52 protein-coding genes (1 of these 52 running past the window's edge) are annotated in these 55,643 nt (G+C 67.5%); 23 read left to right on the top strand and 29 right to left on the bottom strand.

Going from position 1 to position 55,643, the window contains the following annotated elements; translation table 11 throughout:
- Nucleotides 1-830: the 5' portion of a GGDEF domain-containing protein gene (locus N7607_RS18390; RefSeq protein ID WP_279867268.1), read on the bottom strand. Its footprint begins 283 nt before the window's first position; the window shows 830 of its 1,113 coding nt (coding positions 1-830); the start codon lies at nucleotides 828-830; its stop codon lies beyond the left edge, outside the window.
- A 209-nt stretch (nucleotides 831-1,039) separates the two neighbouring features.
- Here N7607_RS18390 and N7607_RS18385 point away from each other — a divergent pair, with 209 nt between their 5' ends.
- The 3 genes from N7607_RS18385 to N7607_RS18375 are packed head-to-tail and all read left to right on the top strand — an operon-like array spanning nucleotide 1,040 to nucleotide 6,430.
- Entirely contained in the window at nucleotides 1,040-2,371 is a 1,332-nt protein-coding gene (locus N7607_RS18385; protein ID WP_279867267.1) for a deoxyguanosinetriphosphate triphosphohydrolase, read from the top strand.
- A gap of 4 nt (nucleotides 2,372-2,375) precedes the next feature.
- A complete protein-coding gene (locus N7607_RS18380; protein ID WP_279867266.1) occupies nucleotides 2,376-3,425 on the top strand; it encodes an FUSC family protein in 1,050 nt (349 codons plus the stop codon).
- A 53-nt stretch (nucleotides 3,426-3,478) separates the two neighbouring features.
- Nucleotides 3,479-6,430, top strand: a complete 2,952-nt coding sequence (locus N7607_RS18375; protein WP_279867265.1) for an HD domain-containing phosphohydrolase — start codon at nucleotides 3,479-3,481, stop codon at nucleotides 6,428-6,430.
- Between the two features lie 58 nt (nucleotides 6,431-6,488).
- On the opposite strand, the gene N7607_RS18370 is transcribed toward N7607_RS18375, so the two are convergent.
- The gene (locus N7607_RS18370) at nucleotides 6,489-6,830 is read right to left on the bottom strand and encodes a 50S ribosome-binding protein YggL (RefSeq protein ID WP_137972784.1); all 342 of its coding nucleotides are present in this window, start codon (nucleotides 6,828-6,830) and stop codon (nucleotides 6,489-6,491) included.
- Between the two features lie 197 nt (nucleotides 6,831-7,027).
- Between N7607_RS18370 and dacB the strand changes: the two genes are divergently transcribed.
- The gene (gene dacB, locus N7607_RS18365) at nucleotides 7,028-8,461 is read left to right on the top strand and encodes a D-alanyl-D-alanine carboxypeptidase/D-alanyl-D-alanine-endopeptidase (RefSeq protein WP_279867264.1); all 1,434 of its coding nucleotides are present in this window, start codon (nucleotides 7,028-7,030) and stop codon (nucleotides 8,459-8,461) included.
- A gap of 259 nt (nucleotides 8,462-8,720) precedes the next feature.
- Here the strand turns inward: dacB and rlmKL are convergent, their stop codons facing one another.
- Nucleotides 8,721-10,913 (bottom strand): bifunctional 23S rRNA (guanine(2069)-N(7))-methyltransferase RlmK/23S rRNA (guanine(2445)-N(2))-methyltransferase RlmL, encoded by a 2,193-nt coding sequence (rlmKL, locus tag N7607_RS18360; protein ID WP_279867263.1) that lies wholly within the window; start codon nucleotides 10,911-10,913, stop codon nucleotides 8,721-8,723.
- 405 nt (nucleotides 10,914-11,318) lie between these two features.
- Between rlmKL and rmf the strand changes: the two genes are divergently transcribed.
- Nucleotides 11,319-11,534 carry a ribosome modulation factor gene (rmf, locus tag N7607_RS18355; protein ID WP_043216230.1) on the top strand — a complete coding sequence of 72 codons (216 nt, stop codon included), beginning with the start codon at nucleotides 11,319-11,321 and terminating at the stop codon, nucleotides 11,532-11,534.
- Nucleotides 11,535-11,620: 86 nt separating this feature from the next.
- Here the strand turns inward: rmf and N7607_RS18350 are convergent, their stop codons facing one another.
- Complete coding sequence (locus tag N7607_RS18350; RefSeq protein ID WP_279867259.1) at nucleotides 11,621-12,646, bottom strand: quinone-dependent dihydroorotate dehydrogenase; 1,026 nt, start codon at nucleotides 12,644-12,646, stop codon at nucleotides 11,621-11,623.
- Between the two features lie 109 nt (nucleotides 12,647-12,755).
- The gene (locus N7607_RS18345; protein WP_279867421.1) at nucleotides 12,756-12,977 is read right to left on the bottom strand and encodes a DUF2835 domain-containing protein; all 222 of its coding nucleotides are present in this window, start codon (nucleotides 12,975-12,977) and stop codon (nucleotides 12,756-12,758) included.
- Between the two features lie 149 nt (nucleotides 12,978-13,126).
- Here N7607_RS18345 and N7607_RS18340 point away from each other — a divergent pair, with 149 nt between their 5' ends.
- Entirely contained in the window at nucleotides 13,127-14,020 is an 894-nt protein-coding gene (locus tag N7607_RS18340) for a DUF6685 family protein (protein ID WP_279867257.1), read from the top strand.
- A 68-nt stretch (nucleotides 14,021-14,088) separates the two neighbouring features.
- Here N7607_RS18340 and N7607_RS18335 read toward each other — a convergent pair whose 3' ends face one another.
- From N7607_RS18335 to N7607_RS18320, 4 genes are all read right to left on the bottom strand, one after another.
- Complete coding sequence (locus N7607_RS18335) at nucleotides 14,089-14,445, bottom strand: ribonuclease E inhibitor RraB (RefSeq protein WP_137972778.1); 357 nt, start codon at nucleotides 14,443-14,445, stop codon at nucleotides 14,089-14,091.
- A gap of 242 nt (nucleotides 14,446-14,687) precedes the next feature.
- Nucleotides 14,688-15,449 carry an SDR family oxidoreductase gene (locus N7607_RS18330; RefSeq protein WP_279867255.1) on the bottom strand — a complete coding sequence of 254 codons (762 nt, stop codon included), beginning with the start codon at nucleotides 15,447-15,449 and terminating at the stop codon, nucleotides 14,688-14,690.
- Nucleotides 15,446-16,369 carry an alpha/beta hydrolase gene (locus N7607_RS18325; RefSeq protein ID WP_279867254.1) on the bottom strand — a complete coding sequence of 308 codons (924 nt, stop codon included), beginning with the start codon at nucleotides 16,367-16,369 and terminating at the stop codon, nucleotides 15,446-15,448. Before N7607_RS18325 ends, N7607_RS18330 begins: the two co-directional genes overlap by 4 nt.
- A complete protein-coding gene (locus N7607_RS18320) occupies nucleotides 16,353-17,828 on the bottom strand; it encodes an NAD(P)/FAD-dependent oxidoreductase (protein ID WP_279867253.1) in 1,476 nt (491 codons plus the stop codon). The genes N7607_RS18325 and N7607_RS18320 overlap by 17 nt, the downstream gene beginning before the upstream one ends.
- Before the next feature lie 108 nt (nucleotides 17,829-17,936).
- Between N7607_RS18320 and N7607_RS18315 the strand changes: the two genes are divergently transcribed.
- A complete protein-coding gene (locus N7607_RS18315; protein ID WP_279867251.1) occupies nucleotides 17,937-18,947 on the top strand; it encodes an AraC family transcriptional regulator in 1,011 nt (336 codons plus the stop codon).
- Here N7607_RS18315 and N7607_RS18310 read toward each other — a convergent pair.
- On the bottom strand, nucleotides 18,936-19,886 hold the full coding sequence (locus N7607_RS18310) for a YafY family protein (protein WP_279867249.1): 951 nt from the start codon (nucleotides 19,884-19,886) through the stop codon (nucleotides 18,936-18,938). The genes N7607_RS18315 and N7607_RS18310 overlap by 12 nt on opposite strands.
- Before the next feature lie 86 nt (nucleotides 19,887-19,972).
- Between N7607_RS18310 and N7607_RS18305 the strand changes: the two genes are divergently transcribed.
- Nucleotides 19,973-20,665 (top strand): glutathione S-transferase C-terminal domain-containing protein, encoded by a 693-nt coding sequence (locus N7607_RS18305; protein ID WP_279867248.1) that lies wholly within the window; start codon nucleotides 19,973-19,975, stop codon nucleotides 20,663-20,665.
- On the opposite strand, the gene N7607_RS18300 is transcribed toward N7607_RS18305, so the two are convergent.
- The 7 genes from N7607_RS18300 to N7607_RS18270 all read right to left on the bottom strand — a co-directional run bounded on the left by N7607_RS18300 (nucleotide 20,666) and on the right by N7607_RS18270 (nucleotide 32,177).
- Nucleotides 20,666-22,735 carry an LTA synthase family protein gene (locus N7607_RS18300; protein WP_279867247.1) on the bottom strand — a complete coding sequence of 690 codons (2,070 nt, stop codon included), beginning with the start codon at nucleotides 22,733-22,735 and terminating at the stop codon, nucleotides 20,666-20,668.
- A gap of 82 nt (nucleotides 22,736-22,817) precedes the next feature.
- Nucleotides 22,818-24,419 (bottom strand): SulP family inorganic anion transporter, encoded by a 1,602-nt coding sequence (locus tag N7607_RS18295; RefSeq protein WP_279867246.1) that lies wholly within the window; start codon nucleotides 24,417-24,419, stop codon nucleotides 22,818-22,820.
- A gap of 6 nt (nucleotides 24,420-24,425) precedes the next feature.
- Nucleotides 24,426-26,939 (bottom strand): MMPL family transporter, encoded by a 2,514-nt coding sequence (locus N7607_RS18290; protein ID WP_279867245.1) that lies wholly within the window; start codon nucleotides 26,937-26,939, stop codon nucleotides 24,426-24,428.
- Between the two features lie 21 nt (nucleotides 26,940-26,960).
- Nucleotides 26,961-28,031, bottom strand: coding sequence for a YCF48-related protein (locus N7607_RS18285; RefSeq protein WP_279867244.1), 1,071 nt, complete (start codon nucleotides 28,029-28,031; stop codon nucleotides 26,961-26,963).
- A 162-nt stretch (nucleotides 28,032-28,193) separates the two neighbouring features.
- Complete coding sequence (locus N7607_RS18280) at nucleotides 28,194-29,552, bottom strand: DUF1329 domain-containing protein (RefSeq protein ID WP_279867243.1); 1,359 nt, start codon at nucleotides 29,550-29,552, stop codon at nucleotides 28,194-28,196.
- A gap of 38 nt (nucleotides 29,553-29,590) precedes the next feature.
- Complete coding sequence (locus N7607_RS18275; protein ID WP_279867242.1) at nucleotides 29,591-31,495, bottom strand: DUF1302 domain-containing protein; 1,905 nt, start codon at nucleotides 31,493-31,495, stop codon at nucleotides 29,591-29,593.
- Nucleotides 31,496-31,616: 121 nt separating this feature from the next.
- On the bottom strand, nucleotides 31,617-32,177 hold the full coding sequence (locus N7607_RS18270) for an alpha/beta fold hydrolase (protein ID WP_279867239.1): 561 nt from the start codon (nucleotides 32,175-32,177) through the stop codon (nucleotides 31,617-31,619).
- 292 nt (nucleotides 32,178-32,469) lie between these two features.
- Here N7607_RS18270 and N7607_RS18265 point away from each other — a divergent pair, with 292 nt between their 5' ends.
- Nucleotides 32,470-33,483, top strand: a complete 1,014-nt coding sequence (locus tag N7607_RS18265; protein ID WP_279867237.1) for an AraC family transcriptional regulator — start codon at nucleotides 32,470-32,472, stop codon at nucleotides 33,481-33,483.
- Nucleotide 33,484: 1 nt separating this feature from the next.
- Here N7607_RS18265 and N7607_RS18260 read toward each other — a convergent pair whose 3' ends face one another.
- The 10 genes from N7607_RS18260 to N7607_RS18215 form a co-directional block, all read right to left on the bottom strand.
- Nucleotides 33,485-34,213: a hypothetical protein gene (locus tag N7607_RS18260; protein ID WP_279867234.1), complete on the bottom strand. Its 729-nt coding sequence runs from the start codon at nucleotides 34,211-34,213 to the stop codon at nucleotides 33,485-33,487.
- Nucleotides 34,214-34,409: 196 nt separating this feature from the next.
- The gene (locus N7607_RS18255) at nucleotides 34,410-35,036 is read right to left on the bottom strand and encodes a CoA transferase subunit B (RefSeq protein ID WP_279867233.1); all 627 of its coding nucleotides are present in this window, start codon (nucleotides 35,034-35,036) and stop codon (nucleotides 34,410-34,412) included.
- 5 nt (nucleotides 35,037-35,041) lie between these two features.
- Nucleotides 35,042-35,737 (bottom strand): CoA transferase subunit A, encoded by a 696-nt coding sequence (locus N7607_RS18250; RefSeq protein WP_279867231.1) that lies wholly within the window; start codon nucleotides 35,735-35,737, stop codon nucleotides 35,042-35,044.
- A gap of 46 nt (nucleotides 35,738-35,783) precedes the next feature.
- Complete coding sequence (locus N7607_RS18245) at nucleotides 35,784-36,794, bottom strand: putative sulfate exporter family transporter (protein WP_279867229.1); 1,011 nt, start codon at nucleotides 36,792-36,794, stop codon at nucleotides 35,784-35,786.
- Nucleotides 36,791-36,964: a hypothetical protein gene (locus tag N7607_RS18240; RefSeq protein ID WP_279867228.1), complete on the bottom strand. Its 174-nt coding sequence runs from the start codon at nucleotides 36,962-36,964 to the stop codon at nucleotides 36,791-36,793. Before N7607_RS18240 ends, N7607_RS18245 begins: the two co-directional genes overlap by 4 nt.
- Nucleotides 36,961-37,623, bottom strand: coding sequence for a DsbA family oxidoreductase (locus tag N7607_RS18235; protein WP_279867227.1), 663 nt, complete (start codon nucleotides 37,621-37,623; stop codon nucleotides 36,961-36,963). Before N7607_RS18235 ends, N7607_RS18240 begins: the two co-directional genes overlap by 4 nt.
- Nucleotides 37,620-38,951: an MFS transporter gene (locus N7607_RS18230; RefSeq protein WP_279867226.1), complete on the bottom strand. Its 1,332-nt coding sequence runs from the start codon at nucleotides 38,949-38,951 to the stop codon at nucleotides 37,620-37,622. The genes N7607_RS18235 and N7607_RS18230 overlap by 4 nt, the downstream gene beginning before the upstream one ends.
- A 313-nt stretch (nucleotides 38,952-39,264) precedes the next feature.
- Entirely contained in the window at nucleotides 39,265-40,314 is a 1,050-nt protein-coding gene (locus N7607_RS18225; protein ID WP_279867224.1) for a 3-keto-5-aminohexanoate cleavage protein, read from the bottom strand.
- Nucleotides 40,315-40,367: 53 nt separating this feature from the next.
- Nucleotides 40,368-41,216, bottom strand: coding sequence for a TauD/TfdA family dioxygenase (locus tag N7607_RS18220; RefSeq protein ID WP_279867222.1), 849 nt, complete (start codon nucleotides 41,214-41,216; stop codon nucleotides 40,368-40,370).
- Nucleotides 41,217-41,226: 10 nt separating this feature from the next.
- Nucleotides 41,227-42,207 carry a quinone oxidoreductase gene (locus tag N7607_RS18215; RefSeq protein ID WP_279867220.1) on the bottom strand — a complete coding sequence of 327 codons (981 nt, stop codon included), beginning with the start codon at nucleotides 42,205-42,207 and terminating at the stop codon, nucleotides 41,227-41,229.
- A gap of 215 nt (nucleotides 42,208-42,422) precedes the next feature.
- On the opposite strand from N7607_RS18215, the gene N7607_RS18210 reads away from it, so the two are divergent.
- From N7607_RS18210 to N7607_RS18180, 7 genes are all read left to right on the top strand, one after another.
- Complete coding sequence (locus N7607_RS18210) at nucleotides 42,423-43,760, top strand: DUF3300 domain-containing protein (RefSeq protein WP_279867219.1); 1,338 nt, start codon at nucleotides 42,423-42,425, stop codon at nucleotides 43,758-43,760.
- 15 nt (nucleotides 43,761-43,775) lie between these two features.
- Nucleotides 43,776-44,666, top strand: coding sequence for a DUF2950 domain-containing protein (locus N7607_RS18205; protein WP_279867218.1), 891 nt, complete (start codon nucleotides 43,776-43,778; stop codon nucleotides 44,664-44,666).
- Nucleotides 44,667-44,776: 110 nt separating this feature from the next.
- Nucleotides 44,777-45,214 (top strand): hypothetical protein, encoded by a 438-nt coding sequence (locus tag N7607_RS18200; protein ID WP_279867217.1) that lies wholly within the window; start codon nucleotides 44,777-44,779, stop codon nucleotides 45,212-45,214.
- Nucleotides 45,215-45,217: 3 nt separating this feature from the next.
- On the top strand, nucleotides 45,218-45,568 hold the full coding sequence (locus N7607_RS18195; RefSeq protein WP_279867216.1) for a VOC family protein: 351 nt from the start codon (nucleotides 45,218-45,220) through the stop codon (nucleotides 45,566-45,568).
- A gap of 190 nt (nucleotides 45,569-45,758) precedes the next feature.
- Nucleotides 45,759-47,201, top strand: a complete 1,443-nt coding sequence (locus tag N7607_RS18190; RefSeq protein ID WP_279867215.1) for a methyl-accepting chemotaxis protein — start codon at nucleotides 45,759-45,761, stop codon at nucleotides 47,199-47,201.
- Between the two features lie 20 nt (nucleotides 47,202-47,221).
- Nucleotides 47,222-47,815, top strand: a complete 594-nt coding sequence (locus N7607_RS18185; RefSeq protein WP_279924035.1) for a YdcF family protein — start codon at nucleotides 47,222-47,224, stop codon at nucleotides 47,813-47,815.
- A 132-nt stretch (nucleotides 47,816-47,947) separates the two neighbouring features.
- The gene (locus tag N7607_RS18180; protein ID WP_279867213.1) at nucleotides 47,948-48,955 is read left to right on the top strand and encodes an alpha/beta hydrolase; all 1,008 of its coding nucleotides are present in this window, start codon (nucleotides 47,948-47,950) and stop codon (nucleotides 48,953-48,955) included.
- Between the two features lie 286 nt (nucleotides 48,956-49,241).
- Here the strand turns inward: N7607_RS18180 and speE are convergent, their stop codons facing one another.
- Complete coding sequence (gene speE / locus N7607_RS18175; RefSeq protein WP_279867211.1) at nucleotides 49,242-50,102, bottom strand: polyamine aminopropyltransferase; 861 nt, start codon at nucleotides 50,100-50,102, stop codon at nucleotides 49,242-49,244.
- Nucleotides 50,103-50,215: 113 nt separating this feature from the next.
- On the bottom strand, nucleotides 50,216-50,398 hold the full coding sequence (locus tag N7607_RS18170) for a PLD nuclease N-terminal domain-containing protein (protein ID WP_279867210.1): 183 nt from the start codon (nucleotides 50,396-50,398) through the stop codon (nucleotides 50,216-50,218).
- Nucleotides 50,399-50,634: 236 nt separating this feature from the next.
- Between N7607_RS18170 and N7607_RS18165 the strand changes: the two genes are divergently transcribed.
- From N7607_RS18165 to N7607_RS18135, 7 genes are all read left to right on the top strand, one after another.
- A complete protein-coding gene (locus N7607_RS18165; protein WP_137972742.1) occupies nucleotides 50,635-50,901 on the top strand; it encodes a hypothetical protein in 267 nt (88 codons plus the stop codon).
- A 132-nt stretch (nucleotides 50,902-51,033) separates the two neighbouring features.
- Complete coding sequence (locus N7607_RS18160) at nucleotides 51,034-51,318, top strand: DUF1652 domain-containing protein (RefSeq protein WP_279867209.1); 285 nt, start codon at nucleotides 51,034-51,036, stop codon at nucleotides 51,316-51,318.
- A gap of 10 nt (nucleotides 51,319-51,328) precedes the next feature.
- Nucleotides 51,329-52,021, top strand: coding sequence for a YetF domain-containing protein (locus N7607_RS18155; protein ID WP_279867208.1), 693 nt, complete (start codon nucleotides 51,329-51,331; stop codon nucleotides 52,019-52,021).
- Complete coding sequence (locus N7607_RS18150; protein ID WP_279867207.1) at nucleotides 52,018-53,109, top strand: DNA topoisomerase IB; 1,092 nt, start codon at nucleotides 52,018-52,020, stop codon at nucleotides 53,107-53,109. Before N7607_RS18155 ends, N7607_RS18150 begins: the two co-directional genes overlap by 4 nt.
- 72 nt (nucleotides 53,110-53,181) lie before the next feature.
- The gene (locus tag N7607_RS18145; protein WP_279867419.1) at nucleotides 53,182-54,177 is read left to right on the top strand and encodes a DJ-1/PfpI family protein; all 996 of its coding nucleotides are present in this window, start codon (nucleotides 53,182-53,184) and stop codon (nucleotides 54,175-54,177) included.
- 33 nt (nucleotides 54,178-54,210) lie between these two features.
- Nucleotides 54,211-54,456 (top strand): DUF1272 domain-containing protein, encoded by a 246-nt coding sequence (locus N7607_RS18140; RefSeq protein ID WP_279867206.1) that lies wholly within the window; start codon nucleotides 54,211-54,213, stop codon nucleotides 54,454-54,456.
- Between the two features lie 7 nt (nucleotides 54,457-54,463).
- The gene (locus tag N7607_RS18135) at nucleotides 54,464-55,630 is read left to right on the top strand and encodes an MFS transporter (protein ID WP_279867417.1); all 1,167 of its coding nucleotides are present in this window, start codon (nucleotides 54,464-54,466) and stop codon (nucleotides 55,628-55,630) included.
- The last annotated feature ends 13 nt before the right edge of the window (nucleotides 55,631-55,643 follow it).

Genomic DNA, 55,643 nt, shown 5'->3' with positions numbered 1-55,643 from the left:
AAGAAGTCGGTGCTGCGCAGCAGCGGCTGCACGGTATTGGCGAAGGTCTTGAGCACCTCGTCGCCGACCGGATGGCCGTAGGTATCGTTGATCCGCTTGAAGTAATCGAGGTCGAGAATGCATACGCAGAAACCGGCACCGCCGCGGTCGGTGCGGTTCTTCTCGTGGTGCAGCATCTCCAGCAGGTAGCGCCGGTTGTACACCCCGGTCAGCTCGTCATGGGTGGCCAGTTCGGTGACCTGCTGCAGCACCTCCTGCAACTGCGCATTGCTGGCCATCAGCTTCTTGCGCAGGTTGCTGATATTGCCGCCGAGGATGGAAATGAACGGCAGGAAGGCGGAGAAGCTGCACCACAGCACCATCTCCACCGCCAGATTGAAACGCTCGCCGTCGATACGCTGGATCAGCGGCAGGGTCAGGCCGTAGGCGACTATGGTCAGCAGGCTCAGGCCCAGCAGCTCACGGGTGTGCAGCTTGAAGCAGCCGAACACCATGATGATCAGCAGCACCACCAGATAGGCGCCACGCGCCTCGCCGGCGTAGGTCTGGGTGAACAGCACCATGGCGATGGCCGCGACCATCTGCGCCATGGTCAGGCTAGGATCGCGGAAACGCAGGTTGAGGCCGAAGTGGAACAGGAGGAAGAAGCCGAGGTTGGTGGCTACCGCGATGGCCGCCCAGACCGGCATGACCCAGGACGGGGAGATACCGTTGTACAAGGAAACGCCCTGGGGAACGCAGGCCAGAACGTACATCGCCACACTCATCATGAAACGGCGGATGCGTAACTGCTGCTGCGAGTCCTTGGGTAAGGCAGCTTCTGAAATCACGTGCTGATTCTCTAATTGTTATTGGACGCGATGGCACGACGATATCACTGTGATCACAAAAAAAACCATGCATCGCCCTGCCGCCTGTCGCCCGCTCAGTGGTGGCGGGACCAAAGCGCCCCGGTACTTGCAGGCATCGCCGTGAACACCGAAGCTAGGGCCATACGGCCTGGCGGAGCCAGGAAACCACCCACCGGCGAGGACAGTCCTTGGATTGGCAAACCCTGCTCACCCGTGAACGTCTCGGCAAACCTGTCCATAGCTCTGACGAGCTGGGCCGCAGCCCCTTTCACAAGGATCACGACCGCATCATCTTCTCCGGTGCCTTCCGCCGCCTGGGACGCAAGACCCAGGTCCACCCGGTCTCCAGCAACGATCATATTCACACGCGCCTGACTCACTCCCTGGAGGTCGGCTGCGTGGGCCGCTCGCTGGGCATGCGCGTCGGCGAGATGCTGCGCGACGCGCTGCCGAACTGGTGCGAGCCGAGCGACCTGGGGGTGATCGTACAGTCCGCCTGCCTGGCCCACGACATCGGCAACCCGCCGTTCGGCCACTCCGGCGAGGACGCTATCCGCCACTGGTTCCAGCAGGCCAGCGGGCGCGGCTGGCTGGATGACATGAGCGACGCCGAACGCGGCGACTTCCTCAGTTTCGAGGGCAATGCCCAGGGCTTCCGCGTGCTCACCCAGCTGGAATACCACCAGTTCGACGGCGGTATGCGCCTGACATACGCGACCCTCGGCACCTACCTGAAATACCCCTGGACCGCCCGCCACGCCGAGGCCGTGGGCTACAAGAAGCACAAGTTCGGCTGCTACCAGCACGAGCTGCCGCGCCTGGAACAGATCGCGGCCAAGCTCGGCCTGCCCCAGCTCGGCGAGCAGCGCTGGGCGCGCCATCCGCTGGTCTATCTGATGGAGGCGGCGGACGACATCTGCTACGCGCTGATCGACCTGGAAGACGGCGTGGAGATGGAGCTGCTCGACTATGCCGAGGTCGAGGCGCTGCTGTTTGACCTGGTCGGCGACGACCTGCCGGAAACCTACCGCCAGCTCGGCGCCAGCGACTCGCGCCGACGCAAGCTGGCGATCCTGCGCGGCAAGGCCATCGAACACCTGACCAACGCTGCCGCGCGGGCCTTCGTCGAGCAGCAGCCGGCCTTGCTCAGTGGCACCCTGGAAGGTGATCTGGTGGAGCACATGCACGGCCCGGCCAAGCGTTGCGTGCTGCGCGCCAAGGGCATGGCGCGGGAGAAGATCTTCCAGGACAAGCGCAAGACCCTGCACGAGATCGGCGCCTACACCACCCTGGAAATTCTGCTCAACGCCTTCTGCGGCGCGGCTCTGGAGCAGCATTCCGGGCGCGGCCTGTCGTTCAAGAACCGGCGCATCCTCGACCTGCTGGCGCACTACGCGCCGGAGCCGGGCTGGCCGTTGTACCTGTCATTCCTGCGCATGATCGACTTCATCGCCGGCATGACCGACAGCTACGCCACCGAAATGGCCCGGGAGATGACCGGGCGCTCCAGCCCGGTGTGATGCGATGAAGGAGCTGCTCAAGCAGGCGATCAGCTGGCACGCAGGCCCACCGGCCTGGGGCCCGGCGGTGATCGCCGGCCTGGGTTGCGCCCTGCCCCTGGTGCTCGGGCTGTTCAGCGGCCATCCCGGTTTTCTCTGGGCCTCGGTCGGCGCCTTTCAGGCCGCTCAGGCCAACCCGCTGCACCGCTTCGGCATGCTGCGCCTGCTGTTGCTCACCCTGCTCGGCGCCTGCAGCGCCGGCCTGGGCTTCTGGTCGGCCAGCCACCCGCTGCTCAGCCTCTGCCTGTTTGGCGCCTACGGTTTTCTCCTGGCCTGGCTGCAGCGCTTCGGCACCGAGGCCGGCAAGCTGGGCATCGGCCTGGCCGTGTGTCTGTGCCTCGGCCAGGGCCAGTTCGGTATCGGCAGCCTGAAGAACGCCGATGCGGTAGGCGCGCTGTTCGTCCTCGGCGGGCTCTGGGTCGCCCTGCTCGCCTTCGGCCTGCGCGGCCTGCATGGCCTGCGCATGTGGCCGTACATGCCGCGTTTCATGGCCATCCTCAAGGTCCTCAAGCGACACGCCAAGCGCCTGCCGGAACAGCGCTGGCGCTTGCATGCGCTGGGTTGCACCCTGGGTTGCGCGGCGGCCGGCCTGATCGTCCAGCTGGCCGACCTGCAGCGCGGCTACTGGCTGACCCTGGCACTGATCGCCACCCTGCAGCTGGAGATCCGCGGCAGCCTGGTGCGCGCCCTGCAGCTGAGCATGGCCAGCCTGTGCGCCGCGGCGTTGCTGATCTATTTCGGCCACAGCCTGCAGAGCCCGCCGCTGATGGTGGCGTTCATCCTGCCGCTGATCACTCTCAGCCGCGCCTTCCAGGCCCATCACTACGGCCTGTTCGTGTTGCAGGTGACGATCAGCTTCGTGCTGCTGGCCGAGAGCCTGTCACATGACTGGCACCTGGCCCAGGTGCGCCTGTTCAACAGCCTGATCGGCGTGGTGCTGGCCATTCTGATGGCCCTGCTGATGCACGGCCTGGCCCAGTGGTTGAGCCGAGGTCGAACGAACTCGCAGAGCTGACGAAGCGGCTATGCTTCTGGCCTGACCTGAGATGTTGTCAAAGGAGTGAGACAATGCAGGGCAAGACTCGAAGCAAAGAGCGGCGCTTTCCACTCCACGTTCATATCAGCGTGCTGTTCACTCTGCTGCTGCTCGGCAGCGGCGTGATCCTCGGCCTGTTCAACTACTACCAGACCACCCAGGTCATCCTCTCCAGCAGCAAGCAGCTGTTCGGCCAGATGCGCGAGGAAGTGGAAGCCGACCTGCAGCACACCTACCAGCCGATCCGCCGCCTGCTCGGCCTGCTCGCCCTCAACGAGAAGAACCTGGCACGCGACAGCTACCAGCGCATGAGCCTGCTGCCGATGTTCGCTCAGGCTCTGCAGGACAACCCCAAGCTGGCCTCGATCTACCTGGGCTACGAGGACGGCGACTTCTTCATGGTGCGGCCACTGCGCGACGAGCGGCTCAAGCAGATCTTCGACGCCCCGAGCAACGCCGCCTTCCAGATCTGGACAATCGACCGTAGCGGCGATGCCCGCCCGATCTCGGAGTCGCAGTACTTCGACGCCGACCTCAACTGGATCAGCCGTCGGCAGAACCTCAGCGAAAAATACGACCCACGCGTCCGTGACTGGTACAAGAGCGCCCGCGCCAGCGGCGAGCTGATCACCACCGAACCCTATGCGTTCTTCTCCACCAAGGACGTCGGCACCACCCTCGCCCGCGTCAGCAGCGGCGACGCGGTGCTCGGCGCCGACCTGACCCTGGCCGACCTCTCCGCGACCCTGGCCCGGCACAAGGTCACGCCCTCCACCGAGGTCGTGCTGTACCGCCCGGATGGCGCCGCGGTGGCCTATCCGAACATCGACAAGCTGGTGGTGAGCAATGGCACCCCCCACCTGGCCCAGGTCGATCGCCTGAGCCCCGCACTCGGCGAACTGTTCCAGCGTGGCCTGCACAAGGATCGTCAGGGCGCCATGAAACTGGCCGGCAAGCAGTGGCAGGTGTCCTACAGCCAGCTCAATGAGGGCGGCCCCAACGGCCTGCGCCTGGCCCTGCTGGCGCCGGAGGAAGAACTGCTGGCCGATGCCTATCGCATTCGCTGGCAGGGCGCGATGCTGACCCTGACCATCCTGCTGCTGTGCATACCGCTCGGCTGGCTGATGTCGCGCATCTTGGTCAAGCCATTGCGCGCCCTGGTGACCGAGGCCGAAGCGATCCGCAGCTTCAACTTCGCCCACCCGGCCAGCGGCCGCTCGCCGGTACTGGAAATCGACCAGCTGGCCGTGGCCATGGGCAAGATGAAGGACACCCTGTCCAGCTTCCTCGACATCACCGCCAGCCTGTCCGCCGAGACCCGCTTCGACGCCCTGCTGCGCCGGGTATTGAAGGAAACGGTCGACCTCAGCGAGGCCAGCGCCGGCCTGCTCTACCTGCGCGATGGCAGCAGCGGCAAGCTGGAACCCCACGGCCTGTTCATCAACGACGAGCAGCACAGCCTGGAACAGCACCGCATCCCCGAGTACCCGGCCGGCGCCAGCAACCTCCCCAGCTGGATTCGCCAGCCGGCCGAGGGTGGCGCCACCGCCGTGGCCTCCCTCGGTTTCGACCAGGCCGAAGGCTTCCAGAGCCTGCTGCATACCCTCGACAGCCCGCGCATACACCTGGTCTGCACCGGCCTGCATAACCGCCAGGGCGAGACGGTCGGCGTGCTGATGCTGCTGCACCGCGACACTGGCGAAGAGGCCGAGCCGACCATGTTGAAGCCGCAGCGCATCGCCTATGTCGAGGCGGTGTCCGGCGTCGCCGCCCTGTGCATCGAGAGCCAGCGCCTGCTGGAACAGCAGAAGCAGTTGCTCGACGCCTTCATCCAGCTGATCGCCGGTGCCATCGACGCCAAGAGCCCCTACACCGGCGGCCACTGCCAGCGGGTGCCGGAACTGACCCTGATGCTCGCCCGCGCCGCCGCCAGCGACGCCGGGCCATTCGCCGACTACCAGCCCAGCGACGAGGAATGGGAAGCCCTGCATATCGCCGCCTGGCTGCACGACTGCGGCAAGGTCACCACGCCGGAATACGTGGTGGACAAGGCGACCAAGCTGGAGACCATCTACGACCGCATCCACGAGGTACGCACCCGCTTCGAGGTGCTCAAGCGCGATGCCTGGATCGCCTACTGGGAGGGCGTGGCCAAGGGCGGCGCGGAGACCGACCTGGCCAGCCTGCGCGACCAGGCCCTGGCCGCGCTGGATGACGATTTCGCCTTCATCGCCCGCTGCAACCTGGGCGGCGAAGCCATGGCCGACGCCGACCTGGAACGCCTGCGCAGCATCGGCGCGCGCACCTGGACCCGCACCCTGGACGACCGCATCGGCGTGTCCTGGGAAGAGAACCAGCGCCAGGCCCGCAGCCCCGCGCCCACGCTGCCGGTGCAGGAGCCGCTGCTGGCCGACAAGCCCGAGCACCTGCTGGAGCGCCCGGACAGCGAACTGATTGCGCCGGACAACCCCTGGGGCTTCAAGCTCGACGTGCCTCTGCACAAGCACAACCGCGGCGAGCTGTACAACCTGGGCATCACCCGCGGCACCCTCACCGCCGAGGAGCGCTACATCATCAACAATCACATGGTGCAGACCATCCGCATGCTCGATCACCTGCCGTTCCCCAAGCACCTGGCGAACGTTTCGGAGATCGCCGGCGGGCACCACGAGAAGATGGACGGCAGCGGCTATCCGAAACGCCTGAGGCGCGAGGAAATGAGCCTGCCGGCGCGGATGATGGCGATTGCCGACATCTTCGAGGCGCTCACCGCGGTAGACCGCCCGTACAAGAAGGGCAAGACCCTGACCGAATCGCTCACCATCATGGCCGGCATGTGCCGCGGCGCCCACGTCGACCCGGAGCTGTTCGGCCTGTTCGTGCGCGCCGGCATCCCTCAGCTGTACGCCGAGCGCTACCTGCGCCCCGAGCAGATCGATCCGGTAGACACTGCGGCGATCCTGGCCAAGGCGGGCCTGAGCTGAATCCCGGCCATAAAAAAGCCCGGCACTGGCCGGGCTTTTTCATGCGCGTGGCGGCCGATCAGGCCTTGTTTACCGGGTTCTCCGGATACCACACGTCCATCAGCGGGCTGAGGCTGAACTCGCTCAGCTCTTTGCGGCCCTTCAGCCAGGCTTCCAGGGCAGCGCGCTGCTCCTCGTTGACCGAGCCGCGCTTGGCCAGGCAGACGAAGCCGTAGTCTTCACCGCCGACGTAGCCCAGACCGTTGGCGTCGATGCCGTCGCGCAGGAACTCGTCAACGAACTTGTCGGCGCCTTCTTCGCTCAGGCCTTCGTTGAAGCCGAGGGTCAGCTCGCAGCCCAGTTCCTGGAATTCGTCGACGCACAGTTTCTTGCGCAGGCGGCGGGAACGGTTGGTGGCCATAAACACTCCTAGATACTCATTGATTGCAACGGGCGGCACTCTAGCAGGTTGCCGCACGAGCTGCCCGCCCGTTCAGAAATAAAGCCCGCGCGATTGGCTGTTCGAGCCCCCAGCACCGCATGCTTGGGGCATAATGCGCGGCAAAACAGCGGTATCCGCACCTCTTTTCGCCCTTTTTTCTGCCTGGGCCAGTGCCAATGATCAGAACGTTCCGCAGTCTCGTCGTCGCTTCACTCCTGCTTCCCATCGCTCTTCCGCTCTCCGCCGCCCAGGTCAGCAGCACGCTGCCGGCCAAGGTGCAGCAGTCGCTCAAGGCCAACAAGATCTCCGCCAACAGCCTGTCGGTCGTAGCGCTGCCGCTGGATGGCAGTGGCGGCGGCATCATCTACAACGCCGATGTGTCGGTGAACCCGGCCTCGACCATGAAGCTGGTCACCACCTACGCCGCCCTGGAACTGCTCGGCCCCACCCACCAGTGGCGCACCGAGTTCTACGGCGACGGCCCGCTGAAGAACGGCGTGCTGAACGGCAACCTCTACCTCAAGGGTGGCGGCGACCCCAAACTGAACATGGAGAAGCTCTGGCTGATGATGCGCGACCTGCGCGCCAACGGCGTGCAGCGCATCACCGGCGACCTGGTGCTGGACCGCAACCACTTCCATCACCCGACCCTGCCCAGCTTCAACGACGACGGCGGCGACCCGAACAAGCCGTTCCTGGTCGGCCCCGACTCGCTGCTGGTCAACCTCAAGGCCGTGCGCATGATCGCCCGCACCAGCGGCGGCAAGGTAAGCGTGATGATGGAGCCGCCGCTGACCAACGTGCGCATCGACAACAAGGTCAAGGCCCTCGGCGCCGCCAAGTGCCCGGCCTGGCCGGATGTGCGTTACAACCCGGTGACCCAGTTCGACGGCACCACCCTGGTGGTGACCGGCAAGCTGGCCGAGGGCTGCAGCGCGCAGACCTACCTGGCCCTGCTCGACCACCCGGCCTACGCCGCCGGCGCCGTGCGCGCCATCTGGCAGGAACTGGGTGGCAGCATCATCGGCAAGGACCGCGTCGGCGACGTGCCGAAGAACGCCCAGTTGCTGGCGCGCACCTTCTCGCCGGACCTCACCGAGATCATCCGCGACATCAACAAGTACAGTAACAACACCATGGCCCAGCAGCTGTTCCTCAGTCTGGGGCAGAACTTCCGCGACCGCGCCGACCCGGACGACGCCAAGGCCGCCCAGCGGGTGATCCGCAACTGGCTGGCGAAGAAGGGCATCACCGCGCCGCACCTGGTGATCGAGAACGGCTCAGGCCTGTCGCGCGCCGAGCGGGTCAGCGCCCGCGAGATGGCCGGCATGCTGCAGGCCGCCTGGCACAGCCCCTACGCGGCGGAGTTCATCGCCTCGATGCCGCTGGTGGGCATGGACGGCACCATGCGCAAGCGCCTCAAGCGCACCGGCATGGAGGGCCAGGGCCACATCAAGACCGGGACCCTGAACAACGTGCGCGCCATCGCCGGCTTCACCCGCACGGCCAAGGGACAGAACTGGGTGGTGGTGGCAATCCTCAACGACCAGCGTCCCTGGGGTGCCTCGGCGATCCTCGACCAGGTGCTGCTGGATATCTACCGGCGCTGAGTGCGTTGCAACGAAAAAGCCCGCCATCTGGCGGGCTTTTTCATGGCGTACATCCCTGTGCTACCCCTTCGGGTAGCTTCGCCGTGAAAAACGGCTTTCCTGCCCTTCTTTCATCGGTGCTGCATCAAACCCTGGGTAGCCCGGATGCAATCCGAGGGCGGAGTTGCCTGCTTCCCGGATTGCGTCCGGGCTACCATCTTGAACTGCGAAATGCCTCGCGAGAGCCCGCCATCGGCGGACTCTTTCATGGGTGCGATGCTCAAGCCTTGGCGGTCAGACGCCAGGCCCGGTGGATCTTCGGATTGCGGGCGAAGTCCTGGTCGATGGTCTGGGCACTGACCTCCTCCACCGCGTAGCGCTCGGCCAGGCTCTCGTCGAGCTGGAACTTGCGGAAGTTGTTGGAGAAGTACAGCACGCCGCCCTTGGCCAGGCGCGCCATGGCCAGGTCGAGCAGGTGCACGTGGTCGCGCTGCACGTCGAACACCCCTTCCATGCGCTTGGAGTTGGAGAAGGTCGGCGGGTCGATGAAGATCAGGTCGTACTCGCCGCGATCGGCCTCCAGCCAGGCCATTACGTCGCCCTGCTCCAGGCGCTGCTTGTCGGAGAAGCCGTTGAGCGACAGGTTGCGTCGCGCCCAGTCCAGGTAGGTCTTCGACAGGTCGACGCTGGTGGTGCTGCGCGCGCCGCCCTTGGCCGCGTGCACGGTGGCCGTGGCGGTGTAGCAGAACAGGTTGAGGAAGCGCTTGCCGGCTGCCTCCTGCTGGATGCGCAGGCGCAGCGGGCGGTGATCGAGGAACAGGCCGGTGTCCAGATAGTCGGTCAGGTTGACCAGCAGGCGCACGCCGCCCTCGTTCACTTCCATGAACTGGCCCTGGCTGGCCTGGCGCTCGTACTGCTTGGTGCCGGCCTGGCGCTCGCGGCGCTTGATTACCACCTTGTCCGGCGAGATGCCCAGGGCCACCGGAATCGCGGCCAGCGCATCGAGCAGGCGCGCCTGGGCCTTGTCCGGGTCGATGGAGCGCGGCGGTGCGTACTCCTGCACGTGCACCCAGTCGCGGTACAGGTCGATGGCCAGGGCGTACTCCGGCATGTCGGCGTCGTACAGGCGATAGCACTCGATGCCGGCCTTCTTCGCCCACTTGCCCAGGCTCTTGAGATTCTTCTGCAGGCGGTTGGCGAACATCTGCCCGCCTTCGGACAGGCGCGCCGGCTCGCTGGCCACCGGAGCCGCAACGCCCTCCTCGCCAGCCTGGCGCCGCTCGCTGCGCTCACCGGTGACGAACTGCTCGGGCAGCACCTTGAACAGCAGCAGCTTGCACGGCAGCGCGCCGTTCCAGAACGAATACTGCTTGTGGCTGCGCAGGCCCATGCGCTTGCCCAGCTCCGGCGCGCCGGTGAACACCGCCGCCTCCCAGTTCAGGCAGCTCTGGCGCAGGCGCTCGCCGAGGTTCTGGTAGAGATACAGCAGGCTCGCTTCATCACCCAGGCGCTCGCCATAGGGCGGGTTGCTGACGATCAGACCGGTCTGGTTCTTGTCCGGGCGCGGCTCGAAGGTGGCCAGCTCGCCCTGGTACAGCTTGACCCATTCGCCGAGGCCGGCGCGCTCGATGTTGTTGCGGGCCGGCTGGATCAACCGCGGATCGGCCTCGTAGCCGCGAATCCACAGCGGCGGCTTGGCCAGGCCGGCGGCGGCACGCTGTTCGGCCTCGGCGTGCAGCTTCTTCCAGATCGCCGGCACGTGACCCAGCCAGTTGGAGAAGCCCCAGCGCTCACGGCGCAGGTTAGGCGCCATATCGGCGGCCATCATCGCCGCCTCGACCAGGAAGGTGCCTACGCCGCACATGGGGTCGGCCAGGGCGCCGCCCTCGGCGGCGATGCGCGGCCAGCCGGCACGGATCAGGATGGCCGCGGCCAGGTTTTCCTTGAGCGGCGCGGCGCCCTGCTGCAGGCGGTAGCCGCGCTGGTGCAGGCTGTGTCCGGCCAGGTCCAGCGACAGGACGGCCTCGCCCTTGTCCAGGCGCAGGTGTACGCGCACGTCCGGGTCGACCTTGTCGATCGACGGGCGGGTGCCGGCCGGGGTGCGCAACTTGTCGACGATGGCGTCCTTGACCTTCAGCGCGCCGAAGTGGGTGTTGTCGATGCCGGCACCATGGCCGCTGAACTCCACCGCCAGGGTACCGGACGGGTCCAGGTGCTCGGCCCAGTCCACCGCCAGCACACCCTGGTACAGCTCTTCGGCGTTGCTCACCGGGAAACGCCGCAGCACCAGCAGCACGCGGTTGGCCAGGCGCGACCAGAGGCACAGGCGATAACCCACCTCGATGGGCGCGAAGCCCCGCACGGCGGCGGTCTGCTCGCGCGCCTCTTCCAGACCCAGGCCGCTGGCTTCTTCGAGCAGCAGGCCTTCCAGGCTCTTGGGGCAGGTAAGGATCAGTTCGTAGCGGTCAGACATGGGACATCCAGTAATCGGGGTGGCTGCATGGCCACCATATGTGACGGAAGGTCGCACCGCGACCCTTCGTCGGAATAAACAGCGCTCGTAGACGAGAGCAGTTCGCAATGGCAAAGCGCCTGCGTGGACAGCCGAGGTTCCCCAACGACGCGGCCCTCAGCAACGAGGCCCGCAAAAAAGAGTTGAACCTTATGGCTCCCATCCCACTCACGTTACGTCCTTATGACAAAACGATCATTCACAGGGTGAAACGCATTCGATAGAAATCAACTCAGGCCGGCACCGCAACGGTGTCGGCAGGTGGCCCGCCACGCCGGCAGCGGGCCCCACTGGCGGAAGCACTTTCTGCCTGGTCCCACCACGGGGCCAACGGGACATAACAGTCAACAGTGAGGGCAACACCCGATGAGAAGACTTAAGCGTGATCCGTTGGAACGAGCTTTCTTGCGCGGCTATCAGCACGGCATTCATGGTAAATCCCGCGATATGTGTCCTTTCACCCACCCTACTACCCGTCAAGCCTGGATCAACGGCTGGCGCGAGGGCCGCGGTGACAACTGGGACGGACTGACCGGCACCGCCGGCATCCACAGACTCAACGAACTCCACGCCGTCGGCTGAATCAGGATCACCCCGACTTCACCAGACCGTCCCATCCGGGCGGTGGGCGAGAGCCCAAGGGCCCCTCCGGGGCCCTTTTTATGACTTCAGTTCTTCGGCAGCGCAGCGATGGCGTCCACCGCCTCGCGAATCAGCGCCGGCCCCTTGTAGATAAATCCGGAATAGATCTGCACCAGGCTAGCCCCGGCGGCGATCTTCTCCGCCGCGTGCGCGCCCTCGGTGATACCGCCCACGGCGATGATCGGCAGGCGGCCCTTCAGCTCGCCAGCCAGCACGCGCACGGTGTGGGTGCTCTTGTCGCGCACCGGCGCGCCGGACAGGCCACCGGCCTCGTTGCCGAACGGCAGATTCTCCACTCCCTCGCGGCCGAGGGTAGTGTTGGTGGCGATCACCGCGTCCATGCCGGTCTCCACCAAGGCCTGGGCTACCTGCACGGTTTCCTCGTCGCTCATGTCCGGGGCGATCTTGATCGCCAGTGGCACACGCTTGCCATGCTGTGCGGCCAGGTCTTCCTGGCGCTGGCGCAGGGCTTCGAGCAACTGCTTGAGCTGGTCACCGAACTGCAGGCTGCGCAGGCCGGGGGTGTTCGGTGAGCTGACGTTGACGGTGACGTAGCTGGCGTGGGCGTAGACCTTGTCCAGGCCGATCAGGTAGTCGTCCACCGCGCGCTCGACCGGCGTATCGAAGTTCTTGCCGATATTGATGCCCAGCACGCCCTGGTACTTGGCCGCCGCGACCCGAGCCAGCAGGTGATCGACGCCATGGTTGTTGAAGCCCATGCGATTGATGATCGCGGTCGCTTCCGGCAGGCGGAACAGGCGCGGCTTGGGGTTGCCCGGCTGCGGGCGCGGGGTCACGGTGCCGATCTCGACGAAACCGAAGCCGAGCTGGGCGAAGCCGTCGATGGCGTCGCCATTCTTATCCAGGCCGGCGGCCAGGCCCACGGGGTTGGCGAACTGCAGGCCCATCACCGTCACCGGCAGGTTGTTCGGCGCCTTGCATACCAGGCCGTTGAGGCCCAAGCGGCCACCGGCACCGATCAGGTCGATGGACAGTTCGTGAGAAGTTTCGGGGGCGAGACGGAACAGCAGCGCGCGGGCCAGGTCGTACATGGGCGGATCGGCTCGGAGTAAGGGGTGGCAGTGGGAAACAGAGCGCGATTATAGCCGCCGGCACTAGCCTCAGGCGAGGCAAGGGAGTAATAAGGAGACCGTTCGAGTCTCATTGCAGCTGACGCAGGCCCAGCAGTTCCCCGGCCGTGCTGAATTCCAGCTCGAACACGCCGTGAATACCGTCATGGCGCAGGAATGGACGCAAATGATGCGCCGGCAAGCTGACCTTGCGGCCATCGCGGCTATAGAGCAGAACCCGATTGGCACGCCCCTGGTACACGGCCAGGAAGCGTTCCGCAGGCAAAGCGATATCCAGCACCAGGCTGGGCATGGAGGCACCCTCGAAATGATCGGCATCATTCTGCCACAGGCAACGGCTCAATCAGCGCCCATGATCATGGGCCCGATGCATCGGTATAGTGCAGCGTGCCGACGCCTCTGCCACACTGGCACCGTAGTGCCAGGAGTATCCTTCGGGTCATGAGTCTGTCCGAATCCCCCACCAGCATCGCCTCGCGCCTGTCCGCGCTGGCCCAGCGCCTCGGCCTCAGTGGCCGTGTGCCGCGCCTGGTGTTCGAGCGTGCGCGCAGTCTGCGCCTGCCATTCAAGGCGTTGCCGGTGCCGGTACCGAGCGTCTGGTGGCAGGCCGGCCCGCCGCTGCATCGCCTGGTGGATTTGCCGCGCGACGCCCTCTCCGGGCCCGTGCAGGAAGACAAGGCGGCCGCCCGCGCCGTGCTGATGGGCGTGGTGGAACGCCAGCAGGTGCACCTCGACGACTTCGACCTGCGCGAAATCGATGGCCTGTGCAGCCCGCCGCCGAGCCTGGACAGTTCACTCACCAGCTTCGAAGAGCTGGCCTCCTGCCCCCTCGGGCGTTGCGCCCGCATCATCAGTTACAAGGATTTCCTCAAGACCATCAGCCAAGCCATGCCGCGCTTCCTCGCCGCCGAGGCGGTGGAGCTGCGCCAGGCCAGCTGGTATGGCGAGCGTATGTTCTGGGCCGGCGAGCAGCACGGCGAGGAGTTCGCCTGCGCCATCGCCTACGCCCGCCTGCGCGGCCTGGAAGTCACCCTGCCGGCCGAGCTGACCCGCTATCGCTTGAGCGCCAGCGGCCTGGCCGAACTACGCCGGCTGTACCACATGACCGCCATGCCGGTGCAGGCCTGGAGCGAGCCGAGCTTCATGAGCCTGCTGCTGGACAACGGCCTGCCCTATGCGCGTCTGTCGCTGCTGCGCTATCCGGATGCCCCGGAATTCCTGTTGCTGCCCAAGGATTCGCCGGAGGCCAATGCCCTGGGCGAAGGCCTGCGCCTGGCCGGCGCACCGGACGTGATCGGCTACCTCGAGGCGCTGCAACAGCGCACCGCGGCCTGATTGGTTAAAGACAGAAGAGAAGACAGGTGTACCGACCAACCCAGCGGGTTGGCCGGCATTCACAGCGCTCAGAGCCGACTGGCGACCTGAGCGTCGAGACGGACTTCCTGGGTCACGCCCCAGCCGTCCAGCACGCCGCCGAGCGGCACCACCAGAGCCTCCAGATCCTGCTCGAAATCGCCGATACCGGCGTGGGTGGCATACATCACCTTGCTCACCTGCAGGTGCCAGGCGCCATCCTCGCGGATGCTCACCTGCGCGTTCATGGACTCGCCGCGAAACTGCCTGGCCGCCTCTCTGGCCCGATCCTCATTCGGGAAGATGGCGTAGAACTCGATGGGATGGACACGGGCGAAATCGAAGCCGCCCTCTTTCATGCGGCGCAGAACGTTAGTGCTGACATCATCTTGGAAGGCTGTGCTCATAAACGACCTCCTCTCAGGCGATGGATCGACCGCAGCCGCCAAGGATTTGGCGGCCATGCGGCACCGCGCGGTGCCGCCCGAGAATCAGGCAGTGACTGCCTGATCTGTCATGCGCGAGCCAGAGGCCCGCGGACGGTTGGTCAGACGAATGCTGACCGGTACCGTCGTTTTTTCAGGGTAGCGTCTAGCCGGGCACCTTGCCGCCCCTCCCATCGTTGAACCGCGCTTCAGCGACGGGCGGCTCAATCGCGGCTCATCCAGCCCATCAGCAGGCGACTGATGGCCGGCGGCGAGACCTGGCCGGCGCCGTACATCAGGCGGAACAGCCAGTGAATCGGCCTGTGCACCCTGGGCCGCTCGACCTGCCGCCACAGCGCCTGGGCGATGTCGTCGGCGCACAGTTTCACCCCCATGCGCCGCAGCGCGGGTGGCGTGAAGCGCTGGCTGTCGACCATCGGCGTGGCGACGAAGGGTGGCATCAGGTCGCCGACATGGATGCCATGGCGTCGCCACTCCAGCTCCAGCGCCTCGGTCAGGCCGCGCACAGCGAACTTGGAGGCCGAGTAGCTGACCATATGCGGCGTACCGTACAGCCCCGAGGCGGAGCCCATATTGACCACCTGCGCGCCCGGCGTGCCCTTGAGGTAGGGGAAGGCCGCATGGGTGACCTGCAGCAGGCCGAGCACGTTGATCTGCACGATGCGCGCGTGCTCCTCCAGGCTGATGTCCTCGAAATGGCCGAAGCGCAACACCCCGGCCGAGTTGAACAGCAGGCGCAGGCGGCCGCCGTGGGCCGAGCAGAAGTCCTGCAGCGCCTCGCGCACCGCACCGGCATCGGTAACATTGAGCGCGGCGTGCCACACCCCACCGAGCTCTGCCGCCAGCGCGGCGAGGGCCTGCTGATCGATATCCAGCAGGCCGACGCTCCAACCGCGGGAATGGAACAACCGGGCGGCGGCGGCGCCAATACCAGACGCGGCTCCGGTGATCAGGATGGTATTCATCGGCAACCTCGCTCCCCAAGAAATTCGCTGATCCGACGCATAGCCAAGTCGGCCACCGCCAGCAGGCCGCAATTGATCTGGAACACATGCCACTGGCCCGGGTAGACCTCCAGGCGCAGGTCCAGGCCCGGGCGCTCGCGCAGGCGCAGGCTCTGTTCCAGCAGATGCTCGTCCTCGCCGACCTGCACCAGCAGCGGCGGCAGATCATGCAACTCGGCCCGCAGCGGTGACAGCAGCGGCTGGCTGCGCGCCTCGCTTGCTGGACAGTAGGCGCCTATTCCCTGCTGCAGCCAGCCGCGGGTGATCAGCGGATCGCCGCCCGCTGGCTCGTGCCAGACGCTGCCCGTCAGATCGGTGACCGGCGACAGGCACACCAGCGCCGCTGGCTGCGGCAGTCCCTGCTCACGCAGGCGCAGTGCACAGGTGAGAGCCAGATGACCACCGGCCGAGTCACCGGCCAGGACAATGCGTTCGGCCGGCTGGCCCTGCTCCAGCAGCGCCCGGTAGGCCGCCAGCACGTCATCGGCCGCCGCCGGCCAGGGATGCTCCGGCGCCAGGCGGTAGTCCAGCGCGCAGACCCGCGCGCCAGTGCGCCTGGCCAGGTGAGTGGTGATCGCCCGATGGGTGTGCGGGCTGCCGACCATGAAGGCGCCGCCATGCACATACAGCAGCACCCAGCCGTTGTCGCGTGGCGACAGCAGCCATTCGCAGGCAACGCCGCCGAGCACGCCCGGTTCGACGCGCACCCCGCGCGCCGTTGGCGCAATCGCGGTGGCCAGGCGCAGCACGCGGCGCTGGAGGCGCGGCGCCAGGCGCGGATGCATGCCGCTGCGGAACACCAGCCAGGTGCTGGCCCGTAGCAGCGCCGTGAGCAGGCGCTGGGCGAGGCTCGGCGCCGGCAACTCAACGGACCAGGTCATAGTCGCTCCACTGTGGCCGGCGGGTGTGGCGGCGATAGCTGAAGGTGAACCCGGACCAGTTGTTGGTGTGCTTGCCGGCGGCATTCTTGTACCAGCTGTTGCAGCCCTGCTCCCACACCGAGTGCTCGATGGCCTGCTGCACCCGGCGGTTCCATTCGGCCTGCACCGGCCGGCGCACATCCAGGTAGCGCACGCCCTCCTCCAGCTTGGCCAGGCAGTCCAGCACATAGGGGAACTGGCTCTCGAGCATGTAGATGATCGAGTTGTGGCCCAGGTTGGTGTTCGGCCCGTAGAGGATGAACAGGTTGGGGAAGCCGGCAACGCTGATGCCCTTGTAGGCCTCGGCGCCGTCGCGCCAGGCCTGGTTCAGTTCCAAACCGCCGAGGCCGCGGATCTGCATCGGCGCGAGGAAGTCGCTGGCAGCGAAGCCGGTGCCATGGATCAGCACGTCCACCTCGCGCTCCACACCGTCGGCGGTGACGATGCCACGCTCGGTCACCTCGCGGATCGCCTCGTTCACCACCTCCACCTGCGGCTGCACCAGGGCCGGGTAGTAATCGTTGCTGATCAGGATGCGTTTGCAGCCCAAGGGGTAGTCCGGGGTCAGCTTGGCCCGCAGCAGCGGATCGGCCACTTCGCGGGCGATATGGCGGAGAAACAGCTGGCGGTAGGGTTTCGTTAGCGCGGGCAGAACGAAGAAGGCCACGCCACGGACCTCGTGGAACAGGTACTGCCAGGCCCGGTCGAGCTTCTGCGTCCACGGCCAGCGCTGCATCAGCGCCAGCTCGAAGCGGCTGTACGGCCGATCCGGCTTGGGCAGCACATAGGCCGGCGTGCGCTGGAAGAGGTGCAGCCTGCTGACCTTGGCGGCGATCTGCGGCACGAACTGGATGGCGCTGGCCCCGGTGCCGATCACCGCCACACGCTTGCCGGCCAGATCCACGTCGTGGCGCCAGCGCGCCGAGTGGAAGCTATCCCCGGCGAAACGCTCCAGCCCGGGGATATTCGGGTACAGCGGCCGGTTGAGCTGGCCGCAGGCGCTGACCAGCGCCCGCGCGCTGAAGCGGGCGCCGTCGGTCGTGGTCACCCGCCACAGCGCGGCCGTCTCGTCGAACCAGGCCTCCGCCACTTCGCTGTTGCAACGGATGCGCGGCGCCAGGTCATGGCGCTCGATGCACTGGCGCACGTAGGCGAAGATCTCCGCCTGGGGCGCGTAACGGCGGGTCCAGTCGGTCTTCGGTTCGAAGGAAAAGGAGTACAGGTGCGAGGGCACGTCGCAGGCGGCGCCGGGGTAATCATTGTCGCGCCAGGTGCCGCCGGGCTCGCTGCCCTTCTCGAGGAGCAGGAAGTCGTCCTCGCCGCGCTGGCGCACGCGCATGGCCAGGCCGAGGCCGGCGAAGCCGGAGCCTATGATCAGCACGCGCAGGGGCGCCTGCTGCTCGGGAGTGATCTTATTCATTGTTATCTCCGTGAGCCGCCAGTATTGCGGATGACGGCGATGCTACCCACTCCCCTCGCCACGGTTTATGGCATAGTCGGCCAATAAATTGTGACTTTCGGACAAGCCATGCCTCGCCCACGCCGTAGTGCCGTCAGCGTGCAACTCCTCACCCAGTACGGCCTCGATCTCGGCCTAAGCCTCGACGCCTGCCTGCAGGGCACCGGCCTGGACTGGCGCCTGCTGGCCGACCCCGGCGCCGAGGTGGAGGCCGAGCAGGAGCTGCAGCTGGTGCGCAATCTGCTGCATGCCGCAGGCACACGGCCCGGCCTGGGCCTGCCGCTGGGCCGGCGCTACCGGCTCAACAGCTACGGCATCTGGGGCTTCGCCCTGCTCGCCAGCCCGACCTTCCGCGACGCCGCCGGCCTCGGCCTGCGCTACCTGGACCTGACCTATGCCTTCCACGACATGCGTCTGGAGGAGCACGACGCCGAGGTGCACCTGCTGCTGGACGATCACAACGTGCCCGTCGACCTGCGCGACTTCCTCCTGGAACGCGACCTGTCCGGCATGCTGCAGGTGCTGCGCGAGCTGTTCCACCGCGACCTGCCGATCCTGCGGGTGGAGCTGAACCTGCCGCAGCCGGCCGATCCGCGGCCCTTTGTCGAGGAAATCGGCGTGCTGCCGCGGTTCGGCCAGGCGCATAACCGCTTCGTCTTCCCCCGCCATCTGCTCGACCTGCCGCTGGCCGGCGCCCACCCGCAGGCGGCACAGTTGTGCGAGGAGCAGTGCCAGCGCCTGCTGGCCAAGCGCAGCCAGCACAGTGGTCTGGCCGGGCGCATCCGCAGCCTGCTGCTGGAACGTCCCGGCCGCTTGCCGGACATGGAACAGGTGGCCGCCGGCCTGAACATGAGCTCGCGCACTCTGCGCCGACGCCTGGACGAGGAAGGCAGCAACTTCCGCCTGCTGCTGGATGAAGTGCGCCAGGCCCTGGCCGAAGAACTGCTGGCCACCGGCGGCCTGACACTGGAGGAGATCGCCGAGCGCCTGGGCTACGGCGAGGTGTCCAACTTCATTCATGCCTTCAAGCGCTGGAACGGCGTGGCGCCCCGGCAGTTCCAGCGGGCCTCACCCCGATAGGCGCGCCAGCAGCACCCGTGCATGGTCGGCCACGGCATCGCGCAGGCCGGTCGGCTCGATGACCTCGAATGGACAGGACAGCAGGCACAGCTGGCGAGCGAACCAGTTGAGCGATTCGGTGCGCGCCGTCAGCAGCACCCCAGCCTCTGCCGCCTGCAGCAACCCGAGGCGCCCGCCCAGCTCCAGCCCCGCCTGCTGCAGGTCGCAGCGCAGCAATACCTGCACCGCGATGGGCCGCGGCACCTTGGCCAGGCTCTGGTCCAGGTAGGCCTCGATGTCGAAATCCTCGGGCTTGCCGAACGAGGCCGGCAGGGGCGTGACCCGGGCCACGCGATCCAGGCGAAACGAGCGCAGACCGACACGCAGGTGGCAATGGCCCACCGCGTACCAGCGGCCATCGCGGTAGATCAGGCCGTAGGGGTCGAAGTCTCGGCTGCTTTCCCGGCCGTCCCCGCTGCGGTAGCTCAGGTGTACCCGCTGGCGTAGCTGGGCCGCCGAGGCCAGCGGCAGCAGCACTTGGTCGCCGCCCTCGGCGCGGGCCGCCGGCACCGCCAGGGTGATGCTTTCGCTGAGCGCACGCATGCGCGGCTTCAGGTCGGCCGGCATCACCCGCTCCAGCTTGGCCTGGGCGCTGGCCACCGCCGGTGCCGCCTCCGCCAGGCCCAGTCGCCGCGCGGCGAGCAGACCGAGGGCCACCGCCAGGGTCTCGTCCTGGGTGAACATCAGCGGCGGCAGCTTGAAGCCCGCGACCAGACGGTAACCGCCGTAACGACCACGCTCCGCCAGCACCGGTATGCCCAGTTCCTCCAGCGCGGCGATGTAGCGCCGCAGGGTCCGTCCATCCACCTCCAGGCGCCGTGCCAGTTCGCTGCCACTGAGCTGGCCGTGGGCCTGCAACAGCTCCAGCACCGCCAGCACCCGGGTCGTCGGCTTGGCCATGGTGAACTCCCGAATCTATATAGGACGGAATATAGCCTGATTAAGCCCTAGCTTGTCTCCACACCCACCCGCACAAGGAAACAAGCATGCACCCCATCCTCTTCTACGGTGTTCCCCAAGGCTGCTCGTTCGGCTCCCTGGTCGCCCTCGAATGGCTCGGCCAACCCTACCTGCTCAATCGCGTGGAGATGCTGGAGCAGCCCTGGGACCGGCTCTACACCAAGGTCAATCCGCTGCTGCAGACGCCCGCCCTGTTGCTCGAAGACGACCGCGTATTGACCGAAAGCCTGGCCATCCTGCTACACCTCAACGGCCGCGGCCTGGAGAGCGGCATCGGCATCGCCCCGGGCACCGCCCAGTACGACCGCCTGGTGCAGACCCTGGCCTTCCTCAATACCGACTTCTTCGCCGCCTTCATCCCGCTGTGGAAGGCCTACGAGCTGGCGGACCTGGGCGAAGCCGAACAGCAGTTGCTGCGCCGCCTGGGCGGTGCCGACGTGGCCATGACCTGCGCCCACCTGGAGCGGCTCTTGACTGGCAAGCAGTGGCTGCTGGGCGAGCGGCGCAGCCTGGCCGATGCCTACCTGGCCGGCCTCGGCCGCTGGGTGCAATACCACCACCTGTTCGACCTGCAGCGCGACTACCCCAACCTGCACGCCTATCTGGGTCGCCTGGCCGACGACCCGGCCGTGCGGCATGCCTGGGCCATCGAGCGAGGCGAGCACATGGGCCGCCACGTCAGCCTGGAGGAGCTGCGTCCGCGGCTGGAAGCGCTCTAGCTAGCGCGAGTCCTTGCCGGCGGCGTCGGTGACGCCGGCGGTGTTGCGCAGCAGGCTCTGGGTCGCCACCTGCAGGAAGGCCTCCAGGCGTTTCTGCAGCTCCGGCTGCTGGGCATCGCCCTGCACCACCTGCGCCTTGCGCGCGCCGAGGTCATAGCGATACAGCTTGGCCGGCAGGTCCTTGGGCTGCACCAGGATCTTCTCGCCGCTGACGATGGCCACCGTCTGGTCGCTGCCGGACGGCTTGATCACGCCGATGCCCTGGTCGCCCTCGGGCAGGCCGAGCAGGTCGCGGCCCCAGCACTGCTGGCGGGTCTTGCCGCCCAGACGAGCCATGATGGTCGGCACCACGTCGATCTGCGTGCCGACCGTGTCGCGGCGCGCGCCGAACTTGTCCTGGATGCCCGGCGCGAGCAGCAGCAGCGGCACGTTGTGGCGGAACAGGTCCATCTCGGTGAGCTGCTCCGGGCTGCCGAAGCCGTGGTCGCCGACGATCACGAACAGGGTGTCCTTGTAGTACGGCGCCTGCTTCGCCTTGTCGAAGAACTGCCCCAGCGCCCAGTCCGAGTAACGCATGGCGGTGAGGTGCTGGTTGAGCGAGCCGCGGTCGGTCACCGGCGGCATCGGCAACTGCTCCGGCAGTGCGTACGGCGTGTGGTTGGACAGGGTCTGCAGCAGCGCATAGAACGGCTTGGCAGGGTCCAATTTGTTCAGCTCCACGGCGGCGCGGTCGAACATGTCCTGGTCGGACACGCCCCAGGTCGGGTCGATGAACACCGGGTCGACGAAGTCCTCGCGGCCAATGAAGTTGCGCATGCCCTGGTTGCTGAAGAACCCGGACTGGTTGTCCCACTGGAAGTTGCCGTTGTACACGTACAGGTCGTCGTAGCCGCGCGCGCCGAGCTGCTGCGGCAGGCCGGAGAACTGGTGGCTGCCTTCCGGCGTGCGCATCAGGTACTCGAAGCTCGGCAGGTTGGGGAAGCACGCCATGGTGGCAAACATGCCCTGGTGGGTGTGGGTGCCGTTGGAGAAGAAGCGGGTGAACAGCAGCCCCTCCCGACTCAGGCGGTCGAAGTTCGGGGTGATGCCGGCGTCGCTGCCCAGCGCGCCGACCCAGCGCCCAGCGAAGCTCTCCATCAGAATCACCACCACGTGCTTGATCGGCAGCGTGCCTGCCGCCAGCGGCGTGGAGTCGCGGCGGATCGCGGCGCTGTCCTCGTCCACCAGCACGTCCTGCTCGCCGAGCAGCATCTGGCGTACCACGGCGAGCGCCTCGGCATCGGGCATGGTGGCCTTCCAGGCGTTGTCGCGGTGGCTGGAGAAGCTGTTCTCGGCGGCATCGACCAACGTCAGCACACCATTCAAACCCAGGTGGTTGGCGAACATCGAATCGGTGGTGAAGGCATCGCCCCAGCGCAGCGGCGGCCCCTGCTTGAGGGTGCCGCGGGCGCAGATCACCGCCAGCAACAGGCACAGGAAGAACACGCCGAGGCGCCAGTACCAGGCCAGCGCCGGCTTGGCCCGGCGCGGCCGGGTGGCGCCCTCCAGCCAGTGGAACAGCATGCCCAGCGCCAGCGTCGCCAGGGCCCAGGCCAGCAGGTAGCGGCCCACCGGGAAGCCGTGCCAGAGCATGCTCGACACGGTAGCCAGGTCCTCCTCCAGGTACTGGAACACCAGGCTGTTCAAGCGCTGGTGGAACTCGCGGTAGAAGTCCATCTCCACCACGCCGAGCAGCAGGGTCAGGCTGGCGACCAGCGTCAGCCACACCACGTGGGCATTGCGCGCCGCCATGGCGCGCGGGCTGAGCAGCGACAACAGCAGCGGCGCCACGGCGTACACCACCACCCGCAGGTCGAAGCGCAGGCCGTTGAAGAAGGCCTCGAACAGGTCGCCACGGCTGACATCGGCGATCAGCTCGCTGTTGTGGTGCAGCAGCGCCAGGCGCAGCGCCGAATACATCAGCATCAGCACCAGGGCACTGGCGAGGGTGAAGAGCAGGTGGCCGGCCACAGTGGGCGGCAGGGGCGCGAGGGGTTGCGCAGGGGAACGGGAGGCGTCCACTGAAGGCATGACGAATGGAGTCCGCTGTTGATGAGGGCGAAAATTGTCCGCGCCGACAGGTGAAAATTCTGTCGAGGCGGCCATTTGACGCTCAGACCGCCAGAGGTTCCCTCTCGGCCTCGCACAGTCGCCGGTAGGCCTGGCCGGTGGTCTCGAACAGCTGGCCACCGATCTCGCGCTCCAGGCTGGCCCGGCGCAGGCGATCCATCACCGGCCCTTTGATGGCCGACAGGTGCAGGCGCACGCCGCGGGCGGCCAGGCTGCGGCTCAACTCGCCGAGGGCGGCCAGAGCGGAGAAATCCATGCTGTTGACCGCGGACATGTCGAGCACCAGCTCCCGTGTCTCGGCCCTCACCAGATCCTCGATGCGCGCGCCCACGGCCGCCGCGTTGCCGAAGAACAGGCTGCTGTCGACCCGCAGCAACAGCAGGTGCGGCCGGGTTTCTACCGCATGGCGGCGCACATTGCGGAAGGTCTCGCCGTCGGCCATGCGCCCGAGTACGGCGATGTGCGGCCGGGCATTGCGGGCCAGGTGGCCGCCGAGCGACAGCAGCACACCGACCAGCACACCCTGCTCCACGCCCAGCCACAGCACGCTGGCGGCGGTGGCCAGCCATACGCCGGCCTCCCCGCGGTCGAAGCACCAGGCCCGGCGCAGGCCGTCGAGATCGAGCATGCCGAGCACCGCGTAGAGGATGGTCGCGGCCAGGGCCGGCAGCGGCAGCAGGCTCAGCCAACCGGTGGGCAGGAGCAGGGCCAGCGCCAGCAGCAATGCGGTGACCACGCCGGCCAGCTGGCTACGCGCGCCGGCGGCATGGTTGAGCGCCGAGCGCGACAGCCCGCCGCTCACCGGCAGCCCCGCGGTCAGCGCGCTGGCCAGGTTGGCCAGGCCCTGGCCGAGCAGTTCGCGGCCATCGTCGATGCGCTCGCCGCGCCGTTGCGCCAGCATGCGCGCCGAGGAATGGCCGGAAACGAACACCACGAAGGCCAGCAGCAGCGCCGACGGCAGCAGTTCGGACCACAGCCCGGGCTGCAGGCTGATCCCCAGCGACGGCAGGCCCTCGGGCAGTCCGCCCAGCACCGGCACCCCGGCCTGATCCAGCTCACCGAGGGCCACCAGCAGGGTGGCGAGCGCCAACAACAGTGCCGGCGCCAGACGCGCCAGCACCACCGGCAGGCAGCGGCGCGCGGCGTACAGCGCGAGCAATGTGCCCAGGCCCAGTGCGGCCGAGGGCCAGGCCGCTGGCGCGCCGAGCAGCGTCTCGACCTGCCCCGCCGCCACCAGCAACGCGGCGCCGGCGGTGAAGCCACCCAGCACCGGAGCACTGAGCAATGAGCAGAGAAAACCCAGGCGCAGCAGCGCGCAGAGCACCAGCACGGCGCCACTGAGCAGCGCCAGCTGGGCGGCCAGCACGGGGGCGCCGAGCGTGCTGGTCGTCTGCAGTTCGGCCAGGGCCGTGGCGGTCACCAGCGAGGTCAGCGCCATGGGGCCCACCGACAGCGTGGTGCTGCTGCCGACCAGGGCGTAGGCCAGGGCCGGCACGATGCTGGCGTACAGCCCGAGCACCGGCGGCAGGCCCGCGACCATGGCGTAGGCCATGCCCTGAGGCAGCAGCATCAGCGCCACCACCAGGCCGGCGCCGAGGTCACCGCCGAGCATCTCGCGGCGGTAACCCTTGAGCCAGTCGAGCATGTCGCGCTAGCGCCCGGCGACCCGGCGCAGCTGTTCCTGCAACTCGGCACGCTTGCGCTGCGGCCCCTTGCCGAACGGCCAGCCGATGATCGAGCCGCGCTTGCCCTGGCCGACATTGCGCAGCAGGAAGTGCGACAGCGCGGGAATCAGCACCAGCGCGCCGAGCATGTTCCACAGCAGCATGAAGGTCAGCAGGATGCCCATGTCGGCCTGGAACTTGATCGGCGACCAGGCCCAGCACACCACGCCGGCAGCCAGGGTGATGCCGACCAGCGCCACCACCCGCCCGGTGAAGGCCACCGCGCTGCGGTAGGCGTCGCCCAGGCTGCGGCCCTGGCGCTGGTAGTGCAGCTGCACGCTGAGCAGGTACAGCGCGTAGTCCACGCCGATGCCCACGCCGAGGGCGATCACCGGCAGGGTCGCCACCTTCACGCCGATGCCCATGGCCACCATCAGCGCCTCGCACAGCACCGAGGTGAGCACCAGCGGCAGCAGCGCCACCAGCATGGCGCGCCAGCTGCGGAAAGTGATCAGGCAGAACACCGCCACCGCCAGGTACACGTACAGCAGCATGCTGCGGTTGGCCTCGCGCACCACGAGATTGGTCGCTGCTTCGATGCCGGCCGAACCGGCGGCGAGGAGGAACTGGCGATCCTCGGTGCTGTTGTCTTTGGCAAAGCGTTCGGCGATGGCCACCACGCCGTCCAGAGTCTCGGCCTTGTGGTCCTTGAGGAAGGCGATCACCGGCATCAGCGAGCACTGCGTGTTGAACAGCTCGGGCGCGTTCACCGAGGCCTGCTGGGCGGCGTAGTTGAGCACGTCCTGATTACGCTGGATGCTGGCCATCTTCGGGTTGCCCTCGAAGGAGCCGGCGGTGATCTGGCGCACCGCGTTGACCAGCGACACGGTGGTCTGCACGCCCGGATGCTGCTGCAGCTCCCAGGCCAGGCGGTCGGCCAGGACCAGGGTGCGGTAGTTCAGGCAGCCCTCGGGGCCGGTCTTGATCATCACCGCGAACAGGTCGCTGGACAGCGCGTAGTGGCCGGTGATGTAGGCGTTGTCCAGGTTGTAGCGCGAGTCGGCGCGCAGCTCGGGGGCGCCGCGGTCGAGGTCGCCGATCTTCAGCTGCAGACTGAAGGCGAAGCCGCCGATGCCGAGCAGCGCCGCCAGCAGCACGGTGCCGGTGGCCCACCTGGGCGTGGTGAAGCGGTTCAGGCAGTCCCAGATGCGGCCGAAGCCCCGGTGCTGCTTGCCCTGGTCGTCGATGCGCAGGGCGCGCTCGGCGGCCTTGGCGCCAACGCCGACATAGGACAGCGCCACCGGCATCAGCAGCAGGCTGGTGAACACCAGCACGGCCACGCCGATGCTGGCGGCGATGGCCAGGTCCTGGATCACCGGGATGTCGATCAGCATCAGCACGGCGAAGCCCACCGCGTCGGCCAGCAGCGCGGTGACGCCGGCGACGAACAGGCGGCGGAAGGTGCAGCGCGCGGCGATCAGCTTGTGGGTGCCGCGGGCGATGTCCTGCATGATGCCGTTCATCTTCTGCGCCGCGTGGGACACGCCGATGGCGAAGATCAGGAATGGCACCAGCACCGAATAGGGGTCGATGCTGTAGCCCAGCCAGGCGACGATGCCCAGCTGCCAGACCACCGCCAACAGCGAGCAGCCGATCACCAGCAGGGTGCTGCGCAGGCAGCGGGTGTACAGCAGGATGATGGCGAAGGCGGCGACCACCGCCAGGGCGAAGAACGCCATGACCTGCAGCAGGCCGTCGATCAGGTCGCCGACCAGCTTGGCGAAACCGATCACCCGCAGCTTGTAGGGGCCCTCCCCGCTGGCGTCGGCATTCAGGCCTTCGACCTTGCTGCGCAGCTGCTCGAGGGTCTTGGCGAAGGCGTAGTAGTCGATGCCGTGGCCGGTGGCCGAATCCTTGTCGAGCAGCGGCACCACCAGCATGCTCGACTTGAAGTCGTTGGCCACCAGGCTGCCGACGATGCCGGCGCGGCCGATGTTCTGCCGCAGCTGCTCGATGTTCGACGGGCTGCCGTCATAGCCATCGGGCATCACCGCGCCGCCCTGGAAGCCCTCCTCGGTCACCTCGGTCCAGCGCACGCTGGGCGCCCACAGCGAACGCAGCCAGGCGCGGTCCACGCCCGGGGTGAGGAACAGCTCGTCGTTGACCTGCTTGAGCACGGCCAGGTAGGCCGGGTCGAAGACGTCGCCGTCACGGTTCTCCACCACCACCCGCACCGAGTTGCCCAGGCCGCGCAGCTGGTCGCGGTTGTCGAGGAAGTTGCGGATGTAGGGCTGGCTCTGCGGCAGCATCTTCTCGAAGCTCGGCCGCAGTTCCAGGCGGGTCAGCGCCATGTAGCCGAGCAGCACGGAGAGCATGGCGATGATCGCGACGAACCAGGGCCGGTGGTTGAACAGCAGACGTTCGAGGAAATGCCCGCTGTGGCGGTCGAAATCGCGCAGGTCGCGGATCACCGGCATGCTGTCTTGTTTGATGTTGCCCATGATGGTTTCTCGTTGACCTCGTTATGGCAGGCGCTGGCTGCGCGCACCGCGATTGCCGACCAGCACCAGGCTGTCGTCGGCGGCGAAATCGGCAGCGGCAATCGGCGCCATCACGCTCTGCGGCAACACTTCCAGGCTGTGGCCTTGGGGCAACAGGCGCAGCACGTGGCCGGCCTGGCTGAACAGGTGAATGCGCCGGGAGCCGTCCCAGGCGGCGGCCGTGATACTGCTCTGCACGCCGCTGTCCAGAGCGCTCCAGCTGGCGCCGCCGTCGGCGCTGCGCAGGATGTGGCCGCGCAGGCCGTAGACCAGCAACTCGTTGTCCAGGCCGATGACGCCGAACAGGCTGCCGGCGTAGGGAATCTGCAGGGCGACGAAGCGCTGCCGCTCGGCGTTCCAGCGCAGCAGCAGGCCCTGCTCGCCGGCGATGTAGGGCACGCCGTCGACCGCGCCGATGGCATTCAGGTGCAGGCCCTGGGGGTTGTCGGTGCGCTCTCCGAAGGGGCGCCAGTGCTGGCCGCCGTCGTCGGTGCGCAGGATCAGGCCGAACACGCCCACCGCGTAGCCGAGACGCTCATCGGCGAACCACACGTCGAGCAGCGCCTTGTCGGCGCCCTCCTCGACCATCCGCTGGGCCTCGGCCAGGCGCAGCGACCACTCCTCGCTGGCCGGCTCGGCGGCGGCCAGCGCCGCGTAGTGCCGCTGCATCAGGGCGCCGATCTGGCGCCCGTCGAGCTGCTTGCTCCAGCTGCCGCCAGCGTCCGCGCTGTGCAGGACAACGCCGTCGTGGCCCACCGCCCAGCCGCTCGCCCGGGTGGGAAAATACACGGCGGTGAGGTCGCTGCTCACCGGCACCCGGGCCTGCTGCCAGTGGCCGCCGGTGTAGTCGGAATACAGGATGTGGCCACGCTGGCCCACCGCGACCAGACTGTCACCCGTGCGGGCGACGTCGTTCAGCGGTGCCCGCTCCGCCAGTGGACTGTGGCGCGCCGGCAGATCCAGCACGTCGATGAACTCGCCACGGACAGCGCCGGGCAGCACACCCAGCAGCAGGCCCAGCAGGGGAAGCAGGACTCGGTAGAAATCACTCATGGTCAATCTCGGCATATAAGGTTGCGCCGCGGGCACGGGTGCCATGCCCGGCGGCGCCGGATCAATGCCCCGCCGTGCCACGCCGGCCCCCGGATTCCGGACGGCTGACGTTCTGCCCAGGGGGACCGGGCGGCACGGATGGCGGGGTTTGCGACCCGAAACTCAGCGGATACCGGCACCCGCCAGCGACTCCGGCGCCCATTGCGCCTTGGCCAGGGCATCGATGTAGCGGATGCCGCCGTACGGGCCGACCACGCCGTTGATGTTGTAGGTGCCGCCGACCAGGTCGTAGATCATGAATGGCGTGGAGTCCGGCACGGTCTTGTCGTAGCTCTGGCTGAGGAAGGCGAAGGAGCCGCGATAGAGCTGGCCACGGGCGTCGTACTGGTCCGAGGCCAGGGCCACCCAGCTGTCCTCGTCGAGGTAGAAGCGGCGCTTGGCGTAAATGTGGCGCGCGCCCTGCTTGAGGGTGCCCTCGACCACCCAGACGCGGTGCTTCTCCCAGCGCACCAACTCCGGCGCCACGTGGTTGGCGGTGGTGATGGCCTTGGCCTCGGGGGCGTAGGTCAGGCGGTAGGTGTTGTACGGCACGATCATTTCCTGCTTGCCCACCAGCTTCCAGTCGAAGCGGTCCAGCGCACCGTTGAACACGAACACGTCATCGTAGGTGCCGGCACCGGCGGTACCCGGGTTGGGCGTGTCGTAGGCCAGGCTCGGCGCCAGCTTCACCCGGCGCACACCCGGCAGGTACTGCCAGGCGCGGCGTGGCTGCTCCAGCGGGTTGGCGGCGTCGCGCAGCATGATCGCCTCGCCGGCGCGGCGCGCCGGGCCGGTGTAGTACAGCTTCATCTGGTAGTAGGTGTCGGTCGCCCCGATGGGCTTGTTCATGTCCTGGTAGATCGGGTAGCTGATGTAGGCCTGGCCGGTGGTGGCCAGGCTGGCCACGCCGGCGGCGTCGACGTTCCACGAGTCGTACTTGGAGTTGATGGTCACGCCCTGGTAGCGCAGCAGGAAGTTCCACATGGCTTCGGCGCCCGACTGCGGGATCGGGAACGGCACGCCGGGCAACACGTTGTCGATGGCCTGGCCACCCTCCAGCGCCTTGGCACCGGTGGCGTTCTTCAGGCTGTTGTCCAGTACCGCCTGGGGCATGGCCACGGAGCGATGGGTGGGGAACAGTTCGACGCGGAAACTGGGGAAGCGCTTGGCCAGTTCCACCGTGGTGGCGCTGAGCTGATCCTTGTACTGCTCGACATTCTTGCCGTCGATCACCAGCAGCGGCTTCTCGCCGGCGAAGGGATCGGGACGCACGCTGTCCCCGGCCTTGAAGCTGGCCGGGGCCTGGGTCAGGCCACCTTCGTACGCGGGAATCGAGCCATCGGCGTTGCCGGCGATTTCGGCGCCGACCAGGGTCAGGCTGGTGCCGAGCTTGGCCGCCTCGTCGGCGGAAACGGCGGCGCTGGCCTGACCGACGATGGCCAGGGTGAGGGATGCGGCCAGTACGGTATGCACGAATTTCATCTTGTTGTTCTCCTGCTCAGAGGCTGGGCAATTCGTGGTTAGAAAGTGGTTTTGAAGGTCAGGTAGACCGCGCCGCGGTCCTCGCCGGTGGCACCGCCGCCGGAGAATGAGGAGTAGCCGCCGGCGTAGCAGGTGTGGCGCTGGGTGAGGTCGAAGGCGTTGGGGGTCGAGCCATCCGCGGCGCCGTCTTCGCACTTCTCGGCGTCGCCGAAGGAGTCCACGTACTTGAGGTCGACGTAGTACTGGTTGTAGATGGCGGCGCTGACGCCCACCGCGTAGTTGCCGGTGTCCTCGGCGCCGCCGGCGGCGACCGGGGAGACGCCGTCGATGCCGAGGTTGATCGACATCGGCGCGGAGAGGTCCACGCCCGGGAACACCTGGTACCAGGTCGGGGTGAAGTTGACGGCCACGCCCCAGTTGTCGCGGGTCGGCTTGTCGATGCCGTGGTAGCTGTCCTCGCCCTTGTACAGCGCCTGGTTCTTGCTATCGAGGCTCAGCAGGTTGCTGTAGTAGACCTCGCCGAGCAGGGTCGCGGCGTCGAACAGCGGCGTCTCGGGCAGGGCCACCAGGCCGTTGACCACCCAGTGCAGGGTGTCGCCGGTGGCGCTCATGTTGTCGCCTTCGCGCATCGGTGCATCGACCACGCCGGTGGACGGATCGCGCGGTGACAAGGGGCCGGCGCCGCCGACAAGCAGTGGGCTGTAGATGGCCGGAATGCTCGACAGCGGCATGCCGTGACGGATGTTCAGATCGCTGCCGACGCTGATGCCGCCGATGTCCTTGGACAGGCTCAGGCCGTAGATATCGATGTCTTCGCCATAGGCCAGGCGGTAGGAGGTGGTCTCGATCGAGTTGCGCAGGCCCGGAATGCCACCGGCCAGGGTCAGCTCGCGGGCGTCGAGCACGGCCTGCGGCAGGATGTCGGAGGTATTGCGGTAGTAGAGACCCAGGGTGCCATCCAGCCACTGCGGCGACCACTTGGCCATCACGCCCCAGTCGCCCTGATCGTCCGGGGTCAGGTCATCGCCACGGCGGATATTGGTCAGCGTGCCGTTCGGGCCGGCCAGACCCGGGCCACCGGTGTGGCCGAGGATGAACGACTGGGCGCCCTCGCCGATCAGGTCGGAGGTGCCGTAGTAGGTGCCGGCCTCCGGCAGGCGTGCGGCGTCCCAGTTGAAGAAGTACTGGGCAGCGAAGGACCACTCGGAGTTGAGGGTGAAGCTGGTGGACAGCTGGTTGCGCGGAACGAACAGCTCCTTGGCCTCGGTGCCCGGCGACGCGGCCAGCTTGGCCAGGTCCAGGCCGGACTGGCCGTAGCTGATCGAGTGCACCGGGTTGAGCACGGTCTCGCCCCAGAACACGTTGTGCTGGCCGGCCTTCAGGCTGAGCAGCGACTCCTCGCCGACCTCGGTGCTGTAGAACACGAAGGCATCGAGCACCTCGCCGGACGGGCCGCTGTAGTAGCGCTGGGCGTAGCGGCTCAGGTGCGGGCTGCCGAACACCTCTGGCGCCGCCGGGCGGCCGCCCCAGCCGGCGATCGACGAGTAGTCGTCGTTGCCGTTGACCAAGGGGTTGGAACTGGAGCCGGTGTTGTCGTAAGCCTTGTCGTACCAGCTGGCGGCGCTGACGCGCAAGCCCATGCGGTTCTGGTACACCACGTCGAGCTCGGTCAGCAGGTCGACGCGGTTGGTGATGTTGGTGCCGGCCTTGCGGAAGTTGTAGTCGCCGTCGTTGTTGTTCGGCGTGCCGAGCATGCGCGAGTCGGCGCTCTCGGTGCGCAGGCCGTAGTTGTACTTGACGGTGTTGTCGAAGCGCACGGACCAGTCCGGGCTGCCGGTATCGACTTCGAAGGCCTGGGCGGCCGGCACGGTGGCCAGCATGACGGCCGTGGCCAACAGGCTTCTACGCAAGGGAAAGCGATGCTGCTTGTTATTGTTGTGCATAGCGTTGACTCCGCTTTTTAGGGCTTACGACATGCCGCGCCCGCGACGGGGCGCGAGAGCGGGTAACGGGTGGGTGTCTTTCCTTGTTCGGTTGAAAAAAGTGCTGCTGGCGCTTCGCGCTTCAGCCCAGCAATGCCTGGATCAGCTCCTCGGCCTGCGGCCACTCGCCGTAGCCGGCGGCCGGGTTGAGGTGGCCGACCGCACCCAGCTGGACCAAGGCACTGCCCCAGTCGCGGGCCATTTCGCGCACCGCCGCAAGGCTGGCCAGGTGATCGTTGCTGCTGGCCGCGACGATGCTGGGGAACGGCAGCGGACCGCGCGGCAGCGGCGACCAGCCGTGGTCCTGCAACGTTTGCGGGCTCGGGTATTGCGGCGGCCAGGTGCTGTTCAGGTCCGGCGGAGTCGCCAGCAGCGCGCCGAGAATCGGCCGCGAATGACGCGCCGCCCAGTGCACCGCCATCAGTACGCCGGCGCTGTGGGCCACCAGCAGCACCGGACCTTCGATGCGCTCCAGTTCGCTCTGGATCGCCGCGACCCGTGCCGCCAGGCTGAGCTTGTCGGCCTGCAGCGGCGGCACCGTGCGGCAATTGGGCAGGCGCGCGGCGAGCAGCGTCTGCCAATGGTCCGCAACGTGGTCGCGCAGGCCGGGGATGATGAGAACGGTGAAGTCTGTGCTGGCCACGCTGGGCTCCTGGACTGCCGGATCAATCGACGCACGAGGCGTCGGGTTGACCAGACAGTAGAGGCCGGGCACAGCGCAGGCTTCACATTAGGCGTCAGCCATTTCGCAATTCATGACATGGCCCGGTCGGCCATGTGTTTGGCGCAGGGCAGTCGCCCGACGCGGCGCTGCTAAGCTCAGCAGGGCGGCCGCGATTTTTCATTTCATGACAGCCAGGTGACCGTCGCCGCCGGCTTCGGCATCATGCGCGGCGGCCGTCACAAGCGGCCATGCCTGTGAAGGAACTAGAACAATGACAACACTGGTTCGCGCAGCGGTTCTTACCAATTACCTGGAAGTGGCCCAGCACCTGGGACTCAATGTCCAGGCGCTGCTCAATGAAGTGGGCCTCAGCAAGACCCTGCTGCAGGACCCGGAACACCGCATTCCGATCGACGCCGCCGTGCGTCTGCTGGAGAACTCCGCCACGGCCAGCCACTGCCAGACCTTCGGCCTGCGCATGGCCGAATCGCGCCAGCTCTCCGACTTCGGCGCGGTCAGCCTGCTGCTGACCCACCAGCGCACCCTGCGCGAGGCCTTGCAGGTGGTGGTGCAGTACCGCCATTTGCTCAACGACTCGCTGGCGATCTTCATCGAGGAGGCCGGCAGCATGGTGATTATCCGCGAAGAGGTGGTCACCGAGACCGGCCTGAGCTGCCGCCAGGGCAACGAGCTGGCCATCGGCGTGATGTACCGCCTGTGCGCCGCCCTGCTCGGTGTGCACTGGAAACCGATCAGCGTCAGCTTCACCCACGCCGCGCCGGACGATCTGCAGGTGCACCGCCGCGTACTCGGCCAGAAGCTGGAGTTCAACGGCGAGTTCAACGGTATCGTCTGCCACGCCGCCGACTTCGACGTGCCCAACCCGCAAGCCGATCCGGCCATGGCACGCTATGCCCAGCGCTTCCTCGACTCGTTGCAGGCCGACCAGGAAACGCCGCTGATGTTCGAGGTGCGCAAGGCCATCTACCTGCTGCTGCCCATGGGCCGCGCCACCATCGAACAGATCGCGATGGCCATGGGCATGAACGTGCGCACCCTGCAGCGCCGCCTGGAAGACAACCAGGCCACCTTCAGCGACCTGATCAATGGCGTGCGCCGCGACCTGGTGATTCGCTACCTGGAAAACCCCAGCTACTCGCTGGGGCGTATTGCCGACATGCTCGGCTATTCGATGCCCAGCTCCTTCACCCGCTGGTTCATCGGCCAGTTCGGCATGCCACCGGCGGCCTGGCGCAGCGAGCACGGCCCGCGCAAGGACAAGTGACTCAGGGCTGGCCCTGCTCCGCGGCCAGGGCCAGCTCGTCGAGGTCAAGCACCGCACGGCTCAGGTAGAACTCGGCGCCACCACCGCCCTCGCCCCTGCCGATCCCCTGCTGCAACTGACGGTGGACGAAGCGGTAGCCGCTGCGGATCTTGCCCAGCGCGGCGCCATGCTGCGCCTGCAACAGCGCGAAGCGCTGCTCGATGTCCACATCCAGGGCCTGCAGGCGCTCGGCCGGCAACAGCCAGGTTTCCTTCTGCGGCAGCGGGTAGTGACGCAGCTGGTAGTCCAGCAACAGCCCGGCGAGGTCGCGACTCTGCTCGCCGAGCGGCTGCGCCTGGCCGAGCCGCGCCAGTTCGCGGCTGGCGGCGTCGCCCAGCTGCCGACGCTGTTCCAGCAACAGGCCGATCAGCTGCGGATAGCGCTCTCGCTCGCTGCGCGGCAAGCCGTCCAGCTGGTCGAACAGCCGGTGCATGGCCGCCAGCGGCCCGGCCAGCTCAGGCGGCTGGCCGAGCTGCTGCACGTCGGCCTCCAGGCTGTTGAGATGGTGGAACACCGCGGTGAGGAGGCGCGGATCGGGTGCCTTCTCGCGGGGGTCGAAGTACAGCATGGCGCTGGCACAGAGCAGCCGGCTATGGCTGTCCAGCCCATACAGCTGACGCACCGCGCGGGCGTCGGCCAGCGCGTCCAGGCACAACAGGCAGAGCAGGTACGGCAGAACAGTCCTTCGCATCGTCCGGTCCTCGTGGGTGCTGGATGTCGCAATTGCCTCGGTAAAAGGTGCGCACGGCCGCTGGAGCGCCAGCCGTCGCACGAAGGCCGGGGCACAGACCCCGGCAGGACACATCCCGCCATGGAGTGAACGGGAGGTGAAACGCGTCCGCCGACAGCTCGGCCCGGAAGACCGCGCGCCCGGCGGCAGATCAGGCTCAGCGCAGGATGGTGCAGCCGGTGGCGGCCTGCAGTTGGTCGAAGTCGACGCCAGGCGCCATTTCCACCAGCTCGACGCCCGCCTCGGTGATGTCCAGCACGGCCAGGTCGCTGATGATGCGGTCGACCACGCCGACGCCGGTCAGCGGCAGCTCGCAGCGCTCGAGAATCTTCGGCGCGCCCTTGGCCGTGTGCTCCATCAGCACTACCACGCGGCGCACACCGGCCACCAGGTCCATGGCGCCGCCCATGCCCTTGATCATCTTGCCGGGGATCATCCAGTTGGCCAGGTCGCCGTGCTGCGACACCTGCATGGCGCCGAGCAGGGCCAGGTCGACATGCCCGCCACGGATCATGGCGAAGCTCTCGGCACTGTCGAAGAAGCTGCTGCCGGGCAGCGTGGTGATGGTCTGCTTGCCGGCGTTGATCAGGTCCGCATCGACCTCCTCCTCGCCCGGGAACGGGCCGATGCCGAGCAGGCCGTTCTCGCTCTGCAGCCAGACCTCCATGCCCTCGGGGATGTAGTTGGCCACCAGCGTCGGCAGGCCGATGCCGAGGTTGACGTAGAAGCCGTCCTGCAGCTCCTGGGCGGCGCGCTGCGCCATTTCTTCGCGGGTCCAGGCCATGCTGCTCAGCTCCTCGTGGTGCGCATCTCGATGCGCTTCTGTGGGTTGGCGTTGAGTACCAGGCGCTGCACGTAGATGCCCGGCAGGTGGATCTCGTCCGGGGCCAGCTCGCCCACTTCGACGATTTCCTCCACCTCGGCCACGCAGACCCGGCCGGCCTTGGCGCACAGCGGGTTGAAGTTGCGCGCGGTCTTGCTGAAGGTCAGGTTGCCGGCGCGATCGGCCTTGGCGCCCTTGATCAGCGCCAGGTCGGCGGTCAGCGAACGCTCCATCACGTACCACTCGCCGTCGAACTGGCGGGTTTCCTTGCCCTCGGCGATCTGCGTGCCGTAGCCGGTGCGGGTGAAGAAGGCCGGGATGCCGGCGCCGCCGGCGCGCAGCTTCTCGGCCAGGGTGCCCTGGGGAGTGAACTCCAGCTGCAGCTCGCCGGCCAGGTACTGGCGCTCGAACTCCTTGTTGCCGCCGACATAGGAGGAAATCATCTTGTGAATCTGCCGGCTGTACAGCAGCGGACCGAGGCCGAAATCGTCGACCCCGCAGTTGTTGCTGATGACGGTGAAGCCGCGTTTGCCGGTTTCGCCCAGCGCCGCGATCAGCGCCTCGGGAATGCCGCACAGGCCGAAGCCGCCGGAGGCGATGCTGATGCCGTCAGCCACCAGCCCCTCGAGCGCCACGTGGGCGTTGGGGTAGATCTTGTTCATCGACAGTCTCTCTCGGGTTGTGCCGGCGCCAGCGCCGGCGCACGGATCACAGGCCCCAGCGCAGCAACAGCAGCACCAGGATGACCAGGAAGATGGTTTCGCCGACCATCAGCAGGATCGGCTTGATGCCCACGCTGGCCAGCTCCTTGAGCTGGGTCTTCATGCCCAGCGCGGCGATGGACACCACCAGGCACCAGCGCGACAGCTCGTTGACTCCACCCTGCACCACCTCCGGCACCAGGCCTGTGCTGTTGACGCAGGCGAGGATCAGGAAGCCGACGGCGAACCAGGGCAGCAGCGGCGGCCGCTCGCCAGCGGTTTCGGCGCCCTGCAGGCGGGTGACCATGGCGGCCGCGACGATCACCGGCAGCAGCATGGCCACGCGCATCAGCTTGACCACGGTGGCGATGTCGCCGGTCTCCGGCGACATGCTGTAGCCGGCGCCGACCACCTGGGCCACGTCGTGAATGGTGGCGCCGAGGAACACCCCCGCCTCCTGGGGCGAAAGGCCCAGGGCGTTGGCGATCATCGGATAGAGGATCATCGCCAGGGTCGACAGCGCCGACACGCCGATCACGGTGAACAGCGTGGCCTTTTCCTTCTGCGGATGGCTGGGCAGCGCGGCGGCCAGGGCCAGCGCCGCCGAAGCGCCGCAGATGGCCGTGGCGCCGCCGGTAAGCATGCCGAAGATGCGCTTGAAGCCCAGCGCCTTGGCCGCCAGCACCGAGACGGAAATGGTCACCACCACCAGAATCACCACCAGTGCCAGCGGCTTCCAGCCCAGCGCGGCGATCTGCTCCAGGGTGATGCGCATGCCCAGCAGGGCCACCCCCACACGCAGCACGGTGCGCGCGGTGAACTCGATGCCGGCCTTGCACTTGCCCTCGGCGGCGAGGAAGTTGAGCGACAGTCCCAGCAGCAGGGCGAACAGCATCACCGGCGCGCCATAGTGCTCGGAGAGGAAAGTGGCGGCCGCGGCCACCACCAGGCTGACACTGATGCCCGGCGCCAACTGGCGGGCACGGTCGTTGATCTGGGTAAGGGCGATGGCGCTCATGGCGCGAAGTCCTCGATGACGATGTAGACGCGGCCGCCCTCTTCCTCTAACGGACAAGTGGCGGCCCTGAGCGGGTTGGCGTTGGCCGGGTAGCCGCTAGCGAACTCGAACGGCGCGCGCTGAGCGGCCGCCGGCCGTTGCCGGGCCGGCATGTGATGGCGGTGGGTCATGCCTGCAGTCTCCGCCGTTCCGGAAAGCCGAGGGCCTCGCGCATGCCGCGCAGCAGCAGGTCGGCCGGCTGCGCGCCGGAGAGCAGCAGGCGCCCGTCGAAGACGAACTGCGGCACGCTGCTGGCAGCCGTATCCGGCGTCTGCAAGGGTCGGCCGTCGCGGTACAGGGCGCGGGCCATTTCCTCGCGCGGGTAGCCACAGGTTTCGGCGATGGTCAGCAGGGTATTGGCGTCGCCGATATCCTCGCCGTGGCGAAAATGCGCGGCGAACAGGCGCTCCAGCAGGCGCTCGCGCTGCTCCGGGCCGCCCAGTTCCACGGCGCGGCGCATCAGGCGATGCGCGTCGGCGGTGTTGGGCATGCGGGCGATACGCTGGAAGTCGAAGCGCAGATCGACTTCCGCCCCCGCCTCCTGCACCTGGGCCTGGCGCAGGTGTACCGCGGTGTCGCTGCCCAGGCGGCGGCGATAGAACTCGGCAAAGGGCTCACCGGCGGCCGGCAGTTGCGGCAGCAGCTGCACGCTCTGCCAATTGATGCTCACCACCTGGTGCGGATGCGTCTGCTGCAGCTGCACCACGGCGCGCTTGAGCTGGCGCTTGCCAATCAGGCACCAGGGGCAGACGAAGTCGAAGGCCACGTCGATACGCAGGGCGCGGCTCATGGCTGTACCTCCAGTGCTGCCGGACCGGCGTCCTCCCGCCCCTGGCCGCCACGCAGGCGGGCGATGTCCTGCAGGTAATGGCAACGGGCGTAGAAGAACACCGCGGCGGCGGCGATGCTGACCAGCGGCACCAGCTGGAAGGCGACCTGCAGACCGAACAGGTCCGACAGGCGACCGGTAACGAACGGCCCTGGCGCCAGGCCCAGCAGGTTGTTGGCCAGGGTCAGGGTGGCGAACGCGGTGCCATGCACCGAGTAGTGGGTCAGGTTGGCCACCATGGCCCCGGACGGGCCGGTGGTGCCGGCGGCGATCAGCATGCCCAGGCAGATCAGCAGCAGCTGCAACGGCCCGGCGGACAGGGCGAAGGCCAGCGACAGCAGCAGGCAGCTGCCCAGGCAATAGGCGATGGCCAGGGCGATCTTGCGCTCCGGGGCGTTGCGGCACAGGCGGTCGCTGAGCATGCCGCAGAGGATCATGCCGGCGCCGCTGCACAGCACGATGATGCCGGCCAGCGCGCCGGCCTTGTCGGTGCCCATCTGGTAGTAGCGATTGAGGTAGCTGGGCATCCACACGATCACCGTGCCGCCGACGAACAGCTGCAGGCCGCTGCCGACATAGGCGGCGATCACCGAGCGGCTGCTGTACAGGGTGCGCAGCGGCTTGGCGGCCTTGTCCGCCGCCTGCCGGGCGGCGTCGGCGAAGCGCTTGTGCGACACCCGCGACTCCTTCACCACCAGCGGGTAGACCGCGGCCAGCAACAGGCCGAACAGGGCCATGCCGCCGAACGCCCAGCGCCAGCCGAAATGCGCGGCAATCGCACCGCCCAGGGCCATGCCCAGCACCGAGCCGAACATGCCGCCGGCCATGAAGGCACCGGTCAGGGTGGCGCGCATGTGCTTGGGAAATACCGAGAGCACCACGGCGATACCGACGCTGCCGTAGGCGGCCTCACCGACGCCGACCAGAAAGCGCGCCACCAGCATGTGCTCGTATTGCTGCGCCAGGCCGCAGGCCAGGGTGGCCAGGCTCCACAGCAGCGCCATCAGGGCCAGGCTGCGCACCCGGCCGAAGCGGTCGGCCAGCAGCGACAGCGGGAAGGTCAGCAGGCCGACCATCAACGCGACGATGCCGCTGAGCAGGCCCAGCTGGCTGTCGGACAGCGCCCATTCACCCTTCAGCAGCGGGAACACCGCGTTGAGCACCTGCCGCGACATGTAGTCGGAGATCAGCAGGCCGAACGTCAGGGCGAAGACGATCCAAGCGTAGCTGCGCGGAATGCCGGCCGAGGTGTCGATTTCCTCGCCCTGGGTGCTGTGGTGAAAGGCCATGTGGCTACCTCGTTGTACTGCTACTGCTTGTTATTGTTGTAGTCGTGCAAGACGACGCTCGGCAAAGGCCTCTGCACGACCCTGTAGGATCGCCAGCACCGCGGACGGCGCGCCCGGTTCGTGGCCCGGGCGCCGCCCGCGGCAGAGACCTTTGCCCAGCGGCGTGGCGCCCCCAGCCTGCGGAGGGCGCCGTGTCACTCAGCCGCGCTGTGGCAGCTGTTTCCGGCCCGGCGTGCGGTTTGGCGCGATGCCGCCTGCCAGCCGGGTTGTGCGATGCCGTCGAGTCGAACGGCACTCGGCAACCGCCGCTCAATCACTTGCGCAGGAAGCCCTGCTGACCGCCCTTGGGGTTCGGGGCGAAGCCGTTGGCGGCCAGGGTTTCCTCGACCGTGTCGTAGAACACGCCGATCTTGAGGATTTCGCGGGCTTCCTTGCCGTTGGCGACCGGGCGGCCGATCTCCTTGGCGATGCGCACCAGCTGCTCGATCTGCTCGACGGAAGTCATCTTGCGTGAGCGATCCTGGGTCCAGATGTTGTCCTCGATGCCGCAGCGCACGTGCAGGCCCATCGCCATGCCCATCAGGTTGACCGGCAGGGTGTTGAGCATGGTGCTCTCCACCGTGAGCATGGTGCCGTCGGGGATGGCGCGCAGGAAGTTGGCCATGCTGTAGATATGCGGCTGGTCCATGCCGCCGCCGATGGCCACCCAGTTGCACACCAGCGGGCCCTTGTAGACGCCGCGGCGGATCAGGCGCTCGACCGTCTCGTAGCTGTTGATGTTGTAGAACTGGAAGGCGCTCTGGATGCCGGCGGCGGAGAGGCGCTTGATATGCTCCTCGATGAAGCCCGGGCCGGACGGCACGATCATCTCGCGGTAGGCCTCATAGGTATCGCTGCCCATGGAGGTGCCGGTGTAGTCGCGCACGTCCATCTGCTCGATGACGTTCATCTGCGTGGTATTGACGGTCACCGTGACCTGGTCGGGCTTGGGATCGAGCTCGGCGAGCATGTGCCGGGTGTCGTCGTGCAGCCACTTCGCCGCGGCGCCGTCTTCCGGCGGCGCGAAGGAGATGGAGCCGCCGACCTGGATGACCATGTCCGGCACCGCCTCGCGCACGCCGGCGATCAGCTCGTTGAACTTGGACAGGCGCTTGGAGCCCTTGCCGTCCAGCTCACGCACATGCAGGTGGAGTACCGAGGCGCCGGCTGCATAGCAGTCGACGGCCTTCTGGACCTGCTCTTCCATGGTCACCGGAATGTCCTCCGGATAGTCCGAGGGGAACCATTCGGGGCCGTATGGGGCCGCGGTGATGACGAGTTTGTCCTGGTTTTCCGGGAAGAGAGAACCGTCGAGGAAGTTCATGCCTGTTGCCTCAGATATTTATTAGTAGATGGCGCGAATGGGGATGTTGCGACTCAGAAGGTCTTGTCGCCGATGATGCCGGCGCGCTCCATCTTGCGATGGCAGGGTGGGTAGTCCATGACCGCGTAGTGCTGGGTGCTGCGGTTGTCCCAGATCGCCACGCTGTTGGGCTGCCAGCGCCAGCGCACCTGGTACTCCGGGATGTAGGCCTGGCTCACCAGGTAGCGCAGCAGGTCGCTGCCGCCCATGCTGTAGTCCTGGCCGTAGCGCACATGCTCCGGGGTATGGAAGTTGCTCAGGTGGGTGGCGAAGGCGTTGACGAACAGCACCTTCTCGCCGGTCTCCGGATGGGTGCGCACCACCGGGTGCTCGGCATCCGGGAACTGCGCCTTGAGCGCCAGGCGTTTCTCGATCGGCATCGCCGCACCGAAGCTCGCCTCGATGCTGTGCCGCGCACGCAGGCCGGCGATGCGCTGCTTCACCTCTTCCGGCAGCTTCTCGTAGGCCAGCGCCATGTTCGCCCACATGGTGTCGCCGCCCACCGGCGGGCACTCCACGCAGCGCAGCACGCAGCCCATGGGCGGCGCCTCGCGCCAGGTGGCGTCGGTGTGCCAGGCGTTCTCGTAGCGGTCGTTGGGCGCATCCGGCGACTTGTAGATGCGCACCAGGCCCGGGTGGTCCGGGTCGCTGCCGGCCACCGGATGGTCCTCCAGCTCGCCGAAGCGCCGGGCGAAGGCCACGTGCTCGGCGCGGCTGATGTCCTGGTCACGCAGGAACAGCACCTTGTGCTTGAGCAGCAGCGCCTTGATCTCGGCGAACAGGTCGGCGTCGCGGGAGGCGTCGCCCAGGTTGACGCCGATCAGCTCGGCGCCGATGGCGCAGGTCAGTTGTTCGACTCGCATGGCGGCCTCCTCAGATGACGAAGATCGACGATCCGGTGGTCTTGCGCGACTCCAGGTCGCGGTGGGCCTGCACCGCGTCCTGCAGGGCATAGTGCTGGTTGATCTCGATGCGGATCCGGCCGCTGCCGACCAGGCCGAACAGTTCCTCGGCCAGCTCCGCCTTCTCCGCCGGGTCGGCGATGTAGTCGGCCAGCGCCGGGCGGGTCATGTACAGCGAACCCTTCATCGCCAGCAGCTGTGGGTTGAAACCGTCGATCGGACCCGAGGCGGTGCCGACGCACACCAGCAGGCCGCGGCGCTTGAGCGAATCCAGCGAGCCCATGAAGGTGTCCTTGCCGACGCTGTCGAACACCACGTCCACGCCACGCCCGCCGGTGAGCTGGCGCACGCGCTGGGCGACGTCCTCATGGCTGTAGTCGATCACCTGGTCACAACCGTGGGCACGCGCCACTTCGGCCTTGGCCGCGCTGGACACGGTGCCGATCACCGTCAAACCGAGCAGCTTGGCCCACTGCGAGACGATCAGGCCGACGCCACCGGCGGCGGCGTGCAGCAGGATGCTGTCGCCCTCGCGGAAGGCGTGGATCTTCTTCATCAGGTAGGCCGAGGTCAGGCCGCGCATGGTCATGGCCGCGGCGGTCTCGAAGGCGATGGTCTCCGGCAGCCTGATCAGCGGCGCGGCCGGGATCAGGCGCTCGGTGCTGTAGGCGCCGAGGGTATTGATGAAGCCGGTGTAGGTGACCCGGTCACCCACCGCCACGTTGTCCACGCCCTCGCCCAGCGCCACCACCACACCGGCCGCCTCGACGCCGATGCCATTGGGCAGCGGAATCGGGTAGGTGCCATTGCGGAAGTAGGTATCGGCGTAGTTCAGGCCGACGGCGACGTGGCGAATGCGCACCTGACCAGGGCCGGGCTCACCGACCTCGACGTCCTCGTAGCGCAGCACTTCCGGACCCCCGGCCTCATAAAAACGGACGGCTTTGGCCATGCCTGTTCTCCAGTCTTGTTATTAGCCACCAATAGCGTGGATCGGACTGTAGAACCGGCCTCTGGAGGGTGCTTCTCATCGCACGACAGGAGCTTTTCATTTCATGACATGCGCCTGGCAGCGCCCCGCGCCTGCACTCCTGTCGAACTGGCCTATGCTAGGCAGAGCGCGGCGATAGCCGCCTACGGTTGCGCCTGCGCGCAAGGAGAATCGCCATGCGTATTCACCCGTCCCTGAGCCTGCTGGGCCTGCTCCTGGCCCTGCTCGTCAGCCCCGTGCCCGCCGCCGATGGCGAGAACAGCGCGCCCAGCGAGCAGGTCTTCAGCAACGAAGAACTCGACCAGATGCTCGCCCCGCTGGCCCTGTACCCCGACGCCCTGCTGGCCCAGGTGCTGATGGCCGCCACCTACCCCGGCGACGTGGCCGACGCGGTGACCTGGTCGACGGAGCATCCGGACGCCAGCGGCGACGATGCCGTGCGCCAGGTGTCCGACCAGCCCTGGGACCCCAGCGTGCAATCGCTGGTGGCCTTCCCCGCCGTGCTGATCACCCTGGGCCAGGACCCCGCCTGGGTGCAGAAGGTCGGCGATGCCTTCCTCGCCAGCCCCGACAAGGTGATGGACTCGGTGCAGCGCCTGCGCCGCCAGGCCAAGGAAGCCGGCAACCTGGAATCCAACGAGCAGCAGAAGGTCAGCGAGCAGCCGGCCGCAGCTTCTACCCAAGTGACCAGCAGCGGCGGCGGCAGCCAGCAGACCATCATCATCGAGTCGGCCGATCCGCAGGTGGTCTACGTGCCCAGCTACAACCCCACGGTGGTCTACGGCACCTGGCCCTACCCGGCCTATCCGCCGGTCTACTACCCACCGCCCCCGGGCTACTACTTCGGCTCCGCGGTGGTGGCCGGCATCGGCTTCGCCGCCGGTGTGGCGATCATCGACTCGCTGTGGGGCGACTGCGACTGGGGCGGTGGCGATATCGACATCGACGTGGACCGCTACAACAACATCAACAGCAATCGCCAGATCAACACCGGCGACAGAACCTGGAAGCACAACGCGGTGAACCGCGACGGCGTGCCCTACCGCGACCGCGCCAGCCGCGAGCAATACGGCCAGCGCCTGGCCAACGGCGAGCAGCGCCAGGACCTGCGCGGCCGCGACCCGGCGCGCGTCGCCGACCGCGAACGGGCGCGGCAGAGCCTGGAGCAGCGCGGCTTCGACAGCCCGGCCACTAGCAACCGCCAGGCCCGCGAAAGGGCACAGACCGCCAATCGCGACATGCGCAACTCCGATCAGCTGCGCCAGCGCGCCCAGTCCAGCCAGCGCGGCACGGCGCAGAGCCGGCAACAGGCCCGTCAGCAGCACGCCTCGTCGCGCGGCGCCCGCGACAACGCCTTTGCCGGCGCCCGTACACCGGACAGGGAGCGCGCCTATCAGCAACGCGGCCAGGCCAGCCGCGCCGCCGCCAGCCGCCCGCAAGCGGCGCGCGCCAGCGGACGGGCGGTGAGCCGCCCGGCCATGTCCTCGTCCCGCGGCGGCGCCAGACGGCGCTGATAAGGAGACCCGCCCATGCACGCGATCCAGAGCCTCACCCTGCTCACCCTGCTGGCCCTACCCGTGCAGGGACTGCACGCCCAGCAAGCCTTCCCCAGCCCCGAGGAAGCCGCCGCCGCCTTCGTCGCCGCCCTCGGCACCCAGCAGGCCGATGCGACGCGCCTGGCGGCGCTGCTCGGCAACGACTGGCGCAGCTACATCCCGCGCGATGGCGTGGAACGCGAGGATGTCGAGGCCTTCCTCGCCCTGTACCGGGAAAAGCACGAGATCCGCCCCGAAGCCCGCGACCGCTCGCGCCTGGTGGTCGGCAACAGCGCCTGGGAGCTGCCGCTGCCATTGGTGCGCGGCAGGGACGGCTGGTTCTTCGACACCCGGGCCGGCGGCGAGACCATTCGCCTGCGCCGCATCGGCCGCAATGAACTGGCCACCCTGCAGGCGGTACGCGCCTACCACGATGCGCAGATGGACTACGCCGAGATCGACCGCGACGGCGACGGCGTCCTGGAATACGCCCAGCAGTTCGCCAGCAGCGACGGCCAGCACGACGGCCTGTACTGGCCCGACCAGCCGGGCGTGGAAGAAAGCCCGCTGGGGCCGCTGTTCGGCGACGAATTGCCGGACGGCGACTGGCACGGCTACCGCTACCGCATCCTCGAGGCCCAGGGGCCCTCGGCCCCCGGCGGCGCCTACAACTACCGGCTCGGCGACAACATGAGCCGCGGCTTCGCCCTCGTCGCCTGGCCCGCCGACTACGGCAACAGCGGGGTGATGAGCTTCATGATCAGCCATGAGGGCGAAGTGTTCGAGAAGGACCTCGGCCCCGAGGGTGACAGGCAGGCGCTGGCCATGGCCCGCTTCGACCCGGACGACAGCTGGCAGGAAGCGCCGAAGGACGCGACCCCATGACCCGGCCGAGTGCCTGAACCCATCGAGGTAGCAGACATCCGCGGCGATGCCTGCTAGGTTCTGCCGCACCAATGGACCCGGCGCGCAGCGCCCTCGATCAGGACGATTCCATGCGTGCCCTCTGCCTCCTTGCCGCCCTGCTACCCGCCCTCACCCAGGCCACTGGCCTGCAACTGGATCACCGTGACGGCGAGCAGCGCTTCTATCGCGGCCAGCTCGCCCTGAGCGGCGAATACAGCTACCGCCCCCACGACGAAATCAACTCGCAGCTGTGCTTCTTTGCCCAGGGCCCGAGCGCAGCCGCCATTCCCCGTGACGCGGACGACGCCCGCCTGCCCTGGTTCTGCTTCACCAACCAGCAACAGGCCTTCGCCCAGCTCGGCGTGCCGGCACAGCTGCCCAGCGGCAAGTGCGTGATCGCCGGCACCGCGCGCATCCTGGTCTCCGCCTACAAGGTCGACACCCGCGCCATGGAGGTGTCCGACCTCGCCCACCTGGATGCGGTCCAAGAAGTAGGCGCAGCCGACCTGCAACCCTGCGAGGAATAAGCCATGCACCAGCACCACGGCATCAACTACCTGGAAATCCCCTGCCGCGAACCCGAGGCGAGCAAGGCCTTCTTCGCCCAGGTGTTCGGCTGGAGCTTCGTCGACTACGGCCCGGACTACAGCTGCTTCGTCGGCGCCGGCATCGACGGCGGCTTCTTCCGCGCGGCGCTGGACTTCGCCAGCGACCGGGGCTGCCCGCTGATCGTGCTGTACAGCGCCGACCTCAATGCCACGCAGAATGCGGTGGAGGCGGCGGGCGGACGGATTCTCAAGCCGGTGTTCGCCTTCCCCGGTGGCCGGCGCTTCCACTTCGCCGATCCCAGCGACAACGAGTACGCCGTCTGGTCGGAATAAGGCGACTTTCCTGCCTTTATGGGCGACGAAACGGCCGTTTCTGGCGCCTTGTCGCCAATTGTTCGCCGCCAGTGATTTGACTGGTTAATCTGACTGCAGGCCATGTGCCACCAGTCAGTTCAGCCAGTTTCAAGTCACGACCCACTTCGCCGATACGTTCGGCAAACCAACAAGAACGGAGCCAACTCCCATGCAGCAAGGGCTGTTAGCCACACTCATGCCCCAGACCGAGCAGGACCCCAGCGATCAGCTGATGAGCCGGATGCTGGCCTTCTTCTGCCTGTGCGGCCTCACCATCGGCCTGTACAGCGGCATCAAGTGGGGCCGTCTGGGCAACGATGCGCTGGTGCAGGGCTCGCTCCTGCTGATCATCGGTATGCCGCTGGCCCTGCTGATGCTGCGCCAGGCCTGGCTGCCGGCCCGCGCGGTGGTCAACTTCGCCATGGCGCTCATCAGCAGCTACGCGATGATCCTCGTCTACCAGCTCGGCGGTTTGCACTCCGCGCACATCTTCTGGCCTCTGGTGGTGATCGGCTTCGCCTATCTGCTGCTGGGCGGGCGTAGTGCGGCGTTCTGGAGCCTATTGCAGCTGGTCTTCGTGTTCTGGCTGATCCGCCTGGACCGCTCCGGCGCTGCCCTGCCGCAGTTCGAGCTGAGCGCGCGCGACGCCATGGTCAATGAATACTCGGGCTACCTGCTGCCGGTGATCACCATGTGGCTGGCCCAGTGGTACAGCGCCCGGGTGCGCCAGCAGGCGCTGGATGGCGCACAGCAGCACCTGGACGAGGCCGAGCGGGTCGGCAAGGCGGCCACCGCCGGCAGCCAGCAGCTGGCCAGCCTGCTCGACGAGGTGCGCCACAGCGCCGGCGACCTGCGCCAGCTGTCGCAGCAGCTCTACCGCACCCTCGACAACATGCGCCAGCGCTGCCAGAGCATCGACGGTGACGTGCAGCAGCAGGCAGAGGCCATGCACCAGCTCGACCTGGCCGTGCATGAAGTGCTCGCCAGCCTGGCGCAGAGCACCGCGCACATGCAGCAGCTGAGCCAGGACACCCAGCACAGCAGCGGCCAGGTCAACGCCTGCGCCACGCGTATGCAGCAGGCCCAGGACAGCATGCAGGCGATCCAGGCGAGCAACCAGCGCATCGCCGAATCCATGCAGATGATCAGCGCCATCGCCCAGCAGACCAACCTGCTGGCACTCAACGCCGCTATCGAGGCGGCCCGCGCCGGCCAGCACGGGCGCGGCTTCGCCGTGGTCGCCGACGAGGTGCGCTCGCTGTCCCAGCGCAGCAACCAGACCGCCGACACGGTGCAGAGCGTGCTCGGCCAGTCCGAGCAGATCGTCAATACCGGCGCCGCGCAGGTCAGCGACGTGGGCGAGGCCCTGGCCGAGAACGCCAGCCTCACCGCCAACCTCTCCGGCGCCATCCTCGAACACAGCCAGGCGCTGGATCAGGCCCACCACCAGCTGATCCAGGTGCGCGACCACAGCGCCGCACAACGCGAGGCCAGCCAGCGCCAGCGCGCCGCCAGCGCCGAGCTGCTCAGCGCCCAGGAGTCGCTGGTCAGCCTGGGCGAGCATCTGGAACAGCTGTCGCAACAGCTGCATCAGCGGGTGGAACAGCGCTGAACCTGCCTCGCCACATGGGCATGCGCCTGGCGCTGCCAGCGCTGCTGATCGGCGCAGTCGCCACGGCAGCGCTGCAGATTGCCCGCTACGCAGCCGAGCCAGCGCCTGCCAAAGTCGATGCGGTGATCGTGCTCGGCGCCGCCGTGTGGCAGAACCAGCCATCGCCGGTGTTCGAGGAGCGGATCAAGCATGGCATCCAGCTGATCCGCAATCAGGCCGCGGACTACCTGATCCTCACGGGCGGTATCGGCATCGCGGATGCGCACGCCGAATCCGCGGTCGCCCACCAGTACGCCCTCGCCGCCGGGGTTCCGGCCCAGCGCATGCTGACCGAGGCGGTCTCCACCGTCACCGCCGAAAACCTGGCCCAGGCCTGCGCCCTGATGAAACAGCACGGGCTCGACAACGCGCTGATCGTCAGCGATCCCCTGCACATGAAGCGGGCGATGACGCTGGCCCGGGACATCGGCATCACCGCCTACGCCGCACCGACGCCCACCAGTCGCTATCGCAGCTGGCACACCAAGGCCGAATCGCTGGCCTACGAGACGTTCTTCTACCTCTCCCACCTGGTCATACGGCTCACCCCCGCGGCGCCGCGCTGCGCCGGCTAGGCATGCTTGCGACGCTCTAGATCGGAGCTGCGCGGCTCTCGCCAAGGAAACATCCGGGAACAGTGCCAGGCTTTCTCGACTGCGGGGAATTGTCCTAAAAATGCCGCACTTCCCATCGCCAGGACTCTCCCCATGCCCAGGTTGAACTCCACTCTGCTGTGCGCCGCCCTGCTTGCCAGCAGCACTGCCATCCATGCCGCTACGCCGAGCTACGGCGAACAGCTGGAAGGCTTCGATTATCCCCATCCGCAGCAGCGCTTCGCGTTCCAGTCCCAGGGACAGAGCCTGTCCATGACCTACATGGACGTCGCCGCCAGGGGCCAGGCGAACGGCCATACGGCTGTGCTGCTGCACGGCAAGAACTTCTGCGGCGCCACCTGGGAACAGACCATCAAGACCCTGAGCGACCAGGGCTACCGGGTGATCGCGCCGGACCAGGTCGGCTTCTGCGCCTCCAGCAAGCCGCGCGGCTACCAGTTCAGCTTCAACCAGTTGGCGCTGAATACCCAGGCCCTGCTGGAACAGCTGGGCGTGGCCAAGGTCACGCTGATCGCCCACTCCATGGGCGGCATGCTCGCCGCACGCTTCGCCCTCAACCATCCGCAGAGCGTGCGGCAACTGGTGCTGGTCAATCCCATCGGCCTGGAGGACTGGCAGGCCGAGGGCGTGCCCTATGCCAGCATCGACCAGCTCAACCAGGGTGAGCTGAAGGCCAGCTTCGAGAGCATCAAGAACTACCAGCTGAAGTTCTATTACAACGGCCAGTGGAAGCCGGAGTACGAGCGCTGGGTGGACATGCAGGTCGGCCTGTACCACGGCAAGGGCCGCGAGATCGTCGCCTGGAACCAGGCGCAGACCGCAGAGATGCTGTTCAGCCAGCCGGTGATCCACGAGTTCGGCCGCATTCAGGCACCGACCCTGCTGCTGATCGGCGGCAAGGACCGTACCGCTCCCGGCGCCAATCGCGCGCCCAAGGCGGTCGCCGAGCGCCTGGGCGACTACCCGGCGCTGGGCCGCAAGGCCGCCGCCGCACTGCCGAACGGCACACTGGTGGAATTCCCCGAGCTCGGTCATTCACCGCAGGTCGAGGCACCCGAGCGCTTCCACCAGGCGCTGCTGAAAGGCCTGATCACGCTGTAGAGCGCTCGGCCGCGCCCCTGCCTCGAGCGTGAAGAAAGCCGGCATCTGCCAGCTTTTGCGCTTCTGGACGGCGCCTGCGCTGCTGCCGTGGTGCACGCCCACTTTCGCACCAGGTATACGCCCCCATCCCGAGCGCGCCGGGCGGCTGGCAAGCCGTCGGCGAACAGCGCTGGCAATGCGCCGAAGAGCGGCACAGGCGCTATCCGAGCCGTGAGCGCCCCGGCGATCAGCCCGTGGCAGAAACGAAAAAGCCGGCATTCGCCGGCTTTCTCACTCACCCATCACATCAGTCGTTGCTCGGCTTGCTCACCGCTTGCAGCACGTACTGCGGCAGGGCGAAGGCGCCCAGGTGGATTTCCGGGTTGTAGTAGCGGGTGACGATGCCGCTGCCGGCGAAGCGCTGGCGCAGGGTGTCCAGTGGCAGTTTGCGGTAACCGGCGGAGGTAGCCCCCCAGGCGAAGGTCATGCTGCCGCCGATATAGGTGGGCACGGCGGCCATGTAGAAGTGCCAGTCGGCGAACAGGCCATCCATGCGTCCGGCGGTGGTCTGTACGCCATCGAGCTGCATGAAAGGCGTGCCGTTCTGGGTCACCAGGATGCCGCCGTCATTCAGGCAGCGCCGGCAGGCCTGGTAGAAGTTCTCGGAGAACAGCACCTCGCCCGGACCGATCGGGTCGGTGGAGTCGGAGATGATCACGTCGAACTTCTCCGTGGTGGTCGCCACGAAGTTCATGCCGTCGTCGATCACCAGGTTCAGCCGCGGGTCGTCATAGGCGCCGCAGCTGTGGTTGGGCAGGAACTCCTTGCACATGTCGACCACGGTGCCGTCGATCTCGACCATGGTGATGCTCTCCACGCCGCGATGCTTGCGTACCTCGCGCAGCATACCGCCGTCGCCGCCGCCGATGATCAGCACGCGCTTGACGTTGCCGTGGGCCAGGATCGGCACATGGGTGAGCATCTCGTGGTAGATGAACTCATCGGCCTCGGTGGTCTGGATCACTCCGTCCAGCGCCATCACCCGGCCCATGCGCGCGTTCTCGAAAATCACCAGGTGCTGGTGCTCGGTGCGCACCTCATGCAGCAGCCTGTCCATGCGAAAGCGCTGGCCATAGCCGTCGTAGAGAGTTTCTTGGTAATCGCTCATGGGTGGCCCCGTCGTCGCTGGTGGAATCGGACGGACCAGGCCCGCCCATGAAGAAGGCGCGCATTGTAAGGAGATACGCCCGACGGCTCCAGCCGGGCGAACAGGCGGTGGGGTCAGAACTTCATGTTGCCGCGTGGGCCCATCAGCGCCCAGATGATCAGGCCGATCACCGGCAGCAGCGCGATCAGCGCCACCCAGAGCACCTTCTTCAAGGTGTCGGCATTGCTTTTCACCACGTTGATGATCGCCCAGATATCCAGGGCAAAGATGATCAGCGAGATAAGACTGTACAACATGGTGTCACTCCTTGTGTGGGCTGCATGGCAGCTAGGATAACCAGCGCAACGGCACCTTCGCAAAGCTCGTCACAGGGCACAAAGCCCCGAAAAACGCCAACATGCGACATATATCTATGTTTTTACGACAGCATGTGACTCCAAGGTCAGGTTTCGCCATCAACAGTTCACAGGCCGCGGCAATACGTGCTTTCGCTGGCCAGATCGCACACTGGGCATCCTTGGAGAACAGACCCATGAACACCTCGCTCCGCGTCAACGAAGCTCTTCTGATCGCCGGCCGCGCCTTCCAGCCGTTCCAGTGCGTCGCCTGGCAACCGCAGGACGGTACCGGCGTGATCACCCTGGCGGTGATCGACCGCACCAACCGCCGCCTGAGCCAGGCCCAACTGGACAGCCGCACCTACGCCGACCCGGCGCAGCTGGCCGACGCACTGGCCCAGTCCCGCGAGCAGATCAGCCGCCAGGGCTATTCGCTCGATCCCTGGAGCATGCCCGAGTAACACTCCGCTCGCCCCGGCCTGCCGCCAACAGAAGCCCCCTGCGCCCTCCGGCCCAGGGGGCTTCGCTTTTCTGTACGAACCTAACGGCTGCCGCCCCGTCTACTCACTAACAGCCACAGACGGAGGCACCGCATGAGCACCGCCCTCAGCCTCGAAGAGGCCCTGCATATCGTCGAACAGGCCTTCCTGCCACACGCCTGCGAAACCCGGGCGGACCGCGAGGACGCCAGCTTCTCCTTCCGCGTGTTCGATGACAGCGATGTCGAACTGCTGTCCCAGGCCCACGTGGCGCGCTCGCAATATGGCGACCCGGCGCGCCTGGCCGGCCTGGTCGAACTGGCGCGTCTGGAACTGAGCAAGGACGGCTACGAGTTGGCGCCCTGGTCCATGCCCTGGAGCAACCCGCAAGTCGGCTGAGGAGGTACGCATGGAAGCTTTCGACTGGCAACGCATGCTGCTGGATGACTTTCCCCTGGCGTTTCTCGGCGAGGTCGCCCTGCGCGCAACGTGTGCCTACCTGGCCGTGTTCATCTTCCTGAAGGTTTCCGGGCGCCGCGGCGTGCGCCAGCTGTCGCTGTTCGAGCTGGTGGTGATCCTCACCCTCGGCTCGGCCGCCGGCGACGTATCGTTCTACGACGACGTGCCGCTGCTGCCGGTCTTCGTGGTGTTCGCCACCCTGTTGTTGCTCTACAGCCTGACCACCCGCCTGATGAAGCGCAGCCCGCGCTTCGGCAGCTGGGTCGAGGGCAAGCCGGTGGTGATCATTCGCGATGGCCTGTACGAGCTGGGCTCCCTAGAGGCACAGAACATCTCCAGCGACGAATTCCACATGGAGTTGCGTCGCGGCGGCGTGCAGCACCTGGGTCAGGTGCGCCTTGGCATCCTCGAGGTGGATGGCGATCTGAGCCTGTACTACTTCCCCGCCGAGCAGACCCGAAGCGGCCTGTCGGTGCTTCCGGAAGAACTCAACCCGACCTACCGGCACGTTCCCAGCGAGGGCCTGTACGCCTGCAACCGCTGTGGCAACCCGCAACCGCTGCAGGCGGGACAGGCTGCCACCTGCCCGCGTTGCGGCGGCGAGCTGTGGAACCAGGCCCTGGACTGGAAGCGCGAGCCATGAGCGAACAGGAACCGCCGCTGGCCAGCGGCACCCGCCCGCTGCCAGCCGACGAGCGCGAAGACACCGGCACCGCGCTGTGTCCCGCGTTGCCGCCGGACCTGGTGTATGTCGATGACCGCCAGGCCGGCATCAGCCGACGCAAGCTGCGCGGCCACTTCGTCTACTTCGACAGCCATGGCGAGCGCATCCGCGACGCCGACGAGATCAAGCGCATCAACGCCCTGGCGATTCCGCCGGCCTATACCGACGTGTGGATTTGCCCCGACCCGCGCGGCCATCTGCAGGCGGTCGGCCGCGACGCCCGCGGACGCAAGCAGTACCGCTACCACCCGCGTTGGCGCGAGGTGCGCGACTGCAACAAGTACGAACGCCTGCTCGAATTCGGTCGCGCCCTGCCCGCCCTGCGCCGCCAGGTGGAAGAACACCTGGCCCTGCGCGATCTGGGCCGCGACAAGGTCATGGCCACGGTGGTCGCCCTGCTCGACTCGACCCTGATCCGCGTCGGCAACCCGCAGTACGCGCGGGACAACAAGTCCTTCGGCCTCACTACCCTGCGCAACCGGCACGTCGAGGTGGCCGGCGCCGCCATCCGCTTCCACTTCCGCGGCAAGAGCGGTATCGAGCACCGCGTCAGCCTGACCCACCCGCGCCTGGCCCGGGCGGTGCGGCGCTGCATGGAGCTGCCCGGCCAGCAGTTGTTCCAGTACCTGGACGACGCCGGCGAGCGTCGCGGAGTCAGCTCGGCGGACGTCAACCAGTACCTGCAGTGCCACGCCGGCAGCGACTTCACCGCCAAGGACTATCGCACCTGGGCCGGCAGCGCCCTGGCCCTGCAGCGCCTGCGCGAATTACGTCCGAGCAGCGACAGTGAGGCCAAGAGCCAGGTGGTCGAGGTCACCCGCCAGGTTTCCCGCCTGCTCGGCAATACCCCGGCCATCTGCCGCAAGTGCTACATCCATCCGGCGGTGATCGATGCCTTCCTCGACGGCAGCTTGGCTGCACTGCGCGCCGCCAAGCCACGCCAGGGCCTGCGCGAGGAAGAGAGCCTGCTGCTGCGCTTTCTGGAAAGACTGGCCAACGCTGACTGAGCGACTGGCCATATCTGTGGGGTGATTGTCCTTGTTGCCAGAACAGGGCGAGCGCAGACTCGCCACAAGCTTCTGGAGAACCCCATGCGCACCATCGCCAGCCTGATCTACCCCGATGTGATGAGCCTCGACGTGACCGGCCCGCTGCAGGTATTCGCCTCGGCCAATGTCGAGCTACGTCGCCAGGGCCAGGCCGAGGCGTATCGCCTGCTGGTGCTGGCCGACGAGGCCGGTCCGCTGGCCACTTCCGCCGGCTTCCGCCTGGTCGCCGACCAGGCCTGGCGTGACTGCGATCCGGCCGGGCTGGATACCCTGCTGATTCCCGGGGGCCTGGGCGAGACCGCGCAATGCGCCAACCAGCCGCTGCTGGCCTGGCTGCGCCACGCCGAGCCGCAGATCCGCCGCCTCGGCTCGGTGTGCTCCGGCGCGCTGATCCTGGCCGCCGCCGGTTTGCTCGACGGCCGCCGCGCCACCACCCACTGGGCCGACGTGGCAGCCCTGCGCTGCCACGAGCGCATCGAGGTGGACGGCGATCGCCTGCACACCTACGACCCGAGCGGTCGCGACGGCGATCCCCATGTGTTCACCTCGGCCGGCGTCACCGCCGGCATCGACCTGGCCCTGGCGCTGGTCGAGGCTGATCTGGGCCGCCCGCTGGCCCTGGCCGTGGCCCGGCGCCTGGTGATGTTCCTGCGTCGCCCCGGTGGCCAGGCGCAGTTCAGCGCCCTGCTCGCCCCGGATGCCAGCCGCACCCCGCGCCTGCTCGGCCTGCTGGAGTGGATGGCGCAGAACCTGGCCGCCGACCTATCGCTGGAAGCCCTGGCGCAGCAGGCCCATCTTTCCGCGCGCAGCCTGTCGCGGCTGTTCGTCCAGGAACTGGGCATGGGCCCCGGTCGCTACGTCGAGCAGTTGCGCCTGGAGTCGGCGCGCCTGCTGCTGCAGGACGCCGGCGCCTCGATCGGCACCGTGGCGCGGCTGACCGGCTTCCGCCACCCGGAAAACCTGCGGCGCACCTTCCACAAGCACCTGTCGGTGAGCCCCCAGGACTATGCCGAACGCTTCGCCTGACCCAATCCACCTCGCGAACCAAGGAGAACCACCATGCTGCAACTGCGCCCCGGCTGCGAATGCTGCGACCGCGACCTGCCACCCGATTCGCTGGATGCGCGCATCTGCTCCTTCGAATGCACCTTCTGCGTCGACTGCGCGGAAGACCGCCTGCAGGGCACCTGCCCGAACTGCGGCGGCGAGCTGGTACGCCGGCCGATCCGCCCCGCCGCCAAGCTGGCGCGCTCGCCCGCCACCAGCGAACGCACCGTCAAGCCCGCCGGCTGCGTCCAGGACTGACACCATGCTGCTTCTGCGCAACCCCACCTTGCTGCGTCTGTTCATCGCCCAGGCCCTGTTCTGGAGTTGCGCGATGATCGGCATCACGCTGACCTCGCTGGTCGGCCTGCAGCTGGCGCCGCTCAATGGTCTGGCCACCTTGCCCCTGGCCTTGCTGGTGCTCGGCTATCTGCTGGCGACCCAGCCGCTGTCGGCCTTCATGCAGCGCCGCGGGCGCCGCGCTGGCCTGTTGCTCGGTGCTGGAGCCGGTGTGCTCGGCGGCCTGCTCAGCGCGCTGGGCGTGTGGCTGGCGGACTTCTGGCTGTTCTGCCTGGGCGCCCTGCCCATCGGCGTATACCAGGCCTCGGCCATGTATTACCGCTTCGCCGCCCTGGAGGCGGTGGACGACGCGCACAAGGGCCGCGCCACCGCCTGGGTGATCGGCGGCGGACTGTGCGCCGCCCTACTGGCACCGACGCTGACCCTGTGGGCCCGCGATGCCCTGGAGCGCCCCTTCGTCGGTGCTTACCTGCTGGTCTCGCTGCTCGCCGCGCTGGCCATCGCCCTGCTGGCCGGCCTGCGTCAGGGCGCGCTACCGCCGTCCGCCAGTCGTGGCCTGGCCGCGATGCGCGAGCTGCTGGCACGACCAGTAGTGCGCAGCGCCATGCTTATCACCGCCATCGGCAACGGGCTGATGGTCCTGGTGATGAACGCCACGCCGCTGGCCATGAGCTTCTGCGGTCTGCCGCTGGAAGCGGGCGCGGAGGTGATCCGCTGGCACATGGTCGGCATGTTCCTGCCGGCCTTCGTCGCCGGCCCGCTGGTGGATCGCCTGGGGTGCAAGCGTGTGGCGCTACTGGGCATCGCGCTGCTGACCGCCAGCGCTGTTATCGCCCTGAGCGGCGAGCTGCAGAGCCACTTCCTGGTCTCGTCGCTGCTGCTCGGCATGGGCTGGAACCTGATGCTGGTGTCCGGCACCACCCTGCTCGGCCAGGGTCACTCCGCCGACGAGCGCGGCCAGGCCCAAGGACTGATGGAACTGGGCAACGGCAGCGTGGCCGCGGCCGCCTCGCTCGCCTCGGGCGCACTGATCAGCGGCCTGGGCTGGAGCCCGGTGAACCTGGCGATGCTGGGTTTGCTGGTAGTGGCGCTACTGGCCCTGGTCGGCGGGGCCCGGCGGACGCAGGCAGCCTAGAAGCCTGTAGCCA

The organism is Pseudomonas sp. GD04019, assembly GCF_029837695.1.
Taxonomy (GTDB): domain Bacteria; phylum Pseudomonadota; class Gammaproteobacteria; order Pseudomonadales; family Pseudomonadaceae; genus Aquipseudomonas.
This window is presented reverse-complemented; position numbering and strand designations above follow the sequence as displayed.

Excerpts from the sequence above, each read along its gene's own strand:
- N7607_RS18380 (WP_279867266.1), top strand. The coding sequence starts at position 2,376 with ATGAAGGAGCTGCTCAAGCAGGCGATCAGCTGGCACGCAGGCCCACCG.
- N7607_RS18375 (WP_279867265.1), top strand. The coding sequence starts at position 3,479 with ATGCAGGGCAAGACTCGAAGCAAAGAGCGGCGCTTTCCACTCCACGTT.
- N7607_RS18370 (WP_137972784.1), bottom strand. The coding sequence starts at position 6,830 with ATGGCCACCAACCGTTCCCGCCGCCTGCGCAAGAAACTGTGCGTCGAC.
- dacB (WP_279867264.1), top strand. The coding sequence starts at position 7,028 with ATGATCAGAACGTTCCGCAGTCTCGTCGTCGCTTCACTCCTGCTTCCC.
- rlmKL (WP_279867263.1), bottom strand. The coding sequence starts at position 10,913 with ATGTCTGACCGCTACGAACTGATCCTTACCTGCCCCAAGAGCCTGGAA.
- rmf (WP_043216230.1), top strand. The coding sequence starts at position 11,319 with ATGAGAAGACTTAAGCGTGATCCGTTGGAACGAGCTTTCTTGCGCGGC.
- N7607_RS18350 (WP_279867259.1), bottom strand. The coding sequence starts at position 12,646 with ATGTACGACCTGGCCCGCGCGCTGCTGTTCCGTCTCGCCCCCGAAACT.
- N7607_RS18345 (WP_279867421.1), bottom strand. The coding sequence starts at position 12,977 with ATGCCCAGCCTGGTGCTGGATATCGCTTTGCCTGCGGAACGCTTCCTG.
- N7607_RS18340 (WP_279867257.1), top strand. The coding sequence starts at position 13,127 with ATGAGTCTGTCCGAATCCCCCACCAGCATCGCCTCGCGCCTGTCCGCG.
- N7607_RS18335 (WP_137972778.1), bottom strand. The coding sequence starts at position 14,445 with ATGAGCACAGCCTTCCAAGATGATGTCAGCACTAACGTTCTGCGCCGC.
- N7607_RS18330 (WP_279867255.1), bottom strand. The coding sequence starts at position 15,449 with ATGAATACCATCCTGATCACCGGAGCCGCGTCTGGTATTGGCGCCGCC.
- N7607_RS18325 (WP_279867254.1), bottom strand. The coding sequence starts at position 16,369 with ATGACCTGGTCCGTTGAGTTGCCGGCGCCGAGCCTCGCCCAGCGCCTG.
- N7607_RS18320 (WP_279867253.1), bottom strand. The coding sequence starts at position 17,828 with ATGAATAAGATCACTCCCGAGCAGCAGGCGCCCCTGCGCGTGCTGATC.
- N7607_RS18315 (WP_279867251.1), top strand. The coding sequence starts at position 17,937 with ATGCCTCGCCCACGCCGTAGTGCCGTCAGCGTGCAACTCCTCACCCAG.
- N7607_RS18310 (WP_279867249.1), bottom strand. The coding sequence starts at position 19,886 with ATGGCCAAGCCGACGACCCGGGTGCTGGCGGTGCTGGAGCTGTTGCAG.
- N7607_RS18305 (WP_279867248.1), top strand. The coding sequence starts at position 19,973 with ATGCACCCCATCCTCTTCTACGGTGTTCCCCAAGGCTGCTCGTTCGGC.
- N7607_RS18300 (WP_279867247.1), bottom strand. The coding sequence starts at position 22,735 with ATGCCTTCAGTGGACGCCTCCCGTTCCCCTGCGCAACCCCTCGCGCCC.
- N7607_RS18295 (WP_279867246.1), bottom strand. The coding sequence starts at position 24,419 with ATGCTCGACTGGCTCAAGGGTTACCGCCGCGAGATGCTCGGCGGTGAC.
- N7607_RS18290 (WP_279867245.1), bottom strand. The coding sequence starts at position 26,939 with ATGGGCAACATCAAACAAGACAGCATGCCGGTGATCCGCGACCTGCGC.
- N7607_RS18285 (WP_279867244.1), bottom strand. The coding sequence starts at position 28,031 with ATGAGTGATTTCTACCGAGTCCTGCTTCCCCTGCTGGGCCTGCTGCTG.
- N7607_RS18280 (WP_279867243.1), bottom strand. The coding sequence starts at position 29,552 with ATGAAATTCGTGCATACCGTACTGGCCGCATCCCTCACCCTGGCCATC.
- N7607_RS18275 (WP_279867242.1), bottom strand. The coding sequence starts at position 31,495 with ATGCACAACAATAACAAGCAGCATCGCTTTCCCTTGCGTAGAAGCCTG.
- N7607_RS18265 (WP_279867237.1), top strand. The coding sequence starts at position 32,470 with ATGACAACACTGGTTCGCGCAGCGGTTCTTACCAATTACCTGGAAGTG.
- N7607_RS18260 (WP_279867234.1), bottom strand. The coding sequence starts at position 34,213 with ATGCGAAGGACTGTTCTGCCGTACCTGCTCTGCCTGTTGTGCCTGGAC.
- N7607_RS18255 (WP_279867233.1), bottom strand. The coding sequence starts at position 35,036 with ATGGCCTGGACCCGCGAAGAAATGGCGCAGCGCGCCGCCCAGGAGCTG.
- N7607_RS18250 (WP_279867231.1), bottom strand. The coding sequence starts at position 35,737 with ATGAACAAGATCTACCCCAACGCCCACGTGGCGCTCGAGGGGCTGGTG.
- N7607_RS18245 (WP_279867229.1), bottom strand. The coding sequence starts at position 36,794 with ATGAGCGCCATCGCCCTTACCCAGATCAACGACCGTGCCCGCCAGTTG.
- N7607_RS18240 (WP_279867228.1), bottom strand. The coding sequence starts at position 36,964 with ATGACCCACCGCCATCACATGCCGGCCCGGCAACGGCCGGCGGCCGCT.
- N7607_RS18235 (WP_279867227.1), bottom strand. The coding sequence starts at position 37,623 with ATGAGCCGCGCCCTGCGTATCGACGTGGCCTTCGACTTCGTCTGCCCC.
- N7607_RS18230 (WP_279867226.1), bottom strand. The coding sequence starts at position 38,951 with ATGGCCTTTCACCACAGCACCCAGGGCGAGGAAATCGACACCTCGGCC.
- N7607_RS18225 (WP_279867224.1), bottom strand. The coding sequence starts at position 40,314 with ATGAACTTCCTCGACGGTTCTCTCTTCCCGGAAAACCAGGACAAACTC.
- N7607_RS18220 (WP_279867222.1), bottom strand. The coding sequence starts at position 41,216 with ATGCGAGTCGAACAACTGACCTGCGCCATCGGCGCCGAGCTGATCGGC.
- N7607_RS18215 (WP_279867220.1), bottom strand. The coding sequence starts at position 42,207 with ATGGCCAAAGCCGTCCGTTTTTATGAGGCCGGGGGTCCGGAAGTGCTG.
- N7607_RS18210 (WP_279867219.1), top strand. The coding sequence starts at position 42,423 with ATGCGTATTCACCCGTCCCTGAGCCTGCTGGGCCTGCTCCTGGCCCTG.
- N7607_RS18205 (WP_279867218.1), top strand. The coding sequence starts at position 43,776 with ATGCACGCGATCCAGAGCCTCACCCTGCTCACCCTGCTGGCCCTACCC.
- N7607_RS18200 (WP_279867217.1), top strand. The coding sequence starts at position 44,777 with ATGCGTGCCCTCTGCCTCCTTGCCGCCCTGCTACCCGCCCTCACCCAG.
- N7607_RS18195 (WP_279867216.1), top strand. The coding sequence starts at position 45,218 with ATGCACCAGCACCACGGCATCAACTACCTGGAAATCCCCTGCCGCGAA.
- N7607_RS18190 (WP_279867215.1), top strand. The coding sequence starts at position 45,759 with ATGCAGCAAGGGCTGTTAGCCACACTCATGCCCCAGACCGAGCAGGAC.
- N7607_RS18185 (WP_279924035.1), top strand. The coding sequence starts at position 47,222 with ATGCGCCTGGCGCTGCCAGCGCTGCTGATCGGCGCAGTCGCCACGGCA.
- N7607_RS18180 (WP_279867213.1), top strand. The coding sequence starts at position 47,948 with ATGCCCAGGTTGAACTCCACTCTGCTGTGCGCCGCCCTGCTTGCCAGC.
- speE (WP_279867211.1), bottom strand. The coding sequence starts at position 50,102 with ATGAGCGATTACCAAGAAACTCTCTACGACGGCTATGGCCAGCGCTTT.
- N7607_RS18170 (WP_279867210.1), bottom strand. The coding sequence starts at position 50,398 with ATGTTGTACAGTCTTATCTCGCTGATCATCTTTGCCCTGGATATCTGG.
- N7607_RS18165 (WP_137972742.1), top strand. The coding sequence starts at position 50,635 with ATGAACACCTCGCTCCGCGTCAACGAAGCTCTTCTGATCGCCGGCCGC.
- N7607_RS18160 (WP_279867209.1), top strand. The coding sequence starts at position 51,034 with ATGAGCACCGCCCTCAGCCTCGAAGAGGCCCTGCATATCGTCGAACAG.
- N7607_RS18155 (WP_279867208.1), top strand. The coding sequence starts at position 51,329 with ATGGAAGCTTTCGACTGGCAACGCATGCTGCTGGATGACTTTCCCCTG.
- N7607_RS18150 (WP_279867207.1), top strand. The coding sequence starts at position 52,018 with ATGAGCGAACAGGAACCGCCGCTGGCCAGCGGCACCCGCCCGCTGCCA.
- N7607_RS18140 (WP_279867206.1), top strand. The coding sequence starts at position 54,211 with ATGCTGCAACTGCGCCCCGGCTGCGAATGCTGCGACCGCGACCTGCCA.